Annotated in this window: 58 protein-coding genes and 4 pseudogenes (1 of these 62 running past the window's edge); 35 read left to right on the top strand and 27 right to left on the bottom strand. The window is 52.5% G+C overall.

The features are described 5' to 3' along the window. From ABKW30_RS22585 to ABKW30_RS22560, 6 genes are all read left to right on the top strand, one after another. On the top strand, positions 1-737 hold the end of the coding sequence (locus tag ABKW30_RS22585; protein WP_348601186.1) for a phosphoethanolamine--lipid A transferase. The gene continues 904 nt to the left of window position 1, outside the view; 737 of the gene's 1,641 nt are visible here — the last part of the coding sequence; its start codon lies off the left edge, out of view; the stop codon is at positions 735-737. Then, complete coding sequence (locus ABKW30_RS22580) at positions 713-1,114, top strand: diacylglycerol kinase (protein ID WP_348601185.1); 402 nt, start codon at positions 713-715, stop codon at positions 1,112-1,114. The genes ABKW30_RS22585 and ABKW30_RS22580 overlap by 25 nt, the downstream gene beginning before the upstream one ends. A 49-nt stretch (positions 1,115-1,163) precedes the next feature. Next, positions 1,164-1,826, top strand: a complete 663-nt coding sequence (locus ABKW30_RS22575; RefSeq protein ID WP_348601184.1) for a response regulator transcription factor — start codon at positions 1,164-1,166, stop codon at positions 1,824-1,826. Further along, positions 1,823-2,326, top strand: coding sequence for a sensor histidine kinase N-terminal domain-containing protein (locus tag ABKW30_RS22570; protein ID WP_348601183.1), 504 nt, complete (start codon positions 1,823-1,825; stop codon positions 2,324-2,326). Before ABKW30_RS22575 ends, ABKW30_RS22570 begins: the two co-directional genes overlap by 4 nt. 35 nt (positions 2,327-2,361) lie before the next feature. Beyond that, a complete protein-coding gene (locus ABKW30_RS22565) occupies positions 2,362-3,156 on the top strand; it encodes a HAMP domain-containing sensor histidine kinase (protein WP_348601182.1) in 795 nt (264 codons plus the stop codon). A gap of 341 nt (positions 3,157-3,497) precedes the next feature. Beyond that, positions 3,498-4,553: an adenylate/guanylate cyclase domain-containing protein gene (locus ABKW30_RS22560; protein WP_348601340.1), complete on the top strand. Its 1,056-nt coding sequence runs from the start codon at positions 3,498-3,500 to the stop codon at positions 4,551-4,553. Here the strand turns inward: ABKW30_RS22560 and ABKW30_RS22555 are convergent. Beyond that, positions 4,522-5,823, bottom strand: a complete 1,302-nt coding sequence (locus ABKW30_RS22555) for an aspartate aminotransferase family protein (RefSeq protein WP_348601181.1) — start codon at positions 5,821-5,823, stop codon at positions 4,522-4,524. The two genes, ABKW30_RS22560 and ABKW30_RS22555, sit on opposite strands and share 32 nt — an antisense overlap. A 96-nt stretch (positions 5,824-5,919) precedes the next feature. Between ABKW30_RS22555 and ABKW30_RS22550 the strand changes: the two genes are divergently transcribed. Together ABKW30_RS22550 and ABKW30_RS22545 are read left to right on the top strand one after the other, a co-directional pair. Then, positions 5,920-6,774 carry a LysR family transcriptional regulator gene (locus ABKW30_RS22550; RefSeq protein ID WP_348601180.1) on the top strand — a complete coding sequence of 285 codons (855 nt, stop codon included), beginning with the start codon at positions 5,920-5,922 and terminating at the stop codon, positions 6,772-6,774. A 72-nt stretch (positions 6,775-6,846) separates the two neighbouring features. Further along, entirely contained in the window at positions 6,847-7,395 is a 549-nt protein-coding gene (locus ABKW30_RS22545; RefSeq protein WP_348601179.1) for a helix-turn-helix domain-containing protein, read from the top strand. A 23-nt stretch (positions 7,396-7,418) separates the two neighbouring features. Here the strand turns inward: ABKW30_RS22545 and ABKW30_RS22540 are convergent, their stop codons facing one another. Continuing rightward, positions 7,419-7,685 (bottom strand): hypothetical protein, encoded by a 267-nt coding sequence (locus tag ABKW30_RS22540; protein WP_348601178.1) that lies wholly within the window; start codon positions 7,683-7,685, stop codon positions 7,419-7,421. Between the two features lie 219 nt (positions 7,686-7,904). Here ABKW30_RS22540 and ABKW30_RS22535 point away from each other — a divergent pair, with 219 nt between their 5' ends. From ABKW30_RS22535 to ABKW30_RS22500, 8 genes are all read left to right on the top strand, one after another. Continuing rightward, positions 7,905-8,603: a CerR family C-terminal domain-containing protein gene (locus tag ABKW30_RS22535; protein ID WP_348601177.1), complete on the top strand. Its 699-nt coding sequence runs from the start codon at positions 7,905-7,907 to the stop codon at positions 8,601-8,603. Next, on the top strand, positions 8,600-9,613 hold the full coding sequence (hlyD, locus tag ABKW30_RS22530) for a secretion protein HlyD (RefSeq protein ID WP_348601176.1): 1,014 nt from the start codon (positions 8,600-8,602) through the stop codon (positions 9,611-9,613). Before ABKW30_RS22535 ends, hlyD begins: the two co-directional genes overlap by 4 nt. Then, entirely contained in the window at positions 9,610-11,358 is a 1,749-nt protein-coding gene (locus ABKW30_RS22525; protein ID WP_348601175.1) for an ATP-binding cassette domain-containing protein, read from the top strand. Before hlyD ends, ABKW30_RS22525 begins: the two co-directional genes overlap by 4 nt. Continuing rightward, positions 11,355-12,515, top strand: coding sequence for an ABC transporter permease (locus ABKW30_RS22520; RefSeq protein ID WP_348601174.1), 1,161 nt, complete (start codon positions 11,355-11,357; stop codon positions 12,513-12,515). The genes ABKW30_RS22525 and ABKW30_RS22520 overlap by 4 nt, the downstream gene beginning before the upstream one ends. Before the next feature lies 1 nt (position 12,516). Beyond that, positions 12,517-13,629, top strand: a complete 1,113-nt coding sequence (locus tag ABKW30_RS22515; protein WP_348601173.1) for an ABC transporter permease — start codon at positions 12,517-12,519, stop codon at positions 13,627-13,629. A gap of 199 nt (positions 13,630-13,828) precedes the next feature. Beyond that, positions 13,829-14,764 carry a sugar ABC transporter substrate-binding protein gene (locus ABKW30_RS22510; RefSeq protein ID WP_348601172.1) on the top strand — a complete coding sequence of 312 codons (936 nt, stop codon included), beginning with the start codon at positions 13,829-13,831 and terminating at the stop codon, positions 14,762-14,764. A 68-nt stretch (positions 14,765-14,832) separates the two neighbouring features. Next, the gene (locus tag ABKW30_RS22505) at positions 14,833-16,383 is read left to right on the top strand and encodes a sugar ABC transporter ATP-binding protein (RefSeq protein WP_348601171.1); all 1,551 of its coding nucleotides are present in this window, start codon (positions 14,833-14,835) and stop codon (positions 16,381-16,383) included. Next, positions 16,370-17,368 (top strand): ABC transporter permease, encoded by a 999-nt coding sequence (locus ABKW30_RS22500; protein WP_348601170.1) that lies wholly within the window; start codon positions 16,370-16,372, stop codon positions 17,366-17,368. Before ABKW30_RS22505 ends, ABKW30_RS22500 begins: the two co-directional genes overlap by 14 nt. A gap of 6 nt (positions 17,369-17,374) precedes the next feature. Here the strand turns inward: ABKW30_RS22500 and ABKW30_RS22495 are convergent, their stop codons facing one another. Then, a complete protein-coding gene (locus tag ABKW30_RS22495; protein WP_348601169.1) occupies positions 17,375-18,319 on the bottom strand; it encodes a LysR family transcriptional regulator in 945 nt (314 codons plus the stop codon). Positions 18,320-18,424: 105 nt separating this feature from the next. Between ABKW30_RS22495 and ABKW30_RS22490 the strand changes: the two genes are divergently transcribed. Both ABKW30_RS22490 and ABKW30_RS22485 read left to right on the top strand, forming a co-directional pair. Then, positions 18,425-19,039 carry a nitroreductase family protein gene (locus tag ABKW30_RS22490; RefSeq protein ID WP_348601168.1) on the top strand — a complete coding sequence of 205 codons (615 nt, stop codon included), beginning with the start codon at positions 18,425-18,427 and terminating at the stop codon, positions 19,037-19,039. Next, entirely contained in the window at positions 19,036-19,890 is an 855-nt protein-coding gene (locus ABKW30_RS22485) for an EamA family transporter (protein WP_348601167.1), read from the top strand. The genes ABKW30_RS22490 and ABKW30_RS22485 overlap by 4 nt, the downstream gene beginning before the upstream one ends. Before the next feature lie 48 nt (positions 19,891-19,938). On the opposite strand, the gene ABKW30_RS22480 is transcribed toward ABKW30_RS22485, so the two are convergent. Next, on the bottom strand, positions 19,939-20,592 hold the full coding sequence (locus tag ABKW30_RS22480) for a glutathione S-transferase family protein (RefSeq protein WP_348601166.1): 654 nt from the start codon (positions 20,590-20,592) through the stop codon (positions 19,939-19,941). Positions 20,593-20,647: 55 nt separating this feature from the next. Beyond that, positions 20,648-21,289, bottom strand: a complete 642-nt coding sequence (locus ABKW30_RS22475) for a dihydrofolate reductase family protein (RefSeq protein WP_348601165.1) — start codon at positions 21,287-21,289, stop codon at positions 20,648-20,650. A gap of 91 nt (positions 21,290-21,380) precedes the next feature. On the opposite strand from ABKW30_RS22475, the gene ABKW30_RS22470 reads away from it, so the two are divergent. Beyond that, positions 21,381-21,896, top strand: a complete 516-nt coding sequence (locus tag ABKW30_RS22470) for a helix-turn-helix domain-containing protein (RefSeq protein ID WP_348601164.1) — start codon at positions 21,381-21,383, stop codon at positions 21,894-21,896. A gap of 400 nt (positions 21,897-22,296) precedes the next feature. Then, positions 22,297-22,944, top strand: a complete 648-nt coding sequence (locus ABKW30_RS22465; protein WP_348601162.1) for a response regulator transcription factor — start codon at positions 22,297-22,299, stop codon at positions 22,942-22,944. Here the strand turns inward: ABKW30_RS22465 and ABKW30_RS22460 are convergent. Both ABKW30_RS22460 and ABKW30_RS22455 read right to left on the bottom strand, forming a co-directional pair. Further along, positions 22,941-24,497 carry a hybrid sensor histidine kinase/response regulator gene (locus tag ABKW30_RS22460; RefSeq protein WP_348601161.1) on the bottom strand — a complete coding sequence of 519 codons (1,557 nt, stop codon included), beginning with the start codon at positions 24,495-24,497 and terminating at the stop codon, positions 22,941-22,943. The genes ABKW30_RS22465 and ABKW30_RS22460 overlap by 4 nt on opposite strands. Positions 24,498-24,755: 258 nt before the next feature. Further along, a complete protein-coding gene (locus tag ABKW30_RS22455) occupies positions 24,756-25,646 on the bottom strand; it encodes an MBL fold metallo-hydrolase (protein ID WP_348601160.1) in 891 nt (296 codons plus the stop codon). A 207-nt stretch (positions 25,647-25,853) separates the two neighbouring features. Here ABKW30_RS22455 and ABKW30_RS22450 point away from each other — a divergent pair, with 207 nt between their 5' ends. Beyond that, a complete protein-coding gene (locus ABKW30_RS22450) occupies positions 25,854-26,510 on the top strand; it encodes a peroxiredoxin (RefSeq protein WP_348601159.1) in 657 nt (218 codons plus the stop codon). A gap of 517 nt (positions 26,511-27,027) precedes the next feature. On the opposite strand, the gene ABKW30_RS22445 is transcribed toward ABKW30_RS22450, so the two are convergent. Continuing rightward, a complete protein-coding gene (locus ABKW30_RS22445; RefSeq protein WP_348601158.1) occupies positions 27,028-27,741 on the bottom strand; it encodes an SDR family oxidoreductase in 714 nt (237 codons plus the stop codon). Between the two features lie 30 nt (positions 27,742-27,771). After that, complete coding sequence (locus ABKW30_RS22440) at positions 27,772-28,575, bottom strand: SDR family oxidoreductase (RefSeq protein ID WP_348601157.1); 804 nt, start codon at positions 28,573-28,575, stop codon at positions 27,772-27,774. A gap of 108 nt (positions 28,576-28,683) precedes the next feature. Here ABKW30_RS22440 and ABKW30_RS22435 point away from each other — a divergent pair, with 108 nt between their 5' ends. Next, positions 28,684-29,622, top strand: a complete 939-nt coding sequence (locus ABKW30_RS22435; protein WP_348601156.1) for a GlxA family transcriptional regulator — start codon at positions 28,684-28,686, stop codon at positions 29,620-29,622. Positions 29,623-29,628: 6 nt separating this feature from the next. Here ABKW30_RS22435 and ABKW30_RS22430 read toward each other — a convergent pair whose 3' ends face one another. Then, positions 29,629-30,099 (bottom strand): Lrp/AsnC family transcriptional regulator, encoded by a 471-nt coding sequence (locus tag ABKW30_RS22430; RefSeq protein ID WP_348601339.1) that lies wholly within the window; start codon positions 30,097-30,099, stop codon positions 29,629-29,631. A 52-nt stretch (positions 30,100-30,151) separates the two neighbouring features. On the opposite strand from ABKW30_RS22430, the gene ABKW30_RS22425 reads away from it, so the two are divergent. After that, positions 30,152-30,763, top strand: coding sequence for a LysE family translocator (locus ABKW30_RS22425; protein WP_348601155.1), 612 nt, complete (start codon positions 30,152-30,154; stop codon positions 30,761-30,763). 171 nt (positions 30,764-30,934) lie between these two features. Here the strand turns inward: ABKW30_RS22425 and ABKW30_RS22420 are convergent, their stop codons facing one another. After that, positions 30,935-31,831, bottom strand: a complete 897-nt coding sequence (locus ABKW30_RS22420) for a LysR substrate-binding domain-containing protein (RefSeq protein WP_348601153.1) — start codon at positions 31,829-31,831, stop codon at positions 30,935-30,937. A gap of 155 nt (positions 31,832-31,986) precedes the next feature. On the opposite strand from ABKW30_RS22420, the gene ABKW30_RS22415 reads away from it, so the two are divergent. Genes ABKW30_RS22415 through ABKW30_RS22405 form a run of 3 tightly spaced genes read left to right on the top strand, consistent with a single transcriptional unit; the run spans position 31,987 to position 33,628 of the window. Further along, complete coding sequence (locus ABKW30_RS22415; RefSeq protein ID WP_348601338.1) at positions 31,987-32,301, top strand: Atu4866 domain-containing protein; 315 nt, start codon at positions 31,987-31,989, stop codon at positions 32,299-32,301. A 33-nt stretch (positions 32,302-32,334) separates the two neighbouring features. Further along, positions 32,335-33,066, top strand: a complete 732-nt coding sequence (locus ABKW30_RS22410) for an SDR family oxidoreductase (RefSeq protein ID WP_348601152.1) — start codon at positions 32,335-32,337, stop codon at positions 33,064-33,066. 43 nt (positions 33,067-33,109) lie between these two features. Beyond that, on the top strand, positions 33,110-33,628 hold the full coding sequence (locus tag ABKW30_RS22405) for a nuclear transport factor 2 family protein (protein ID WP_348601151.1): 519 nt from the start codon (positions 33,110-33,112) through the stop codon (positions 33,626-33,628). Positions 33,629-33,716: 88 nt separating this feature from the next. On the opposite strand, the gene ABKW30_RS22400 is transcribed toward ABKW30_RS22405, so the two are convergent. Further along, positions 33,717-33,941: a hypothetical protein gene (locus tag ABKW30_RS22400; RefSeq protein WP_348601150.1), complete on the bottom strand. Its 225-nt coding sequence runs from the start codon at positions 33,939-33,941 to the stop codon at positions 33,717-33,719. A gap of 78 nt (positions 33,942-34,019) precedes the next feature. Beyond that, positions 34,020-34,838, bottom strand: coding sequence for an oxidoreductase (locus tag ABKW30_RS22395; RefSeq protein ID WP_348601149.1), 819 nt, complete (start codon positions 34,836-34,838; stop codon positions 34,020-34,022). Between the two features lie 127 nt (positions 34,839-34,965). On the opposite strand from ABKW30_RS22395, the gene ABKW30_RS22390 reads away from it, so the two are divergent. Next, positions 34,966-35,550: a TetR family transcriptional regulator gene (locus tag ABKW30_RS22390; RefSeq protein ID WP_348601148.1), complete on the top strand. Its 585-nt coding sequence runs from the start codon at positions 34,966-34,968 to the stop codon at positions 35,548-35,550. 13 nt (positions 35,551-35,563) lie between these two features. Here ABKW30_RS22390 and ABKW30_RS22385 read toward each other — a convergent pair whose 3' ends face one another. Further along, positions 35,564-36,463, bottom strand: a complete 900-nt coding sequence (locus ABKW30_RS22385) for an AraC family transcriptional regulator (RefSeq protein WP_348601147.1) — start codon at positions 36,461-36,463, stop codon at positions 35,564-35,566. A gap of 179 nt (positions 36,464-36,642) precedes the next feature. Here ABKW30_RS22385 and ABKW30_RS22380 point away from each other — a divergent pair, with 179 nt between their 5' ends. Beyond that, positions 36,643-37,683: an NAD(P)-dependent alcohol dehydrogenase gene (locus ABKW30_RS22380; RefSeq protein ID WP_348601146.1), complete on the top strand. Its 1,041-nt coding sequence runs from the start codon at positions 36,643-36,645 to the stop codon at positions 37,681-37,683. A gap of 148 nt (positions 37,684-37,831) precedes the next feature. On the opposite strand, the gene ABKW30_RS22375 is transcribed toward ABKW30_RS22380, so the two are convergent. From ABKW30_RS22375 to ABKW30_RS22355, 5 genes and pseudogenes are all read right to left on the bottom strand, one after another. Beyond that, positions 37,832-38,590, bottom strand: coding sequence for an SDR family oxidoreductase (locus ABKW30_RS22375; protein WP_348601145.1), 759 nt, complete (start codon positions 38,588-38,590; stop codon positions 37,832-37,834). Positions 38,591-38,673: 83 nt separating this feature from the next. Beyond that, complete coding sequence (locus tag ABKW30_RS22370) at positions 38,674-39,546, bottom strand: alpha/beta hydrolase (protein WP_348601144.1); 873 nt, start codon at positions 39,544-39,546, stop codon at positions 38,674-38,676. A 13-nt stretch (positions 39,547-39,559) separates the two neighbouring features. After that, positions 39,560-40,963: an MFS transporter gene (locus tag ABKW30_RS22365; RefSeq protein ID WP_348601143.1), complete on the bottom strand. Its 1,404-nt coding sequence runs from the start codon at positions 40,961-40,963 to the stop codon at positions 39,560-39,562. Between the two features lie 122 nt (positions 40,964-41,085). Beyond that, entirely contained in the window at positions 41,086-41,619 is a 534-nt protein-coding gene (locus tag ABKW30_RS22360; RefSeq protein ID WP_348601142.1) for a TetR/AcrR family transcriptional regulator, read from the bottom strand. A 303-nt stretch (positions 41,620-41,922) separates the two neighbouring features. Beyond that, a pseudogene (locus ABKW30_RS22355) lies at positions 41,923-42,190 on the bottom strand (molybdopterin-dependent oxidoreductase); the annotation flags it as partial. 362 nt (positions 42,191-42,552) lie between these two features. Here ABKW30_RS22355 and ABKW30_RS22350 point away from each other — a divergent pair. Together ABKW30_RS22350 and ABKW30_RS22345 are read left to right on the top strand one after the other, a co-directional pair. After that, on the top strand, positions 42,553-42,879 hold the full coding sequence (locus ABKW30_RS22350; protein WP_348601337.1) for a chorismate mutase: 327 nt from the start codon (positions 42,553-42,555) through the stop codon (positions 42,877-42,879). A gap of 124 nt (positions 42,880-43,003) precedes the next feature. Further along, positions 43,004-43,537: a nuclear transport factor 2 family protein gene (locus tag ABKW30_RS22345; RefSeq protein ID WP_348601141.1), complete on the top strand. Its 534-nt coding sequence runs from the start codon at positions 43,004-43,006 to the stop codon at positions 43,535-43,537. A 512-nt stretch (positions 43,538-44,049) separates the two neighbouring features. Here the strand turns inward: ABKW30_RS22345 and ABKW30_RS22340 are convergent. From ABKW30_RS22340 to ABKW30_RS22330, 3 genes and pseudogenes are all read right to left on the bottom strand, one after another. Beyond that, the gene (locus ABKW30_RS22340) at positions 44,050-45,279 is read right to left on the bottom strand and encodes a HipA domain-containing protein (RefSeq protein WP_348601140.1); all 1,230 of its coding nucleotides are present in this window, start codon (positions 45,277-45,279) and stop codon (positions 44,050-44,052) included. Further along, the gene (locus tag ABKW30_RS22335; RefSeq protein WP_348601138.1) at positions 45,272-45,862 is read right to left on the bottom strand and encodes a helix-turn-helix transcriptional regulator; all 591 of its coding nucleotides are present in this window, start codon (positions 45,860-45,862) and stop codon (positions 45,272-45,274) included. Before ABKW30_RS22335 ends, ABKW30_RS22340 begins: the two co-directional genes overlap by 8 nt. A 220-nt stretch (positions 45,863-46,082) precedes the next feature. Continuing rightward, positions 46,083-46,628: pseudogene (locus tag ABKW30_RS22330) on the bottom strand (IS6 family transposase); the annotation flags it as partial. A 71-nt stretch (positions 46,629-46,699) separates the two neighbouring features. Here ABKW30_RS22330 and ABKW30_RS22325 point away from each other — a divergent pair. Then, positions 46,700-48,262, top strand: a complete 1,563-nt coding sequence (locus ABKW30_RS22325) for an IS1182 family transposase (RefSeq protein ID WP_348601137.1) — start codon at positions 46,700-46,702, stop codon at positions 48,260-48,262. Positions 48,263-48,389: 127 nt separating this feature from the next. Here the strand turns inward: ABKW30_RS22325 and ABKW30_RS22320 are convergent. After that, positions 48,390-48,533: pseudogene (locus ABKW30_RS22320) on the bottom strand (IS6 family transposase); the annotation flags it as partial. A 124-nt stretch (positions 48,534-48,657) separates the two neighbouring features. Between ABKW30_RS22320 and ABKW30_RS22315 the strand changes: the two are divergent. The 4 genes and pseudogenes from ABKW30_RS22315 to ABKW30_RS22300 all read left to right on the top strand — a co-directional run. After that, entirely contained in the window at positions 48,658-49,230 is a 573-nt protein-coding gene (locus ABKW30_RS22315) for a DUF6714 family protein (protein ID WP_348601136.1), read from the top strand. Positions 49,231-49,700: 470 nt separating this feature from the next. After that, positions 49,701-49,955, top strand: coding sequence for a helix-turn-helix domain-containing protein (locus ABKW30_RS22310; protein ID WP_348601135.1), 255 nt, complete (start codon positions 49,701-49,703; stop codon positions 49,953-49,955). Continuing rightward, on the top strand, positions 49,955-51,265 hold the full coding sequence (locus tag ABKW30_RS22305; protein WP_348601134.1) for a type II toxin-antitoxin system HipA family toxin: 1,311 nt from the start codon (positions 49,955-49,957) through the stop codon (positions 51,263-51,265). The genes ABKW30_RS22310 and ABKW30_RS22305 overlap by 1 nt, the downstream gene beginning before the upstream one ends. Before the next feature lie 897 nt (positions 51,266-52,162). Then, positions 52,163-52,925 (top strand): annotated as a pseudogene (locus tag ABKW30_RS22300) (IS66 family transposase); the annotation flags it as partial. On the opposite strand, the gene ABKW30_RS22295 reads toward ABKW30_RS22300, so the two are convergent. From ABKW30_RS22295 to ABKW30_RS22280, 4 genes are read right to left on the bottom strand one after another with little or no spacing between them, the layout of a single operon-like run. Next, positions 52,926-53,432, bottom strand: coding sequence for a tyrosine-type recombinase/integrase (locus tag ABKW30_RS22295; protein ID WP_348601133.1), 507 nt, complete (start codon positions 53,430-53,432; stop codon positions 52,926-52,928). Then, entirely contained in the window at positions 53,429-53,932 is a 504-nt protein-coding gene (locus ABKW30_RS22290; protein ID WP_348601132.1) for a site-specific integrase, read from the bottom strand. The genes ABKW30_RS22295 and ABKW30_RS22290 overlap by 4 nt, the downstream gene beginning before the upstream one ends. Then, positions 53,925-54,881, bottom strand: a complete 957-nt coding sequence (locus tag ABKW30_RS22285; RefSeq protein WP_348601131.1) for a tyrosine-type recombinase/integrase — start codon at positions 54,879-54,881, stop codon at positions 53,925-53,927. The genes ABKW30_RS22290 and ABKW30_RS22285 overlap by 8 nt, the downstream gene beginning before the upstream one ends. Then, positions 54,881-56,122 carry a site-specific integrase gene (locus ABKW30_RS22280; RefSeq protein WP_348601130.1) on the bottom strand — a complete coding sequence of 414 codons (1,242 nt, stop codon included), beginning with the start codon at positions 56,120-56,122 and terminating at the stop codon, positions 54,881-54,883. Before ABKW30_RS22280 ends, ABKW30_RS22285 begins: the two co-directional genes overlap by 1 nt. Positions 56,123-56,402 lie beyond the last annotated feature (280 nt).

Here is a 56,402-nt window from a genome sequence, read left to right as displayed (position 1 = left end):
GCAAAGGTCTCGAAACCGAGAACCTTCTGGATGTACTCGGCCATGCCGGGATCAAGACGGAGTGGTGGGATAACAACACCGGCGATAAAGGCATAGCCGATCGCGCTGCCTATCAACCCCTTTACAAGTCCGGCAGTGCGAAGTTCTGTAAGGATGGCGAATGCCTCGACAGCATTCTTCTCGATCAGCTTGATAGCTGGCTCGACAATGTCAAATCGGATTCAGTGCTGGTCATTCATCAGCTCGGCAGCCATGGTCCGGCCTACTACCTGCGCTATCCTGACGAGTTCCGCCACTTTACACCGGATTGCCGTACATCCGAATTTGCGAAATGCGCCAGGCAGGAGATCATAAACTCCTACGACAATACCATTCTCTACACTGACCATATTATCTCGGCCGTGATTGACAGGCTCAAGGCACGGGAAACCGGTCTGTCCCCCTCCATGATCTATATGTCCGATCATGGAGAATCGACCGGCGAGTATGGGCTTTATCTTCATGGTGCACCCTATTTCATGGCACCCACGCAGCAGACCCATGTCCCGTTTATTCTCTGGCTCGGCCAGGCGGCAAAGTCAGAAATTGATACCAAATGTCTGGCCGCCGAAGCCGCAAGATCACACTCGCACGACAATCTCTTTCATACTGTCCTCGGCATGATGCACGTTGAGACAACGGTCTGGGACAAGGCGCTGGATACACTTGCGTCATGCAGAAAGGGATTATCATCGTGAGTGACAGCCCATACTTTGAAAAGAAAACTGGATTTCGACATCTATTTGCTGCTGCGCGCTATTCCCTGAAAGGAGCAGCGCGACTCATTCAGGAGTCAGCTGCCAAGCATGAGATCATTGCTTACATTGCCACGGTGACATTTTTCTCGCTCATCGGAGCCAGTCTTCTTAACTATCTGATCCTGACAGCACTGTTTCTTCCAGTTCTTGCTATCGAAGCTTTGAACACAGCGATCGAAGAGATTGTCGACCATATATCGCGGGATTACTCGATCGCTGCGCGAAATGCCAAGGATCTTGGTTCATTTGCAGTTTTCTGCACTCTCGGGGTCAACGTTGTGTTTATAGCATACACCGCATTCGATTTGCTGATCTGAACTTAATAAGATATTGAAAGCAAAGACATAACAGTGCCGGGGTTCAGGTTTGCGGGTTCTCCTTGTCGAAGACGATCAAACCCTTGGTGGGGCGGTGCGTGACCATATCGCAATCACTCACCACGCCGTCGACTGGATGCAAACAATTGATGATGCCCATGCGTCCGTCAGGGTTGTGGAATATGGCCTCATATTACTTGATCTGAGATTACCTGATGGTAGCGGCATTGATTTTCTCAGAGGACTACGTTCGAAGAACAATGCCACACCGGTTATCATTCTTACTGCCCACGACCAGATTTCCGATCGTATCGAGGGATTGAATGCCGGGGCTGATGATTATCTCGTCAAGCCGTTCAACCTCGACGAATTGACCGCGCGCATGCTCGCCGTCACACGGCGTCACTCGGGCAATTCAAACTCTACAATTAAGGTCGGCCCTCTGCGTATCAATACGGCTGACAGAACTGTCTTTTCTGAAGGGCAGGAAATCGTATTGTCAGGACGCGAATGGGCAGTACTCGACAAGTTGCTCTTGCGAGCCGGCGCTATTGTGTCCAAATCTCAGATCGAAGAAGCACTTTATGCCTTCGGCTGGGAGGTCGAGAGCAACACGGTTGAAGTATATATCAGTCGCCTGCGGAAAAAGCTTGGGCGCGAGCATGTCACCACGATACGCGGGGTTGGCTACAGGATCGAAGGCCGTTCATGAAAAATCGCAGCATGACACGCCGGCTGATTTTTTCGCTCACAGCCACACTGATCGTTTTTTGGCTCCTGGCTACGACGGCTGGCATGTTTGTCATGCAGGATGAATTCGGAGAGATATTCGACGGCTCGCTTCAGGCGACAACAGAGCGTCTAACGCCGCTTGTTGTCGACGATCTTCTACAAAACGCTCAGATGCCTGGGGCACGCCGCCTTCAGAACCTTAATGAATCCACCCATAAGGGTTATCTGACCTATCAAGTTAGGGACGCGACAGGCAAAGTCATTCTTCATTCGCACGACGTCTCCCCGACGCCCTTCGTTGCACCCTTGAAACGCGGCTTCTTCCAGGATGATGTTTCGCGATTCTATACAGTTCCTGCGGCCAACAACACTATCTTCGTGCAGGTCGCAGACTCTATGGCACATCGCACAGAAGCAGCCGTAGAAGGCGGTCTGGCGCTACTTCTGCCTGTTTTGGTGCTTATCCCGGCCAGTATATAGGTATATGGCTTATTGTTCGCCGCTCCATCGAACCCGTGAACGACTTGCGGGAAGCCATCGCTGGCAAGGACAGTGGCAATCTTGCCGTAATAGAATTATCCACCCTACCGCGTGAACTCCAGCCGATTGTATTGTCTGTCAATCGTTTGCTCGAGCGATTGCGGTCGACACTGAAAGCGGAGCGCGAGTTCACCGCAAACAGTGCTCACGAATTACGCACGCCGCTTGCCGGCGCACTTGCGCAAACCCAGATGCTTAAATCTGAACTTCGAAGTGAAAACTCCAGATCCCGGCTGACGCATATCGAGGCATCTTTGCAAAGGCTGATCAGACTTGTCGAAAAACTTATGCAATTGGCACGAGCCGAGGCAAGGATTGGCACTTCAAACGAAACTGTCGACTTGGGCAATGTCTTGGAGCTTATCATAGAAGACTTCCATCGCGCCTCAGGGGCTAATGACAGAATCCAGTATACGAAGGCCGCTGCTGCTGCGCTTCGTCGTCCGGTAAGTGAAGATGCTTTTGCTATTGTACTTCGTAATCTTATCGAGAATGCTCTTATCCATGGTGATCAAAAAGCGCCCGTAAGAATCAGTTTCGAGCGAGGCGGCACTATTCGTATCGCAAACGATGGGCCTGTTCTTGCCGCCGACGAACTCAAATCTGTCCGGCAGCGCTTTGCTCGCGGCAAAACAATGTCTCCCGGTTCTGGCCTTGGCTTGTCTATTGCTACCGAACTGGCAACTCAAATGGATGCAACACTGGAACTGATATCTCCGGCCACCAACATGAGCACGGGTGTTGAATCCATCCTGCGTTTCAATGGATAGCCCAAACTCTACAATTGCAACAATCGGGATACTCTCCATTGATAACTCGGCATAACGCCTTGTATGCTTATTTCACCTCAGCCTGAACTGAGCATTGTCAGGGGGAATCGCGTTTGCGCAGAAATTCAACCGGGTTCTGGATTCTTGTTCTTTTCCTTGTGGCTTTGGGTGGTTTTTCGACGACTTCGCTGATTTGTGACGGTTCACCACTAATTGGTGCCATCCTTGCCCTTGCGATATGTATACCTGTCCTCGCACTTGAGCGCCGCTCCGCATTTCCGGCACTTCACGGATGGTTCACTTCATTAAACCCTGCGCAATTCTGGTCGCTTGCGCTAGGCATGGCCGCTGCCGGAGGAGTAGCTTTTGCAATTCTGACGGCAAAGGATTCTTTTATTGCAGGCGCAGTCTTCGGCATCTGTCTTTGTGTGCCAATTTTTGCTTTCGAGCGCGGAGTTATCCTGCAGAGATTACATGCGTGGACCAACCAACTACCTACATTCGGGTTTATTTTGGCTGGCCTTTCCATCTACTACGTTCTGATCAATATAGGTTTTGCGATTGCCGGTACGGCCATGTGGAGCATTGGCTTTATGAGTGGATCGTTCATGGAAGCAACAATAATTCCGCCAAACATCCTGCTCTACACGCTTGGTGTCTCTGCAATACTGACATTCATCTTGCGGGTGCGCGAACTGCTTGGGCGAGACATTTTTGCCAGCCTCATCGTTGGCCGCTACCGCCAACCTGTCAATGAGAACCGCGTGTTTTTGTTTATTGATCTTGCAGGTTCTACGTCATACGCCGAGAAGCATGGCGATCTGCGCGCGCAACAATTTTTAAGCGCTTTGTTTACAGCATATTCGGGACCGGTACGGCGGCATCGCGGCACAATTAATGATTATGTCGGTGATGCTGCTTTAATCACTTGGCCGTTGGAAAAAGGCATCCAGGATGCACGCTGCGTTTTCGACGTCCTTGATACAATTGCCGCAAGCGCTCCCAGATGGTTGGAGGAGTTTGGCCAAGTGCCAAGTTTGCGGGCCGCTCTCCATGGTGGACCTGTCATCACGGCGGAAATTGGCGTTGACCATCATAAGATCACTTACTTCGGCGATACCATAAACACCACTGCCCGGCTTGAAGGCTTATGCAGAACTTTGAGCGCCCCCGTCCTCATCTCCGGCGAACTGGCGCTACGCATCAATTTTCCCGCCGATATTATAACGGAGCAATTAGGAACGCATGGCGTTAAAGGTAAGGGACAGCCGCTCGCCGTGGTGGCGTTAAAAAGGAATGCCACAAATCAGGCAATCAACCTCTCCGAGTCGCAACTTTGTAAATTTAACGAGCCAGCCACTCGCATTACACACTTTCAGCAATTGCGCGTTCGATAATATCCACTCCCAAATCAATTTCTTCGTTGGAAACCGTCAGAGGCGGGGCGATGCGAAATACGCCACCCATTCCGGGAAGTTGCACAATGTTCATACTGAGGCCAAGTTCCATGCAACGGCGCGTTATCCTCGCACCAAGGTCGGGCGCAGGTCGTTTGCTTTGGCGATCTGCTACAATCTCCATCCCCAACAGCAGCCCCTTACCTCGAACATCACCGATACATTCAAACCGCTGCTGTAAATCCTTCAATCTACCGTTCAATATATTGCCAGCTTCGGCCGCACGGTTAACCAGACCGTCCCGCTGAACAATCTCCAGAACTTTAAGCCCAACGGCTGCTGGAAGCGGGTCAGAGACGTGAGTTGTATAGAACAAAAACTTGCGTTCATGGCAACGTTCCTCGATTTCCGCTGTCGTGAGAACGGCCGAAAGGGGAAGGCCTGCACCTAGGGTTTTGGACAAAACGAGGATATCAGGAGTAACGCCATCCCTTTCGCAGGCGAACATCAGACCCGTTCGCCCGATCCCGGTCTGTGCCTCATCGAGAATAAGGAGCATTCCCCGCTCTTCACATTTCAATTTCAACGCGGCGAGGTAACCTGTTGGCAGTTCAATAATTCCACCGGAGCTGAGTATCGGTTCTGCCAGAAAGGCTGCAAGATTACCCGTCGACTGTTGATCCACCAAGGCAAAAGCATAGTCGAGTTCTGCACGCCAGTCGGCCTCACCGCCCCGTTCAAATGTTGGCCGGTATGCATTGGGTACGGGGATTGCAAAAGACCCCACCGCTGGAGGACCATAGCCCTTGCGACCCGCGCTATAGGTAGCTGATGCCGCAGCAGCCGTCATGCCGTGCCAAGACTGGGCAAAGCTCACGACTTCCCACCCGCCGGTCGCAAGCTTGGCCATGCGCAGGGCAGCTTCATTTGCTTCGCCGCCTGTCGTGAGCAGCATGGATCGTTCGAGACCTTCGGGTGCTATGCGAGCAAGTTCTGCTGCAAGCTCAACCACCGGACGGCTTAACATGCCGCTAAACAGGTGATCCAGGTTCTTCACATGATGGGTTACAACTTCGGAAATCTCGGAATGGCCATGTCCCAGTATTGCGCTCATCTGACCTGAGGTGAAATCAAGAATTGCCCGGCCGTCAGCGTCATAAACAAAACTGCCCTGCGCTCGCTCAATGATCAATGGTTCAAACACACCACCGTAGCGTATGAGATGTTTGCGGGCGCTTGTCCAAAAGTCGGGATCAGAGTTCTTGCTCATGACTGGCTCCATATCCATCGGAAATTTCCAATAGACTAGAGAATTCATAACCATCGTGGTAGCTTATAGATCTAAATTGAGTATTCAATAAAACTTATGGCTTCTTACCTCGATATCGATCTACTCCGTTGTTTCCTGATGGTCGCCGAGACTGGTACGCTGAGCCGGGCGGCGGAGCGTATAGCGCGTAGTCAGGCCGCAGTTAGCATGCAGATGAAACGCCTTGAAGAAATCGTCGGTCAACCGCTGCTTAATAGAACTGGGCGTGGCGTTTTCATGACGGTTCATGGCGAACGTCTACTGATTCATGCACGACGTATCCTGCGATTGCACGATGAAGCCATGGCCGAACTCTCGGGGCGAAGCCTTAGTGGTACCCTCCGCTTTGGCTGTCCAGATGACTATGCCGACGCATTCCTGCCGGGATTGCTACGAAGTTTCGCCCAACTTCACCCGCAAGTGATGATAGAGGTTGTTTGCGCATCCACCCCTCGCCTTCTCACCCAACTTGATCGTAACATCTTAGACCTTGCGCTGACCTCGGTGCCCCTTGATACAGGCCACTCGGTCTTGCGTCGGGAAAGCCTCGTTTGGGTAGGGCAGAAAAGCGGCAGTGAAGATTGGTCTGTTCCATTTCGCTTGGCACTTGGTGATCCAGACACGCTCGATCACCGCGCTGCCGTAACTGCTCTTGCGCAAGCAAAACAGAGCTACGAAATAGCCTATTCTAGCGGCAGTCTGTCTGGGCTTCTTGCCGTCGTTCGTTCAGGTCAAGCCATTGCAGTGCTGACCAAAGCTGCCGTCCCGTCGGATCTTGCCATCCTTTCGAAGGCAACGCACCTACCAGATTTGCCCCAAATAGGACTTACTCTACGCATGGATGAGAAGCGGGCTTCGCCGCTGATACGTGCTTTCGAGGCGCATGCCCGCACACTTCTTTCAGCCCTTTGATATTTTGCGACATTACCAACCAGTTCAATCGAAAATTGACTACTTCGGTCGAAATTATGCTAACCTATTCGAATGCCTAGGCCGACCAAATCCGAAATAGATGCCGATATTCTCGACCGTGCTGCGGCATTGTTTGCCAAGCACGGTTTTGCTCACACATCCCTCCAGCAGATCGCCGACGCGGTCAACTATTCGAAAGCGGGATTGCTTCATCATTATCCAAGCAAAAAAGCGATTTATGATGCCGCTCTAAGAACGGGGCGCGATCACATGCATGACCTATTGGCTAACGTCGAAGGGATTCCTGTTGGCATTGAGCGAGATCGGGCCGTAGTGGAAGCTTCCGTCAATTACACCTTCGAGTGGCCCGGAATATCTGCGCTTGTAAATCGGTTGGCAGACAAAGAACAAGACATCGATCCTGAACTGACGGAGATGGGCCTCGTGATGTATGCTGCTCTTGGGATCGACTTGAATGCCGTTGAGCAGGAGCGCGTTGTCAGGGTGACCAGCGCATTTATGGGCCTTGGCATCACGGCACTACTGGCCACTCGTCTTGACTTAAAGCGTGAGTGGCGCGACCACATCGTTGCAGCGGCAATGAATGGGCTCGGCCATTAGATGAGGAAGCGCCTCACCGCCGATCAACGTATTTTACGTTCCAGCAACAACGCCATGACAACAATACCAAGAGCAAAAATTTCGTAGATCGCAACACTGAAGACGATGAGCATGCCTTTGTTCTGCTTGATATGCAAAACCGCATTATGCAGGATCGCCAGTGCGTTCTTCCTTTCAAAGATAATCGCTATCATGATGCCTAGAGCGAAAACACCATAGAAAATTATACTGAGTGCAATGAACTCAGCTCTGTGCTGCTTGATAATCGACAGAACGCTCAGAAAAGACAACGCATTTTCCTTGGTGTATGCGGCGAACAGGCTTTCAAACCGGCGAATCGGCCGACACTCCCATTGTCAGCACTCTGTCTTATATACCGAACCGGTCGTTTTGCAACCAGTTTGGTTGGTAAATTCTCTTGTTATTTCTCTCACGCTGCATATCGCTCCTTAAATAAATACAAAAGTCATTCGTTTGACTTATTTTTTAAATCAGCTTAAATTGAGGCCATGGAGAAACAAACACGAAAAACAAAACACGAGCCCAGTCGCGGTGAAATCGCCCGAGAAAAGCTCATTATCGTAGCTCTCGACCTATTCGGTAGATATGGCTTCGAAGGCACCAGCACACGGATGTTGCGTGATGCAGCAGGTGTGAATCTCCAAGCCATCCCATATTATTTCGGGAGCAAGGAAGGGCTTTATATTGCCACTGCCGAGTATCTGGGCGGGAAGATCAATTCTCATGTTTCAGACTTACGAACCAAGGTGCGTGGTCGAATTGAAGAGGTGGCCATGGCCGGACAAACTCTTTCACATGGAGAAGCGAGAGGATTTCTGAGTGAGATTCTTAAGGTCATGGCCGCCTTGTTTATTAGTAAGGAATCTGAACCATGGGCGCGTTTTTTGATACGTGAGCAGATGGAGCCAACAGAGGCTTTCCATGTAATTTACGCCGCCGTTATGAAGCCAATGTTCGAAGTGGGCTCAAGGCTCGTAGGCATCCTGCTCGAAGAGGAAGCAACATCCGAACATGTAAAGCTGCGTATCATTTCTCTTTTCGGTAGCTTGCTGATTTTTCGTGTGGCGCATGCTGCCGCAATGAGGTTGCTCGATTGGCGTGCTGTTGGCGCAAGTGAAGTCAAAACAATACAGGATTTGGTGGAAGAACTTGTTGCTGCCATTCAGCCTTTGAAGGTGCAATCATGAAACGACTGGTCGTTACATGCGTTGCATTATTACTGTTCGCAACAGGCCTTATATGGTGGTTCGACGTTCCAAACAAAATGGGCTGGGTCGAGTCAAAATCAACCCGACTGACACTGTACGGCAATGTCGATATACGTCAGGTACCACTCGGTTTTCGCGTTAATGGCCGCATTGAAAAAGTGTGGTTCGATGAAGGCGATAAGGTCGCTGCCGGTTCTGTTATCGCCAGTCTTGATGCTACGACCTACCGGCAGTCTGTTGATGCTGCAATAGCGGAAGTGTCCGCCTTGCGCGCCACTCTCGATAAAGCGGTTGCAGGGCCGCGACAGACAGAGATAGCTCAGGCAGAAGCCTCGCTTAATGAGCGTCTTGCCGATCTGGAAAATGTCACTCTCGCTTATGAGCGAGCCCTTCGTTTGCGTCCCAACGGAACCATTTCACAGTCCGGTTTGGATGAGGCTATTGCAACCAAATCGATAGCTAATGCGCGTACGGCATCAGCGCGGGAAGCTTTGGCGCTTCTCAAGGAAGGCACGCGTAAAGAGGATATTGAAACCGCGAAGGCCAATCTCGCAGCTGCTGAAGCAAAACTCTCCAGTGCCAGGACGGCGCTGGAAGACACCCAACTGCGTGCACCGAATGACGGGATAATTCTTTCCCGTGTTCGGGAACCGGGCTCCATCGTTGCGCCAAGCGATCCGGTAAGCGTTTTATCTCTGCTGAAACCTGTCTGGGTTCGCAGTTATATTTCAGAGATGGAACTCGGCCGCATACATCCCGGTATGGTTGTGGATGTTTATTCCGATACAAACTCCGACAAACCCGTGAAGGGCAAAATTGGCTTTATTTCGCCGGTGGCTGAATTCACCCCGAAATCCGTGGAAACGCCTGAATTGCGTACCGATCTGGTTTATCGGTTGCGTGTCATCGTGGATGACACAACGTCAGGTCTGCGACAGGGGATGCCTGTAACGCTTCGGTTGCCTATGGAAGCTGGCCAGAAGCCATGATGCTGCCGGATGATAATATTCAATCCGAATTCGTCCGTCTCTCAGGTATCAGCAAGAGTTTTGGTCAAAACAGCCCGGCATTGAAAAATGTGTCAGGAATCGTCCAAGGCGGCAAAATTACAGGATTGGTCGGGCCGGATGGAGCCGGTAAGACTACTTTGATCCGCCTCATCACCGGACTTATGCAACCCGACGTAGGCTCAATCAGTGTAGTAGGCTTCGATACCAAAACCGATGCGCCAAGCATTCAGGGCCTGATAGGTTACATGCCGCAACGCTTCGGTCTTTATGAAGATCTGACCGTTCAGGAGAATCTCAATCTCTATGCGGATTTGCGAAGCCTGCCGCTGAACGAACGCACTGCAGCGTTTGACGAGCTTCTGACTTTCACGGACCTGAAACGCTTCACGAACCGGCTTGCCGGGCAACTATCGGGCGGAATGAAACAGAAGCTTGGCCTTGCTTGCGCCCTGTTGAAAAAACCCAAACTGCTGCTGCTTGATGAGCCGGGCGTTGGCGTTGATCCGATCTCGCGCCGAGATCTCTGGAAAATGGTAAAAAACCTGACCAAGGACGGCATAGCTGTCGTTTGGTCCACAGCCTATCTCGATGAAGCCGAAGCGTGCGACACAGTACTCCTGCTTAACAAGGGCGAGCTACTGTTTTTCGGCCCGCCTATTGAGTTGACCAGTCGTGTAAAAGGTCGGGTGTTCAAACTCACCGGTATATCCGGTAGCCGCCGTCTGGCACTGTCAAGAATCCTTGACCGGCAAGACGTGGTCGACGGAGTTATTCAGGGCGAGGCTGTACGCATCGTCACCACTGCAGATATGAACGGCAATGATCTGGCTGACACTGCCGGAAAGAATGCGAAATTACACGCTGCAGAGCCACGCTTTGAAGATGCCTTTGTCGATATGCTTGGGGGCGGTCCCGGTGGACGGTCGAAACTTGCCGAAGCAGCCCCCCGAATTGACGATCAGAAAGGGAAGTTGGTCATTCAGGCGAATGGGTTAACCAAGCGATTTGGTGATTTTACCGCCGCAGACGGCATCACATTTGATATTCCGAGAGGTCAAATTTTTGGTCTGCTTGGTCCGAATGGCGCCGGGAAATCGACCACGTTCAAGATGCTGTGCGGACTTCTGAAGCCAACGCAAGGTGAAGGCCGGGTTGCCGGATTTGATTTGCGCCGAGATGGTGCTGAGGCACGTAATCGCCTAGGCTACATGGCGCAGAAATTCTCGCTCTACGGTGATTTGAGCGTCAGGCAAAATCTGGATTTCTTTGCCGGAGTATATGGCTTAAGCGGCACTCGTAAGCGCGAACGTATTTCTTTGATGAGCGAGATATTTTCGTTTGCCGCACGCGATAATATGCCTACCAGGGATTTGCCGCTTGGCCTGAAACAACGTCTCGCGCTTGCCTGTGCTGTCATGCACGAGCCGGAAGCGCTTTTTCTGGATGAGCCAACATCCGGTGTTGACCCCATAACGCGCCGCGAATTTTGGACTCACATTAACGGCCTTGTCGAAAAGGGAGTCACAGTTCTTGTCACTACCCATTTCATGGACGAAGCGGAGTACTGCGATCGGATTTCACTGATCTATCGGGGCCGCTCGATTGCCCTGGGCTCGCCCGATGAATTGAAAGCTGGAGTTGCTACCAAGCAGCAGCCTGATCCAACCATGGAAGACGCTTTCATTGCATTGGTTGAAGCTTCTGAACGAGAGGCTGCAGCATGAATGCGGTCAATGTGAGCAAACTGCGAGACATTGTGCGCGCGCGGCGATTTTTTGCACTTGTTCGCAAGGAGACATTCCAGCTTCTAAGAGATCCGAGCAGTATTCTCATCGCCTTTGTCCTGCCGGTGATCCTGCTATTTTTGTTTGGATATGGTGTATCCCTCGATACCGGGCGAACCCGTATCGGCCTTGTCATTGAAGAACAGACCCCGCTGGCAGACGACCTGAGCGCAAGCTTCAAAGGATCGCGATACTTCGATGTATTAGAAGGCAGGGATCGTAGGAACTTTGATGCGAAACTGGTAAGCGGCGAAATTCGCGGAATCATCATTATTCCCGCGCGCTTTGCGTCCGACTTCGCGGCAAGAGTGAACCCGGAGATTCAGGTAATTGTTGATGGATCTGATACCAACACGGCCAGTTTCGTACAAAACTATGCGCAAGGCGTCGTTGCGAGTTGGGTAGCTATCCGGTCGGTCGAAGCGGGAGCACAAGAAGGCGGCAGCACATCACCGATCAGTGTGGAGCAGCGCTTCTGGTTCAATCAGGAGCTGACAAGCCGTTTTTTCCTGGTTCCCGGATCAATCGCCATCGTCATGACGCTTGTCGGCACTTTGCTGACATCATTGGTTATTGCTCGGGAATGGGAACGCGGAACCATGGAAGCCATGATGGCGACACCCGTAACATCGGCCGAATTGCTTATGGGGAAAATTCTGCCCTATTTCGTACTTGGAATATTGTCGATGACCCTTTGCGTCATAATCGCCGTGTTCCTGTTCAGCGTGCCATTCCGGGGCTCAATACTCGCTTTATATCTATTATCAGCGGCATTTCTAGTGCCTGCTCTGGGTCAGGGATTGCTCATATCAGCTGCTACGAAAAACCAGTTTCTGGCATCGCAACTTGCCTTGATATCAGCTTTTCTTCCGGCATTTCTGCTGTCAGGTTTCCTGTTTGAAATCAATTCCATGCCGGTGGCTATACAATGGATCACCTTTATCGTTCCTGCCCGTTACCTTATACCAAGTCTGCAAACATTGTTTCTGGCCGGGGACATATGGCCAATGTTCCTGAAGGCAATGGCTGTGATGCTGTTTATCGGTAGTATATTTTTTATTCTGGCTGCCCGCAGCACGCGCAAACGGATCGATTGACATGTGGTGGACGCGGCTGAAGGCATTGATCATCAAGGAACTCCTCGCGGTTCTCCGCGATCCGAAGAGCCGAACGATTTTAATTGTTCCGCCGATAATTCAGCTTCTGGTATTTTCCTATGCGGCCACACTTGAAGTCAGGAATGTCGATATCTTAGTACTCAACCGCGACAGTGGCCATTGGAGCGAAGAACTCATAAAGCGGATCGAAGGTTCACCAACCTTCCGCAGTTTCTCGCACACGCAGGATCAGTCGCGCGTTCAAGATTCAATAAGCAATCAGGCAGTCATTGCTGCGCTGGAGATCGGCTCAACCTTCTCTCGCGATATTGAGGCTGGGCGACCAGCAACAGTTCAGATCATATTGGATGGGCGTAAGTCTAACGCTTCACAAATTGTAGCAGGCTATCTGAGCCAGATCGTCGGAAGACTTTCTCTGGAAACCCCATCAGGGATGAAAACTCAGAACACAATGATAAACGTAGTGCCGCGCAACTGGTTCAACCCCAATCTGGATTTCCAATGGTTCATGGTGCCAAACCTGATCGCGAGCATTGCAATGCTGATTGGCTTGATCGTGACCGCCCTGTCGATAGCGCGCGAACGTGAACTAGGGACTTTCGATCAACTGATCGTTTCGCCATTGCGAACGCACGAGATCGTCATCGGCAAGTTGATACCACCTATGATGATCGGCATCTTCCACATGACAATGTATCTGCTGGCGGCGATCTTTCTGTTCCAGATCCCCTTTCGGGGATCGCTGATCTATCTCTACGGCGGCGGTATTATTTATCTTGCAGCGATTGTAGGGATCGGATTGTTCATCTCCGCTTTGTCGAAAACACAGCAACAGGCTATTCTCGGAGCATTCCTTTTCATCGTTCCAGCAATTCTTCTTTCAGGCTTTGCAACGCCCATCGAGAATATGCCGCAGTGGTTGCAACCGATTACCCTCATAAACCCGCTTCGATATTTTCTGGTTATAATCAAAGGGCTTTTCCTGAAAGATATCGGACCTTTCGAAGTGCTCCACCAGACAATACCGCTTGCACTCATAGCTGTCGTAACTCTTTCGGCAGCTGCTTGGCTGTTCAGGCGACGCTTGGAGTAGAAATTCTCGTTATGCTAGGCGCTTTTTCCGCAGAAAAACACAATAACTCCAATATGAAACGTTTCATATTGACATTATCAGCAGTCCATGGCCTTTAATGTATGGATACGATTTGCCTGCTTTCAGCAGCAGAACGTTCATCGCCGTGTTGGAGGACAAGGCATAACTCAATTCATTTTGTGGTTCTGGGAGGAATACAATGAAATTCGCGAAATTTATTGCCGCCGGTATTTTGGCAGGCACGATGTTGATGCCCGCAGCCGGCTATGCTGCTGATAAGCCTGTAGTTGGCTTGGTGATGAAGTCTCTTGCCAATGAATTTTTCAAAAACATGCTGGAAGGCGCAAAGGCCGATGAGGCAAAGCGCGGCGACTATACACTTAAAGCCGTGGGCATGCAGTCGGAAACAGATGTCGAAACCCAGATCAACGCAATTGAAAGCTTCATTACTGAGAAAGTCGATGCGATCGTTGTCGCTCCATCTGACTCCCGTGCATTAGTGCCACCTATCAAGCGGGCGATGGATGCTGGCATAACAGTTATAAATTTCGACGTAGCACTTGATGAGAAAGCCAAGGAAGAAGCCGGAGTGAAACTGGCTTTTGTAGGGCCAGATAATCGCGGTGGCGCAAAGCTTGCGGGCGATGCTTTGGCCAAGAAACTTGGTGAAGGTGCCAAGGTTGTCATCATTGAAGGCAATCCGGGTGCTGATAATGCAGCTCAACGCAAACTTGGATTTATGGACTCTGTAGAGGCCGGGAAACTTGACCTGCTGGATTCCCGCACCGCACATTGGGAGACGGAAGAAGCCAATACACTGTTCTCGAATATGCTTACTGCTCATCCTGATATTCAGGGCGTCATGGCCGCCAATGATTCAATGGCGCTCGGCGTGGTCAAGGCGATCGACGCGGCCGGTAAGACCGGGAAAATTGAGGTCGTAGGCTTTGACAACATTCCCGCCGTTCAGCCCCTTCTCAAGGGAAAAAAGCTTCTTGCGACAGTTGACCAGTTTGGGCAGTTGATGGCTGCAGATGCCATCGACAAGGCTTTGAAAGTAGTTAAAGGCGGAGCCCCACTTGAAGGCTGGGTCAAGACTGACATCAAGCTCGTAACGTCCGACGGCGTGAAGTAAAACCGTTTGGCTGCATCACTGCATGGTGCAGCCAAGCATCTTTACTGAAGTAAGCTGGATGGTGAATTTTGAGCCCGTCGCCTAGCACTAATGCCACTGTAGAATCTCTGCTCGAACTGTCAGGTGTTGCAAAACGCTTCGGTGGTGTGGTTGCCCTGAATGGCGTCAGCTTTGACTTGCGGCCTGGCGAAGTCCATGCCTTGGTCGGCGAAAACGGTGCCGGCAAATCCACTTTGATCAAGATTTTATGTGGTATCATTCAACGTGATGCCGGAACCATTACACTTGGCGGGGCGTCTTACGATCCACACACTCCTGGCGATGCCAAGATGGCTGGCATTCAAGTCGTGCATCAGGAATTCAATCTCCTTCCCTATTTGTCTGTTGCTGAAAACATATGCTTTGAAGATTTGCCGCGGCGGCGCTTTGGTATTGTAGACCGCCCTGCACTCTACCAACGTGCTCGAAAAGCGCTTGACGCAATTGGTCTCGAAGACGTTGACGTTCGCCGTCCAGTGGCATCGCTAGGTGTCGCTCATCGCCAGCTTGTTGAAATTGCACGTGCCCTCATGGGTGAAAGCCGTATTCTCATTCTGGACGAGCCGACTGCAACTTTGACGGCCCGGGAAACAAAGCGGCTCTTTGCAATTATCGCGGCTCTGAAAGCAAAGGGCGTGGCCATTGCCTTTGTTTCTCACCACCTAAATGAAGTGTTCGCGATCTGCGATCGGGTTACCGTATTGCGCAATGGTCGGTCGGTAATGACCTCCGATATTTCGGCAACTACTCCCGATCAGCTGGTCAGCAACATGGTGGGACGGCAGCTTGCGGCCGCCATGGCCGCAACCCGCGAAGTAGACAAATCCGGACGCACTGCGCTTTCGTTACGTAATTTGAGGCACCCGAGTTCCACCAATGAAAGTGGTGTTTCTTTTGATCTTCATTATGGAGAAATGCTCGGCATCGCAGGTCTCGTTGGCTCTGGTCGTACAGAGCTTCTCCGTTCAATTTTTGCCGCTGATTTGCCTATATCCGGCTCGCTTGATCGTGATGGAAAAAAGGTTTCCTACCAGAGCCCGAAGGACGCCATCCGTGACGGAATAGGTTTTGTTACTGAGGATCGCAAGGAGGAAGGCCTCATTCTTGAGATGCCCATTGCAGCTAACGTGACACTGGCAAATCTCAAAGCCGTATCGCGCCATGGCTTGCTCCGGAAGCGCGACGAGACAAAGCTGACACAGCAACTCGGTAATGACATCAAGTTAAAATACGGTCACCCACAGGACAATGCATCAACCCTTTCAGGTGGCAATCAACAAAAGGTCGTGCTGGCAAAATGGCTGGCGAATAACCCGCGAATTCTGTTGTTGGATGAACCGACGCGCGGCGTCGATGTGGGTGCAAAAGCGGAAATCTATGCTCTTTTGAGAGTATTGGCGGACAAAGGACTGGCTTTACTTGTCGTTTCCTCTGAACTGCCCGAACTGATTACACTCTGCGATCGAATGCTGGTCATGTCCAATCATCGCATAACCGGTGAGTTACAGCGTCAGGATTTTTCCGAGGAACGGATTTTGAATTTTGCCTATAAGGATGAGCGCAGCCATGAGTACCAATGATGTGAGCCAGACCGGGCAAACGCGTATCGCCACCACGACAAAGACGGTCCTGCGCGAAGCTGGCATCGGTATCGCACTGATCGTGCTTATCGTCGTTTTCTCCACGACAACACAACATTTCCTTACCGCCAGCAATGTAACCAACATTCTGACCCAAGTGACAATCAATCTCATTCTGTCTATCGGGATGACCTTTGTCATTCTCATCGGTGGTATTGATTTGTCGGTAGGCTCAGTACTGGCATTTTGCGCAGTAGTTGCGGGAACTGTTATGACGTTACCGGGACTGGATCCAATTACCGCAGTAATACTGGCAACGTTAAGTGCGGTTGCTGGAGGTATCCTTTTTGGATTGCTCAACGGCTTCATAAGCGCCTGTTGGGCAATCCCCTCTTTCATTGTTACGCTCGGAACACTTAACATTGCGCGTGGTGCCGCTCTTCAGGTGACAAACGCTTCGACAATCTATTCTTTCCCTGCCGCCTTCAACGCGTTTGGCTCGCAAACCCTATATGGCATCCCTCTACTGTTCCTCATCGCTCTGGTGCTGGTCGTTGCTGGCTGGTTCGTCCTTACCAAGACCGTATTCGGTCGTGTCCTTTATGGAATTGGTAACAATGAAGAAGCCGCCAGGCTCGCTGGCCACAATGTCTTCTTTTACAAGATCGCGGCTTTCACGATCTGCGGGGCTGCGGTAGGTATCGGCGCCATCGTCTATATGGCCCGTCTCAATATTGCGAGCCCGATCATCGGGATAGGTTTTGAGCTCAATGCCATAGCTGCTGTCATAATCGGGGGTACAAGTCTAAGCGGTGGGCGAGGCAGCATTGTTGGCACATTGCTGGGAGCATGCATCATTGGCGTTTTGGCGAACGGCCTCATACTTCTGGGATTAAGCGATTTCATGCGTCAGATGATTACCGGTTTCGTTATCATAATTGCTGTGATCCTCGACAAATACCGCGAACGTCTGACCAAGGCTTGATGAGCTTTAGTCAGATTGGTGACCTGCGACAGGAAATTCTTGGAAAGTCGCGCTACCACTTGATGCCCGATTGAATTCTTCAATCAGGAAATCGAGAAAAGCACGGATTTTAGGGGCAAGATGTTGCCGAGAAGGATAGATCGCGTAAAGCGTTGTCTCCACGGTATTCCAATCATCTAAAGCCGTTTGCAGCCTGCCCGATTTAAGGTCGCTCTCTACATAGGGGTGTGGAATTAGGCTGACACCGAAGCCCTCACGCAATGCATCACGGACCGCGAGACTTGATGAGACAGAGTATTGGCCATCAATAACTATCCGCTCGGCACGACCATCCTTGTTAAACTCCCATGTATCCGCATGCCCCGAAAGGCTGAACCGAACACAATTGAGCGCTTTTAAATCAAACGGTCTGACGGGACGACCATGCTTTTCAAAATAAGACGGCGCTCCACACAACACATGGGGCATCACGGCCAACTTTCTCGCGATCAGGCTGGAATCTTCAAGTTTGTCGCTACCACGAATGGCAAGATCAAAGCCCTCCCGCACAATATCAACGCGTCTGTCATCAAGATGCAGATCCAGTTTCAAATCGGGATAAAGCGATAGAAATTTAGGAAGATTAGATGAGAACTGGGTCAACGTCACAGTCATTGGTGCACTGACACGCAACGTACCACTCGGTGCGGCTTTAATTGGGCACAGGGCGCGATCTGCGGCTGCCAGGGCGTCCAGCCCATTTGTTACATGCTCCAGATAAATCCTGCCTTCCTCGGTCAAAGCCATTCGCCGCGTCGTCCGGTTAATCAAACGCGCACCCAGATGCGCTTCCAGTTCGGCAATGTTCTTGCTGACTGCGGGAGGCGAGAGACCGAGACGTCGTCCGGCGTCGGCAAAGCTGTTCAATTCCGCTACTTGGCGGAAGACCTGTAAGGCAGTTAAGCGATCCATTGGATAGTTCTCTATCAGTAAATAATATCTTTCAGTTTTATCTCATTATCATTCCATGGTGAACTCTATATTTCCCTTCCAGCGACTTTCAACTGGAATGGCAGCATGCAAAATCACACAATCAATCTTATCGAACAGCGTGTTTCAGCCAACCACTTCGATGCTTCGCATGTGTTGTCCGAGGTCGAAGTCGAAGCGCTTATACACCTCGCAACTCGCGCGCCAACCGCTTACAATCTTCAGAATTGGCGGTTTATCGCAGCGAGGGCTCCTGAAACAAAGGTACGTTTGAGAAACATCGCTTACGACCAAGGCAAGGTTTCGGATGCAGCCGTTACATTTATTGTCTGTGGTCAACTGCCCGATCACACAACTCTTCAAGAACGGCTGTCTCCTTTCGTGGAAGCAGGGTTCATGCCGGTGGATATGGCTTCAGGCTGGCAGGAAGGCGCGCGAACACAATATGCTGACCCGCAGACAGCCCGCGATGAAGCTATACGCTCGGCAACGCTTGGAGCGGCAACCTTGATTTTCGCAGCTGAGGCAATGGGTCTTGTTTCCGGTCCTATGGTTGGGTTCGATCCTGAAAGTGTGAAGCGAGAATTTGGGCTGGCGCATAACGAAATTCCGGTGATCCTCATCGCAGTTGGCCGCCCGGCGCCCGGAAATTGTCCGCAAAAGCCTCGTCGTCCAATTGCCGAGGTGCTGGAAATCGTATGAGATCACGCAGTTTCGATTTATTGGCAACGTCAATTGCCCCAATTGTATGGGGCAGCACCTACATCGTTACCACTGAGTTTCTGACTGGATTCTCCCCTATCACTATCGCGATGTTGCGAGCGCTGCCCGCTGGCTTGCTGCTGCTTCTGATGGTCCGTCAACTTCCGGCCGGTGTTTGGTGGCTACGCAGTTTTATCCTCGGAATGCTCAATATCTCATTCTTCCTGAGCATGCTCTTTATTTCCGCCCATCGGCTTCCGGGCGGCGTGGCAGCAACCGTGCTCTCGGTACAGCCATTGATCGTGGTTTTCCTCGCTTCCGTCGTATTTTTCAGTCCTGTGCGACCAATGTCTGTTTTTGCCGTACTTGCGGGTATCGCAGGTGTTGCGTTGCTGGTGCTGACTCCGGGTGCGACGCTCGACGTGATTGGTATTATGGCGGGCCTTGCCGGAGCTACTTCAATGGCCCTCGGAACTGTATTGACTCGCAAGTGGCAACCACCGGTATCACTGCTCACGTTCACAGCGTGGCAACTGACAGCTGGTGGTCTGCTTCTTATTCCGGTGGTCGCACTTTTCGAGCCTTCGATCCCACTCCCGAACGGCACTAATCTTCTTGGGCTGATTTGGTTGGGTTTGATCGGTGCCGCCGTGACTTATGCTCTTTGGTTCAGAGGTATCTCCCGGTTGGATTCTTCGGTAGTATCACCACTTCTCTTTCTCAGTCCTGTAACAGCTATGATACTCGGATGGATATTCTTGGATCAGACACTAACCGCTCTTCAGATCATCGGTGCCGGGTTCGTTATTGGCAGCATATGGCTAAGTCAACACGCCAATCGCACCCAGTGAATTGCGCGCGCGATCTACGTATTGTTCGAGCAAGACTGCAAAATGCATTCAATCACGCCCCTCTGGTGCTCCCAAGGGAAACATGTGCCGATAGGGCCTGGCTTCATCGAGTGCCCGAGCATAGCTGGCTCTTGCGAGCAGTCGATCACGATAGGCCCAAAGGTTTTGATATTTACGCGGGATGGGATAGGTCCAGTCTGCATAGAGCAAGGATGGAGCTGCAGCACAATCGGCCAAACTGAAATCGTCTGCCACCCATTCACGCCCAGCCATACGCGCATCAAGAAGCTTATAAGCAGCGTCGAATGCCGCCTTCCACCTAGCACCGTCTTCACCGTCATCCGGTTCACGACCGATAGATAGATACACAAGCCTTTGTTGGGGATAGTTGACGTAGTTATCGAAGAAGCGATCCCACATCCGAACCTCTACCGCCTTGGCCCGATCGGGAGGTATCAATTGCGGCGTATCCGGATAGTGGGCATCAAGATACTCAATAATCGTCGTGGCCTCGAAGATTAAGTCCTGCCCGTCTTTCACGATAGGAAACCTCTTGATCGGCCAGAGCACTGCGAACTCGCTCGCAATCGGATCGGTTCCGTCAAGCATGCGTGTCTCGTAAACGAGACCCTTTTCATAGAATCCTGTCTTGGCCTTTTGTACATATGAAGAAAGAGGATGGAGATACATGATCAGTGTCATTGCTCATTCCTATATCGGGTGGAGATTGGTCCGAGTCTGCTCACTGGAACACGACTTATCTCGCAAGCACTATATGGGTCGCATGTTCTGTTACGATGCGCTCTGTCAGGTTAAAACCAAGTCTTGGCAGATCTATCCCAGTGAACATGGCCTCCCCTATCCCCAAAACTATAGGTGAGATCGCCAAATGCAATTCGTCAATCAGCCCTGCCTGCAGGTATTGGCGAACCGTACTAACGCCCCCGCCAATCTTCACGTCATCATTTCCAGCCGCCGCTTTCGCCTGCTCTAGTGCCGTCTCAATTCCTTCCGTGATAAAGAAAAACGTCGTACCGCCCTCCATTACAATAGGATCACGCGAGTGGTGAGTGAGGACGAAAGTTGGAGCATGATAAGGTGGATTATTACCCCACCAGCCCTTCCATACGTCATCAGGCCACTCACCCCGAATTGGGCCAAACATATTACGTCCTAGAATGAATGCACCAAAGCCGGACATACTACGGGCGGCGTAATCGTCGTCAGGTCCCGTCGCTCCGTCCGGTTTTCCAATGATTTCATGAAATGTCTTTGTGCCAAGTATCCATTGATGCAATTCTTCTCCCCGTTTTCCCAGAGGATCAGTCAGGCTTTGTTCCGGTCCCGCCCCAAAACCGTCAATTGAAAGGGAAAATCCCCCTACCCGCACTTTTGTCATAGCATCCTCCAACCGATTGCATTTTGCAACTAGTTGCGTTATGCCATAACTGATCCTATGTTGCAACTGGTTTTTTCTGGAGATATTGTACTTGGACATTGAGAAGAGGTCGGGATGCCCGATAAACCTGTCGCTGGAAGTCCTGGGAGACAGGTGGAGCCTCATCATCATCCGCGATATGATGTTTGGCAATCGACGGCATTTTCGCGATCTGTTAAATCACTCACAGGAGGGGATCGCCTCAAATATCCTTGCTGCGAGGTTGAAACACCTGCTGGCAATTGGATTGATCACCAAGCAGGATGATCCTAGTCATAGTCAGAAAGCCATATACAGCCTGACGGAACCATCTATACAGCTTCTGCCTGTACTTGCCGTGATGGGAGGGTGGGGACGTAAACACTTGCCTGTTACACCGGAGTTGAGCATCCGGGCAGAACTTCTGGAGGATGGCGGTCCGACCATGTGGGAAGAGTTCATGAATGAACTGCGTGATATCCACATCAACGACCCTATTGGAGGAGCCAATGGCGAGATTGCTTCCGCAGTCCTCACCCGCTTAACTGCCGCTTACATGCAGGTCTGTGCAAGAATGGAAGAAAGTTGATCGCCTGATTATCTCAACTCATGGCGGAATCAAATCCATATGGGCAACTCTATGACCAAGCTCAACGGCCTTGGCGTTTGATCACGCTGGATTCTTCTAGTTGCGGCTATAGTAATACCCCTGAGAACTATAACTGCACCTTCGACGGTATACCAACTTCCAAGAACGATTTGTCGATAAACAAGGCATCACCAAATTCGCCTTATACCTTCATGATTTTGTGTCACAGATTCCACTATGCCATCACGGATAAAACCTGCGACAACTATCTTGAAATCACAGCGGAAAATTGAAATGTAACTCACGCCGTAAATTAAGTATCTTTGACCTTTGTTGTAGATAGTTCGATTATCGCTAATGAATATAATAAGAAAATTGGGAGTTAACGGAATGACCCAAGTTGAGCAATAATGAGAGCCCAAGAGCACGCATAATCGTAGCCGACGACCATCCCATTTTCAGGGATGGAATGTGTCGGCTGGTTCGGCGTTTGGCTCCTACGGCAATTATCGAAGAAGCCGGCACAATGGACGAATTGTTAGCCCTTACGCGCGCAGGGGCGCAGCCCATCGGTTTTATGCTCGACTTTGTTTTTCCTGGGCTTGATCCGGAACATTCGATTACCGCCCTGCGTGAAGAATTCCCGGATACCTCGATCATTATTATCTCGATGGTTGACGATATAAAGGCGATCGAGACGGCGATGGGAAACGGAGCGAACGGCTTTATCGGCAAAGCGGTTCCTCCGCAAGAAATGGCGGAAGCCATCAAGACTATTCTCGGCGGCAATAACCTCATCAAGCGCTCAATGCCGGGATTAACCTTGGAAAGAGATGCCGGTTTTCCTCGTTTCAACCTCACCCGGCGGCAAGTTGAAGTTCTCCAGCTCATTGTTAAAGGTAAATCCAACAAGGAGATCGGGCGAGAGCTAAACATCTCGCCGTTCACCGTAAGCATTCACGTTTCGGCGTTGCTTAGATTACTTGGAGTAGAATCGAGATCTGCTGCTGCTGCAAAAGCGGTTATCGATGGATTAGTCGAACGCTAACTCACAGCGTTGTGTATTCGTGCCAGTTCATCAGTCTTTGTTTTCTGCATCATGACGACTTCGCGCAGTTCCGCAGAACGAACAGGCTTCGATAGTACAGGTATATTTCCTTGTCCAAGTTCCTCCAGAATTCGGTTTACATCGTGCCCTGTCATTATGATGGCGGGAATATCCCGCCCGAGCAAATGTCGCACCGATGCTATGCAGTCTGTTCCTGTGATGTTAGCGCCAAGGTCAAAATCTGTGATGATCAGATCGCAATCTTCGACATTCCTGGGCAAGCTGATATCGGCCTGGACGATGCATCCCCATTTCTCTAACAGAGTTGCTGTGGCAAGAAGAACGTTCCTGTCATCCTCAACCAAAAGAACCCGCAGGCCTCTCATTGCAGTCTGGTCTCTCTTTTCACTTGTCGGGATGGTTTTGGTGTGAAACTCCGGATCAGCAAGCCTGAGACCATCAATTACAACGGATGTTCCCTTGCTTCGAAGGGAATGGATACTCACCTCAATTTCAAGAAGCTTTGCGAGACGTTTGACAATTGCGAGTCCAAGTCCTACCCCCTCCACATCTTTGTCTCCCCGCTCGCGGGCCTGATAAAACTCCTCGAAAAGCATTGGCAGATGATGGGCGGCGATCCCTTCGCCCTGATCATGTATTTCCACCGAGACACAGCCACCACGACGCCTGCAGCCTATAAGAACACGGCGTCCAGGTGCATACTTAATTGCGTTGGAAATTATATTTTGAAGCACCGTGGCAATCAGGGTGGCATCCGTTAAAACATACACGTTTGTTGGGACCTGACGAAGTGTTACGCCGGCCCACTTGGCCGCTTCATTATTCTGTTGGATAAGATCATCAATGAGTATGCCAAGGGCAACTGGTCCAGGGTGAGGTTTGACCTTACCGCTTTCGAGGGTCGAAATGTCCAGAAGTGAACGGAAAAGTCCGGACACGCTATGCACCGAGCGATCAATATTATCGACCATCTGATGCTGTTCTTTACTGAGACCAGTATCGCGAAGACAAGCAGTAAAGAGGCTGATCGCGTGTATCGGCTGGCGTAGGTCGTGACTGGCCTGAGCAAGAAAGCGGGACTTCGTCTGGTTTGCTTGAACAGCCTGACTGTGCGCTTCAAATGTTCTGCTTACCAATCGATGCGCATAGGTTGGAACCGCGATGGTGGTAAGGATGAATGCAACTACGACATAGGGATGCCCCCACAAGAAGCTGTTGAAATATGTCGCGACCAAAATGCTCGCCAGCGCCATACAAGTGGAAATCACCAGATATCGTGCCCCGAAGCGAAGTCCATAGCCCAGAGTTACCCACAATAAGGGGGCATAGGTGGGCAATAGCACGCTCTCACCGATCGACATAATGGAGGTAATGGCAGAGTAATCCATGACCATAGCGAAAACCCGCCGCGACAGGTATTCACCCGGTTTCTGTACGACCCATAACAATATGGAGATCGACAGCATCGAATAGACTGACGCATACAGTGCTATCTGCTGTGGGCTAATTTCAAAATTGCCTGTCGTGACCATTATGCCGGACATGCAGATTACAAATACCGGCCCCGCCACCACACGGAAAAGCGCCTGTGAATATTCAGCACCTTTTCTATTTTCGCGAGTGCTTATGAATATCTGAGACAGTTTGGAATTAAACCATGAAAGTGAGACTGTTCTGTCGGTCATTTCGCCTGAACTTTCTGGAACTACTACATATTGATGGCAGTCAGTTGTATATCAAAGATCAGTATTCCACCGCACCCGATTTGATAATGTCCGACGTGGCTAAGGTTAATCCCATATGCCACTGCCCAAAGAGTTTAGTGGTATTTTCAAATAGCTGGTACCGTTTGATTCCGGTTCAGGGAGACGCCCTCCATTGAGATTGACCTGTAGTGCGGGCAGGATCAACTTTGGCATTGGCAAGGTTTTATCCCGTGCCTCTCTGAGAGTCACGAACTCCTCTCGGGAATTGCAGCGGCTCAGATGTGAATTCCGTGCTTTTTGTTCCCCAATTGAACTTTCCCACATCGGATCGCGTCCATTCGGCTGGTAGTCGTGCCCTACGAAGACCCGGGTTTCATCCGGCAGAGCCAGAATATCCTGTATTGACTGCCACAGCTGATCCGGACTTCCACCCGGAAAATCCGTCCGGGCGGTGCCGCTGTCTGGCATAAATAACGTGTCGTGAACGAACGCGGCGTCACCAATAATATATGTGACAGAAGCAAGTGTGTGGCCGGGCGAAAACATCACAGATGCATCGAGACAACCTATCCTGAAAGCTTCTCCCGGTTGGAAAAGCTTGTGCCATTGTGACCCGTCTGGAGTTAGCTCCTCCCAATTATACAGCTCTTTCCACAAGGACTGCACTTCAACAATGTGACTGCCAATGGCGCAAGGCGCGCCGGTCTTCGAATGCAGATAATGCGCCGCCGAAAAATGATCGGCGTGCGGGTGTGTATCGAGTATCCATGCCACCTTCAGGTTTGCAGATTCCACATGACTGAGAATACGGTCTGCATTGAAGGTTGCCGTTGCGCCGGATTTTTCTTCAAAATCAAGAACAGGATCAATAATGGCGCAGGCCGATGTTTCGGGGTCTGACACGACATATTGTACAGAGAACGTTCTCTTGTCGTAAAAGGCTTCGACGTTGGGCCGAACAGAGCTGTTGGTCATGGCGTTCTCCAAAGATCGGGTCTCGGAGGCTCATGTTTATTTGGTGTTTCACCAAAATAGCAAGTGCACAGTGGACTTGGATAATCCGGCATGGTTAGGATATCGGGAGAACCCGCGCCGAAGATAACAGTGCACCTTCGGAAGGGTACGGAATTTGTACCCCTGGCGACCATGAATCCATCGATTGATCGAAAGAGAGAACCGCAAATGGGCTTACGAATAAACGATGTTGCGCCGGATTTTACGGCTGAAACTACACAAGGCGAGATCAGGTTTCATGACTGGATAAGAGACAGCTATGCCGTCCTCTTCAGTCACCCGAAGAATTTCACGCCGGTCTGCACCACCGAGCTCGGCTATATGGCGGGCCTCGTTCCGGAATTCGAAAAACGCAACGCCAAGGTCATCGGTATCTCGGTTGACCCTGTGGAAAGCCATGCCAAGTGGAAGGCAGATATCAAGACGGCAACCGGGCATGAGGTTGATTATCCACTTATCGGTGATCGCGACCTTAAAGTGGCCAAGCTGTATGATATGTTGCCTGCTGAAGCGGGAGATTCATCTGAAGGTCGGACGCCCGCAGACAATGCCACAGTACGCTCGGTCTTCGTTGTCGGCCCAGACAAGAAGATAAAGCTCGTCCTGACCTATCCCATGACGACAGGCCGTAATTTTGACGAGATACTCCGTGCCATCGACAGTATCCAATTGACTGCAAAGCATCAGGTTGCAACGCCGGCTCAGTGGAAACAAGGCGAGGACGTAATCATCACCGCCGGTGTTTCCGACGAAGATGCTAATGCGCGCTTTGGCGGATTTGAACGCATATTGCCGTATCTTCGCAAAACCAAACAGCCAGAATAATAACTGCGATGTTCTATCGCGTGGGCACCGCATGGGCTGCCAGTGACGACAATCTTTTTGGGTGGCTTGACGGGCCACCCAAAGGTGAATTCGGTGCCGCAAGTTCCGATAAACATTTAATGCCACCAAACAACAATTGACTCATTTCTAATTTTATTAAAATGTGGCGCAATTCATCGTGTATTTGAATCGAGCGTGAATGCTCCGAAGTCTGGAGCAGAAACATTGTCGCGCTATATGTTGGACTTCTTTCAGCTCAAACAGCCAATTTCCTGTGTGGAATGCAAAACTGTATTTCTTCAAATTCCCGCAGAATCCTTTGATGAAGCTCCGGTGCATTGTCGCGAATGCGGTGCATACATTTGCAATTGGTCATCAGTGAAAGAACAAAATTCCCAGAATAATCAGGAACGCGATCATACCGATCCGCTTGCGGCCAATATGAAGAAACTCGCCAATAACAGGATCAGGACCTAGCCGTCGGGTTTTTCTTCAAGCATCCGTGCGCAGGTGATACTTATGCAACTTCCGGAGGATTGAAATAAAGCGGTTCCTGTGTGGAAAGGCTTTGCTTCAGCTTGTTTGTAAAGTCGTCCACCAGCACTTCATCGTGCCCGTTTTCAATACCGGCGAATGCAGCCTGCGCAACGTCACGGGGATTGATTTTCTTGATATCCAGCGCTTTGGTCATATCTGTATCGATAAAACTGACATGCAAACCCAACACGCGTGTATTTTGGTCACGCACCGCCAGCCTCAGGGCGTTTGTAAAGCTCCACGCCGCTGATTTCGAGGCAGAATAGGCCGCAAGCACCGGGCGCGCAAACCATGTTGCGTCAGAGAGCACATTGATTATCGCGCCTCCACCATTCCTGGCGAGAACCGGCGCAAATGCCTGACTGACGTAGATCGTCCCGTAATAGTTGGTTTCGAATATTTCCCGGCTGCCCTCTATCATCTCCGGACCAAGGACATCATCCGTAAGCCGGGCAATTCCGGCGTTGTTGACAAGCAGTGTCGTGTCTTCACATTGCTCTGCCGCTGCTTTTACCGAGGCCGAATTTGTCACATCGACTTTGATCTGCACGATCCCTGGAATTTCCCTGCCGTCGGGATTACGCACACCGGCATAGACTTTCCTTGCGCCCTGTTTCAATGCCTCCTGAGCAAAGGCCAGACCCAGGCCACGATTTGCGCCGGTTACAAACACGACAGCGTCTTGAATCTTCATCTCAGTCTTCTCCGGTTGGAATGTGCGCGGTCAGGCGATTACGCGATATCGTGTGGCAGGATGCTGTCTCGACAGATTGGGAAGGAGCTTTTGGCGTGCTGCCTCATAGGCATTCCAGTCTTCGATTTCCGGCAAGGCCGGGATGGTAATGAATTCCTGCTGGTCGAATGCAACGAGCGCAGCGTCCACCATATCTTCGGCAGACATGACAATGGCACTGTCCAGTTCTGACACCGGCTTGCCGGAAAGCTCCCAAAAATCTGTAGCAGTTGCTCCGGGCAAGACAGCCTGAACATACACGTTCTTTTCGGCCAACTCCTGTTTGAGCGACCGGCTTAGCGCAATGACATACGCCTTTGAGGCGCCATATACGCCGTTAAGCAACTCCGGAGCCAATCCCACAATCGACGCAATATTGATGATCGATCCGCCGCCCCGCGCAACGAAGCCGGGTGCTATCGCATAGGAAAGCCGCGTGAGCGCCACCACGTTCAGATTGATGATATCCACCATCTTGTCGACCTTCGAAGCCAACAATGGGCCAACTGCCCCAAGACCGGCATTGTTTATCAGCAGGTTGATGCTCGCATCTGTCTGCAACACCTTCTCGACACGGGCAAGGTCTGGCGCCTTGTTCAAATCGGCCTGTATAATTTCGATAGTCCTGCCCGTCTCGTCGGCCAGACGTACAGCAATACGGTCAAGCCTCTCACGGTTGCGGGCAACAAGAACGAGATTGTACCCGCGATGTGCCAGCCGCTCGGCATAAATTGCTCCAATACCGGACGAAGCTCCGGTTATCAGTGCTGTACTGTTTGTTGTGGGAGAAGTCATGTTCTGTCCTCGAAAGTTGCAATTTGTAAACTGAACATACCGACTCTTCCCAATGTCTCAAATGTCATATATACATCTTTTTAAGACATTGCCTTTCAGGAGCAAACTATGCAAAGCGTCGGTTTCGTGGTGCAGCCAAATTTTCAGGTATTGGGCTTTGCGGCAATGACAGTGTTTGAAATTGCCAACACTACCGTCAAAGACAATTTTTACGACATCGCCCTGCTTTCCGAGAATGGCGGCATGGTTCGATCATCGGCAGGCTTCAGCGTCGAAACGAAATCTTTTGACAATACCGAGCTGGACACGGTCGTTATTTTGGCAGGTATTGTGATTCAACCGGTAACATCAGGTCTGCTGAGTTTCATCCGGAAATCGGCAGCAAATGCCCGACGCCTCGCCGCTCCCTGTATTGGTGCTTTCATTCTGGCCGAAGCAGGAGTGCTGGGTGATCGCCGTGCCACCACGCATTGGGCGTTCGCCCGCGAATTGCAAAATCGCTACCCGAAGCTGAAAGTGGAAGAAGATCGCATCTTCATTATTGATGGTCCGATCTGGACATCAGCAGGCATGACCGCCGCCATCGACCTTGCCCTTGCCATGGTCGAAAAGGATCTTGGAGTAGAGATCGCCCGCACGGTTGCACGCAATCTTGTTATCTACCACCGCAGGGCGGGTGGGCAGTCCCAATTTTCGGCTCTCCTCGAAATGGAGCCGAAATCCGACCGCATCCAGAAGGCTCTGGATTTCGCAAAACAAAATCTTAAAAGTGAGCTTTCGGTCGAAGATCTGGCCGATGCCGCCAATCTTGGTCCCCGCCAATTCAGTCGCGCGTTCCGCGCCGAGACGGGCCAGTCTCCTGCCAAAGCGGTTGAAAACCTGCGCGTTGAAACTGCGCGCGTCTTGATGGAGCAAGGGCGCTTGTCGATGGATGTCATTGCGATCGAGACAGGTTTTGCTGATCGCGAGCGGATGCGTCGTGCATTTCTGCGTGCTTTCGGACAGTCACCCCAGGCTATACGGCGAATTTCCAGAATTACGGCTTGAGGCTATTCAGTCAACCGGCAATGCATAACTTTGTTTAACGATCTGGCTGGGCACATCGGTTTTGACGTTCTGTATGCCATTCACTTTCGTGAGATGGGTCGACTGAAATCGCCGGTAATCCTCAAGATCAGCAACAACGACCCTAAGAAGGGCATCGCTTTCACCCAGCATAATGTAGCACTCTACAACCTGCGGCAACTTCCTCATTGCATCCATGAAATGGTCGATGGTTTCGGCATCCTGCGCCGTAAGCCATACTCGGGCGAACATAGAGAGCGCCAGATTGAGCTTTACCGGATTTAGTACAGCTACGTAGCGATCAATAACCCCCGTCTCTTCCAGCAAGCGCACCCGGCGCAGGCAGGGAGACGGTGACAAGCCGACGTGCCTGGCCAATTCCACATTCTGCATGCGGGCGTCTTTTTGCAGCGCTTTCAGGATACGTTTATCGATATGGAATGCTAATAATTCGCTCATATCTGCTATATTAGCAACCAAATTGCGGTAAAGATGCCGTATTGTTGCCTGCATGGAAATACAAACTATCGCACTTTTTACCGCGACGATCCTGCCGTTGATCTGCACCCCTGGCCCGGACATGCTTTTCGTTGCATCACAGGCAATATCTGGAGGTCTTTCAGCAGGCCTGCGTTCTACCGCCGGCGTTTGTCTCGGCTATATGATTCATTCGGCACTGGTTGCTTTCGGCGTTGCTGCCATCGTTGCTGCCTCACCTCTTCTTTTCGAAGGACTTCGCTGGATCGGTATTGCCTATCTGATTTACCTTGCGTTCCGGTTGATACGATCTGCTTTGAACCTGCAGGTGGCGAACTTCCTGGCGGAGCCATCCTCCGGGCAACTCCGGCGTGGTTTCCTGACAGCACTGCTTAATCCAAAGGGTATGATGATCTATGTAGCCATCCTGCCGCAATTCATGCACGCGGGTGGCAACACCGCTTTACAGGCGGTTACCCTGTCAGGCGTATTTGTTTTCTGGTGCTGCACGATTTACATGATTTTGAGCATCGTAATAGGCAAGGCCGGCAAACGAGGCGGGTTCCATAACCGGCATCGCCGGGCCGTAGAAGCCAGTGCTGGCGGCCTTTTAATCGTCGCCGCCGGTTTTATGGCAGTACGTTGAATCCTTGCCAAAAAATAATCTCACTGAAAATCGAACCGACAGTCCCGGGATGTAATCAATTCTGCTGATGAACTTTCTTTGTCCAGCGCTCCGATCCATCTCTTCGATGACAAGGGCCATCGTATCTGACGATCACAGGTTTGTTCGATGTGCGCTGCAAGAACCCCGTCGTTACTCGCGCTGCGTGGTGCGTATGTAATCTACGAGTGCCCTCAGTTTGACAGGTTGCCTGTGACGTTTGGGATAATAGAGATAAAAACCACTGAACGGGGGGCCATACGACTCCAGCAGGGGTATCAGTTCACCACGGGAAACCCACGGCTGAAATGTATCCACCATGCCGAATGTAATCCCGGCACCAGCACATGCCATACGGATCATCAGCCCCATGTCATTGGTCGTCACTCCGGGGTTTACTGCGACATCGAAATCGCGGCCATTTTCTGTAAACTCCCAGCGATAGGGCGCGCTATCCGGACGTGGTCTCCAGCCAATGCAAACGTGTTCTGGCAATTCGCGCGGATGCCCGGGACTACCCTTTTTCGTGAGATACGCCGGTGAAGCAAAAGCATGCTGCTGCTGCTCCGGCGACACAGGGACAGCGATCATATCCTGTTCGATTACCTCTCCCAGTCGCACCGCTGCATCAAATCCGGCATCTACAATATCGAACTCGTCATCGGTTACGGTTATGTCGAGTGATATCTCCGGGTAACGCTCCATAAATCCCGCTAACAACGTTCCGGATAAAAAGCTCTCGGCTATTGATGAAACGGCAATTCTTAGTAGTCCGCGCGGCCTGCTTTGTACCTCGCGCAGGACTTCGACGGCTTGCCTGACCTGAGATACCGATGGCTGCACCGCATCGTAAAATTGTTCGCCTGCCTCCGTCAGCCGTACACTCCGGGTCGTTCGTTGCACCAGAGCAACCCCGATGCGGTCTTCCAGCCTCTGAAGCGCCTGACTGACCGCCGAACGCGTCACGCCCAGCCGCTCGCTTGCGATACGAAAATTCTTCGCATCTGCAACCGCCAGAAATACCGAAATACCTTCGAGATCATCCATCATTGGTAATTATTACTAACCAACCTGTTTTGTATTGGCAACTTATTACCTCCAATAAAAGCAGGTATTTTACCCCTTGTATTCTTTCATTGGAGAAAACCATGTCAGCTCGAAGCTTCAAGACAATGGCAAGTGCAACGGTTGTTCTTTTGACGTCGATGTCTAGCTCACCCGGCCCGGCATCTGAATTGCTGCAAAAACGATCAGATGAAAAGAAATCACAAGAGGTTCAAATGCACGAGCATTCTTACGTCGGCATGTGGGTGACCGACGATGGCAGAGTACGCCACGAATTGCTTTCTGATAAGCGATACAACGAAGCCCGGGGCAATCTCGAAAGTGCGTATCAGGGTCGCTACGAAGTGACCGGCAATCATATCGAATACCGGGATGACACCGGGTTCACTGCTAACGGTGATTTTGTGGATGACAACACACTTCACCACGGCGGAATGATCCTGCGCCGCAGATGAAATCGACACCTTTCAAAGACATGGAGTTTACCAATGACTATTCAAGGAAAAGTCGTTGCCATTACCGGAGCCAGCAGTGGAATTGGCGAAGCAACGGCGCATGTTCTGGCTAAAGCCAGAGCTCATATTGTCATCGGGGCAAGACGCATTGAGCGGCTTGAGAAGCTGGCTGAAGAGATTGCGCTCGAAGGTGGTTCTGTCGTGACACAGAAACTTGATGTGACCGAACGCGAACAAGTCAAAAGCTTTGCCGATTTTGCTGTCTCGGAATTTGGTCGCCTTGATGTCATGATCAACAATGCAGGTGTCATGCCCTTATCACCGCTGGACGCTCTTCTGGTCGATGAGTGGGACCACATGGTGGATGTCAACATAAAGGGCGTGCTTTACGGCATCGCCGCTGTACTTCCCATCATGAAACAGCAGGATAGTGGTCAGATCATCAACATATCTTCGATTGGCGGGCACACCGTGTCACCAACTGCAGCGGTCTATTGTGCCACGAAATTTGCCGTACGCGCAATTTCCGATGGCTTGCGCCAGGAGAATGATAAAATTCGGGTTACGACAATCTCCCCCGGCACAACCGCGTCGGAACTTGCAGACACGATCAGCGATCCGGTTGCCCGTGATACCATGAAAGGCTTTCGTGCCGTGACGATCAATCCGGAAGCCATCGCAAACTCCATTCTCTACGCCATAAGCCAGCCTGCAGACGTGGATGTGAGCGAAATCATCATCCGCCCGACGGCAAGCCCCTACTGATTGTTTTCGTGTTCACCGTTCAAACCACAATATGAAGGACTGAATGATGCAAAACTCAAAATCTTACTCGAACCGTGTTGCTGTATTCGCATTGTCTATAATGACAGCGCCATTACTTTTGGCCGAGCAGGTCAATGCCTCTCAGGACGTTGCCGTGCGCAACAAGCAGATTGTAACTGAAGCGTTCGACGCCTGGGCGGCTGGCGGGCAAACGTTCTTCACTGATGTGCTTTCGCCGGATGTTAACTGGAAGATCGAAGGATCCGGACCCAGTGCAGACCTGCATCAGGGACGTGAAGTGTTTTTGGAACGGGCAGTGCGCCCGTTTGCATCCCGTATGTCCAAACCGGTTTCACCGGTAAGTAAAAAGGTTTGGGCAGAAGATGACCATGTGATCATCAACTGGGAAGGCGTCGGCGTAGCCGGAGACGGTTTGCCTTACAGCAACAGCTATGCCTGGATATTCCGGATGCAGGACGGAAAAGCAGTTGAGGTAACCGCCTTCCTTGACCTCGTGCCTTACGATGATGTTCTTCGGCGAGTACCATCAAAATCGCGATGATTATCTCGAGTCAGTGCGATGCCGTTGCTCTTGTGTTTTGAGCAAAAAGGAAGGGGACAGCTTGTACCCTTCCGTTTCATCGAGCATTTCAGTTTGCGCCCCATCGTGTCTGGGAGCCGGAAAAACCTGCAAACCCGAGGCGAGGTTCGATTGAATCAGACTTGCGCCGGGGCTTGGGATTCTCGCTATCAATCTTGGTTTTAAAGGCATAAGCCGAGTTTGAACTGGCGCTTGTTTCTTGTGTCGGCGTACCTGTTGTCGAGCAGGCAGCCAGAGCAAGAGCCATAGTCGCTGCGAATAATAACCGTAACATTGACATACCCTCCTTGGGTAATCTGGTTGAGTGGATTGCTGAGTTTGCCGGCGCTCGCCGGATAGATTTTGCTCGAAGCTACGAGGCGAGTTGCATTCGCTTGCGCAGACCGCGGTCGAAGCTGGAGGCAGGAACCAAACGCCGCAGCCAGTTCAGCCGTCGCGCGACTGCTCCAGCCGGGTACCGCAACTTCGGGGAGATCGCAGCAGCAGCTTTGGCAATCTCATCTGCAACAATGTACGGATCGTCAGCCGTGGCCATAGCCCCGGCGATAAGCTCGCCGATAGCGGTACGAATTTTCTCGTACTCCGGCATCAATTCGTCAGAAGCTTGCATGTTCTGTTCGAAAGATGTTTTGGTATAGGCTGGCTCAACGAGGAGTACCCGAACACCAAAGGTGCGTATTTCATGGTCAAGCGACTGGGAATATCCCTCAAGTGCATGCTTGGATGCTGCGTACAAGGCCATGTAGGGCGATGGAACGAAGCCAAGCACGGAACTCACATTGATAATCCGGCCGTTTTTTTGTTTCCTCATAATCGGAAGCACTGCGCGAACGGTTCGAATGACTCCAAACAGGTTGGTCTCGAACAGGTCCTTCGCCTGGGCTATGGAACTTTCCTCGGCGCCTCCGAAAATACCGAAGCCAGCATTATTCACCAGAAGATCAATTCGGCCTGTTTGCTTCATAACAAAAGCTACGGCCTTCTCAACGGAGCTGTCGTCGCCGACATCCAGCTGGACCATCTGGATACCGTCAACAATACTGCCGGTATCGACACGCCTGCTGGTTCCAAAAACCTCATAACCTGAGGTTTTCAACTTGAGCGCAGTCGCGCGCCCTATACCGGAGGAGACACCTGTTATGAAAGCGACAGGTAAAGATGGCGTTGACATTATAGACCTCATGCTCAATCGCTACTCGCGCTAATCGAATGACTTGCGATGCGATTACATTACGGCTATAATATCACATTACGATCATAATGCAATAGCGCCAGATCATTGGCGCGCGGAGTTCAGCATGCGTTACGAAAAAGGACACAAGGAAACCACCCGCCAGCAGATCACGGAGACCGCCTCCAGACAATTCAGGGATCACGGTGTTTCCGCAGTTGGACTAGCCGCCATCATGGCCGACGCGGGTCTGACAAATGGAGCGTTTTATACGCATTTTACATCCAAGAGCGATCTGGTAAGGGAGTGCATTGAACGCACACTGGATGCGCAGCACGCGTCCATGACGCAAACAGCGGGCCAGAGCGGATTTGAAACAATTTTGCGTCAGTATTTGAGCCGAGCCCATCGCGACGACAGTGCGCACGGATGCCCATCAGCGGCTCTTTTGCCGGAGATCAGCCGGGCATCTGCCGAGATACGGCGGGCCTATACCGAACGCTTCAATACAGTTATTGATCTGATTGCAAAGCAGCTGAAAGGGCGCGAACCGGATGATGCCAATCAAACAGCCCGGGCCATATATGCTCTGGTTGTCGGATCGCTTCAACTTGCACGTGCTGTTGATGACCCCGCTCTTTCTGACGATATTCTTGAGGGCGCTATAAAGGCGGTCCTGCAACTGGCAGCGAACCCATCAACAGCTCGGTAAGATAATGACCTGCTTACTCCGCAGCGCGTCGAATACGTTCTGCGTCGCGTCGCGGAGGTGAACCGTAGAGACGGCTATACTCACGGCTGAACTGTGACGGGCTCTCATAGCCGACGCGATGCCCTGCCGTTCCGACATCAAGTTGATCCACCAGAATAAGCCTGCGTGCCTCATGCAGACGGAGCTGCTTTTGGTACTGCAGAGGCGTCATTGCCGTAACAGCCTTGAAATTGTGATGCAGGGACGAGACGCTCACATTGATACGCTCCGCCAGATCCTCGATCCGCAAGGTTTGGGCGAAATTGTCCCGAATCCATCCCACAGCCCGCACCACCTTGTTGCTCTGGCTGTCCGACATGGCAATCTGAAGCAGCCGCGGACCGTCCGGCCCGGAGAGAAGGCGATAGAGAATTTCGTGCTCTATCAGCGGAGCCATAACGGCGATGTCGTCCGGCCTTTCCAACAGTCGCAACAGACGAACGGATGCATCCAGAATTTCCGGCGACGCAACATTCACCGCCCAACCGCGAATACCGTCCGCCGCCGGATGACGCGGAACGCTGACACGGGCAATCAGGTCGCTGAGGCGGGCACTGTCGATCATAAAGCCAAAGCATAGATATGGCGCTTCCAGGCTTGCCTCCGTCACATGCGATGCGACCGGAAGATCGAGAGAAGTCAAAAGATACTGGCCAGCTCCATAGCGATATTCCTCCTGCCCTACTGTAAGGCTCTTGGCTCCCTGTACGACAATTGCAAAGCCGGGTTTGTAGGCACTATGATGTGGCAATGTCGGCCTGCTGCGACGGTAGAAATTGAGATTGCTGATCGCTGTTGGAAAATCTCCATCTGCCCCGGTAAAGCGATCAATAATGGAAGAAATTTCCTGATAGGGAGAGAATTGGAGTGTCATATCCTGATCGCTTGTTCTGAGGTTTGCCTGTGGCGGCACTCTATAACATCTCGGGCAAGCAGCACATCAGGTTCTCGATAACATTTGCAGGATTGTGCAAGAAGCTTGCAGGATCGCTCTACCGCTCAAATCCAGATCGGGGCCATAGTGTCTGCCCACCCCCCGAAAAGGAACCATCCATGGCTATTGCAAAAGGTTATGCCGCGACTGATGCGTCGCAGCCTCTTACACCCTTCACTTTCGAGCGTCGTGACCCAAACGAGGACGACGTTGTCATATCGGTCAAATACTGCGGCGTCTGCCACTCTGATATCCATCAAGCCCGCAATGAGTGGGGCAATGGTATATTCCCTATGGTACCGGGCCACGAAGTGGCAGGCATCGTCACAGCAGTGGGTTCCAGGGTTACAAAATTCAAAACAGGTGATCGCGTTGGTGTCGGCTGTTTTGTCAATTCCTGCACCAAATGCGCCGAGCGGAACGTCGACCTCGAGCAGTATATGCCAGGTATCGTTCAGACCTATAATGATGTCGAAGCCGATGGCACCACACCAACATATGGCGGATACTCCGACTCGATTGTCGTCAAGGAAGGCTACGTTCTTTCCTTCCCGGACAACCTTCCACTCGACGCAGCCGCGCCGCTTCTTTGCGCCGGGATCACGCTCTATTCGCCGCTTCATCATTGGAAAGCCGGTCCGGGCAAGAATGTCGCTATTGTCGGCATGGGCGGGCTTGGCCATATGGGCGTCAAGATCGGGCATGCAATGGGTGCGGAGGTTACAGTACTCAGTCAAAGCCTATCGAAGAAAGAGGACGGCTTGAAGCTGGGTGCCAGCCATTATTATGCAACCAGCGACCCCAAGACCTTTACGACATTGGCGGGTACATTCGATTTGATCATATGTACGGTTGGCACAGTGATAGACTGGAACGCCTATCTCAATCTGCTGAAGATCGACGGCACTATGGTCCTTGTCGGTGTTCCGGAGCATCCAGTACCCGTTCATGCATTCTCGGTTATCGGTGGTCGCAAGAGTCTTGCCGGCTCAGGAATTGGATCGATCAAAGAAACCCAGGAGATGCTGGATTTCTGTGGCAAGCACAATATCGTTGCCGAGATCGAGACCATTGATATCAAGGATATTAATCAAGCCTATGAGCGGGTTCTGAAAAGCGACGTGCGTTATCGTTTCGTCATCGATATGGCTTCGCTATAATCTTCAACCATCTGTCGGGCGGCTTTACGGTCGCCTGACTTTCCCAAATATCCGGCGGTCGCCTCATCCGGGCACCGCGATGCCTTGTGTTTCAATCAGGTGGGCCCATGCCGGCGATCCGCATTGGACCGCCTGGACAGTGAAATCTTCAGATTTGCGACACACCCCCATCGACGGTGAGTTCGATACCGTTGACATATTTGGCATCCTGTGACGCCAGGAACAGGGCGGCGGTTGCGATCTCGGCCGGCTCTGCCATATAGCCTGCCGGAGCGTTTCGCGCAGTATTTTCCTTCATCGTTTCAATCTGTTCTTTATCCATATTAAGGCCGTTTTCCATCAGTGAGGTGAGCGTGAAGCCTGGGCTGAGCGCATTGACACGGATTTTCCGATCGCGAAAATCGTTGGCCCATGTTCGTGCGAATGACCTTACTGCGGCTTTCGAAGCGTTGTAGAGACTGAGACCCTCCATGCCGTTGTTGGCGCATATCGATGCCGTGAGCACGAGGGATGCGCCGTCCTTCACCAGAGGCAGCAATGTCTGGACGGTATAAAAGACACCTTTTACATTGATTTCGAACGTCTTGTCGAATTCCGCTTCGCCGGTCTTGCCCATCTCGTTTTTCTCACAAATCCCGGCATTCGCGAAAACAGAATCCAGTTTATCGCCGTGTTTGTCGATCTCACTTTTCAGATTTTCAAGATCGGAAAGACTGGAAACGTCGGAAACCACTGCAACGGCCGCGTTGCCAAGTTGAACGGCAGCCTTATTCAACGTCCTGGCCGATCGGCCGGTGATATAGACACGCTTGGTGCCCTGCGCAATAAGGGCTTGCGCAATGGAAAAACCGATACCGGTTGATCCCCCGGTAACGACAGACACGTGGTTCAAAAATTTCGCAGACATTTTTCGTTTCCTTTCGAGTTAAAAAACCGGGGCTGGATTTGTTACAGCCTGGTATCATGCCTGACCGCCCAGGACCGGCAGGCTCACTGTGTGGGAAGGCGGCGCTCCTGGCGCCAGGTGAGAAAATTGATCAAGGCAGAAGTGACTGCTGCGGGTTGCTCATCAGCCACGTAATGGCCGCAGTCGGGAATACTGCCACCTCTCACATCTACGGCAAACTCCTCAAGCATGGTGATCATTTGAGGTCCAAAACGCCTCTCGCCGCCCAGAGCCAAAACCGGCATTTGGAGTGGCTCTGTTTTCCATCGCAGCGCATTTTGATGATCGAGAGGGAACGCGCGATACCACTCCAGGGCCGCGCGAGTACGGCCAGGAAGGGCAAATGCCTTGGCGAATATTTCCATATCATCGAAGTCATAGCTTCCGTGATCGAAAGTCCGCTCGGCGATAAAGGCCGATACATATTCGTATTCCCGTCCATGGATCAGCAACTCGGGAAGGTCACGTTTTTGATGGAAGCTGAATTGCCAGAGATTTGCGAGGCTTTGTTCCCACCCCGTCCATCCTGGCAGAGGTGCGTCAAGAACGATAAGTTGCGTCACGGCATCTCGGTGGATGGAGGCAAGGGCCAAGGAAACCATGGCGCCGATATCATGTCCGCACACGGCATAGGTTGTATGGCCCAGTTCCTGCATCACCTGATGCACATCTTCTGCAAGCGTTGCCTTGTCATAACCGGACACGGGGCAGTCCGAGAACCCCGCCCCGCGCAAATCGATCGCGACGACCCGGTGGTGCTCGGCAAGTTTCGGCATCACTTTGTGCCATTCCCACCAGGTTTGCGGAAAGCCGTGAACCAGGATGAGCGGGGACCCTTCTCCGCCTGAAACGGTGTGAATGTTCACGCCGTTGGCGGAAACAAGTCGATGGTTGAAACCGTTGATATCCATGGTCATGGACAACCCTCTTTCATTTCGTTGCAGGATCACTGGACAGCCATCCAGCAATAAGAAGACAGATGGCAATCGCGATTGCCGCGATGCTGTATGCATGTTCGATAGATCTGACGTCCGTTGCCGACCCCAAAACCGAAAAGAACAAACCGCCGATGAGAGTCGCCGCCAATGCGCCGCTAATCTGAAACATCGAATTTACGAGACCGGACGCCAATCCCGACTGCGCCCTGTCGACCCGTTGGATGACAGTCCTGACAAGGTTCGGAAGCGCAATTCCCTGTCCCGCGCCGATGAGGAAGAGCGCAACGAAGAGGAATTGCGGAAAGCCGCCCCAAACGAGAGCAGCCGTTCCCAACAGTCCGCCAGCTTGCAGGATCATCCCGACGCCGGCGGAATATCGCCCGAAGACACTCAGGAAGTGCCCGCTTGCAAATGGGCCAAGAACGAAGCCGGCTGCCGCGGGAAGAATCGCCACCCCGGCCTCGAAAGGCGTGCGACCAAGGCCGCCCTGCTGATAGATGGAAAATATCAGCCAGAATGCCGCAAGGACGTAGAAGCATAGTGCCGCAAGCAGCCCGCGCTTCAATCCGGCAACCTGAAGCAGGCTTGGCGCTGCGATGGGATCTCGTCCGGCTATCTCCATGTTTCGCTCATGCCACCAAAACACCAGAAAAAGCGGCACGGCACTGGCAAGCATCAGGAGCGACCAGATCGGCCAACCCTGCTCCCGGCCTTCGATCAGCGGCGCAATCAGTGCGAAAAGCGCAAGCGCGATCAGCGCAGCGCCACCGAGATCCAGCTTCCTTGGATGCTCCGATCTCGTTTCCCGCAAGAAGACGAAGGCCGCAGGCACGGCGATTGCAATCACCGGCAGATTGATCAGAAATATACTTCTCCATCCAAGCCCGGAGATATCCAGCGTAATCAACGCCCCGCCGAAAAACAGGCCGGCCATAGACGCCAAACCAAATGTCAGGGCATACAGGCTGAGTGCCGTAGATTTTTCATCATCAGGAAAAATCGCATTTATCGAAGCCAGAGCCTGCGGTGCCATGACCGCAGCGAAGAAACCTTGAAGGATCCGCCCGATGACCAATATGAACGGGGACCAGGCGCACCCGCACAAGGCCGATGCAACTGCAAAGCCTGTCATGCCACACAAAAAGACATTGCGGCGACCGTAAAGATCTCCCAACCTGCCCCCGGTGATCAGCATGACTGCATAGCTTGTGGCATAAGCTGAGATGATGAGTTGCATCATCGATGCGGAGGCGTGGAAATCCGCACGTATCGAAGGCAATGCCACATTGACGATGAAGAAATCCAACGGCGGCAGAAATGCTCCGGCCAACAGGATCACCAATGCGGTCCATCTTCGCGGATCGCGTCTTTCGTCAGTCTCCAGCAAATATTCCACTTTTTTCTCCATATCGACCATCAGGCGATCGAACAGCCGGCGCGGTTGCAATAATTTTAGACCATTTGGTTCCTAAATTGGCAGCTCAATGCCCATTGGATCTATTTCGCTCCTAGTTAAAGTCAGTCCAACGATTTCAGCGCAATATCAATCACGGTTTGCATGTCATTGCGATCCGCTCCTGCCTTGCCCAATATCCGCATTCCCTGGATCTGGCACACGAGGAACCTGGCAAGCGTCCGTTCATCCCGGGCGGGATTAATCTCGCCCAAAACCTGAGCTCTGATGATCGCAGCTGCAAAAAGGTCCTGCAGCCGCCGAAACAACCGGGATATCCGAACCGAAACCTCCTCGTCTCCAGGCAGCATTTCCGCCGCGGTCAGCACCGCAAAGCATCCCCGCAAACCGTCCATCCCTGACGAAAGATCCGCATAATTCGAGAAGGCACCACGAATGGCAACTTTTGGAGATGCTTCTGCACTCAGCATATCCCCGACCTTACGAACTGCATCATCGATGTAGGCATCCAGGGCGCGAAGGAAAATCCCCCTCTTGTCGCCAAAAGCCTTGTAGAAACTGCCTCTGGATATATCCATGCCATCAAGCAGGTCTGGAAGCGATGCGTCGTGGTATCCACGATCCCAGAATACGTTCATGGCCTTACAAACTGCTTCTTCAAGCTCGAATTCGCGGGGGCGTCCTACCGACGGGGATGTCTGACTGCTTTTGATCATGGATCATGATATGGAACCATTCAGTCTACAATGCAACCGGCATTTCAGAAAAACATCACAAACCGCCTGCATATCTTGATCTTACGTCAGGATACATCTGCCGTATCGATGAAATTCGGCCCCGACAAGATTATTCCCGCTGCCATCCCTGTTCAGATTCTGTCACGAAGTGAAGCGAGTAATACCGTCAGAGCCGGTCGACCAACCCGGGAGCTGACCCGAGAGTCAGATAGCTGCGTACCACTCGTACCCCGGTCTTCCCAATAATCGCCGTTGCCGCCCCAAAACCCGCAAAGCTGTCGACGGGTTCGACGCGCATGATGTATTTCGTCTGCCCGTAGCCAAGCTGCCGCTCGACCCTCAGACGCAGTGGCGTGCCGTGGCGAATGATGAGATTTCGGTCGTTCATTTCGTAGACCGGGATTGTCTGTGGGTGGAAGGCATCGACGAGATTGATGCTCTCATGGTAGCCACTGCTGTCATCGAGCGACTTGTGCCGGGTTTAACTCAACGTATCGCAGAGATTGCCGCAAAACATCGGTTTCCGCGTAGGCAGCGTGACAGATGGCATCCGCAACAGATATCCTGCTTCCTGTGCAGATAATCCTTGCACGCGGCGATTGCCGTGCACATAAAAATTCAATATTGACACCCTACCATGTAGAAGGTAGGTATTGTTGCACCACGTTATCGAGAAAAATTGCACTGTTCGCCGGAAGTGCTCGTGTTTGTTCCTGCTCTATCCCACGTCTAAAACCCCGAAATACCGGACATGTGGGATTCAATGCTTTGACCGAGAGAACAAGCCCGGCGGCGAGCGATCAAATGGTGCCACTCCGAGAGAAAGGTAATTGCATGAAACAGCTCGACGTCGCACAACAGCTTTCATCATATCGACACACAATTGACAATCTGGACGCCGCTCTTATTGATATTCTGGCTAAACGGTTCCACTGCACGAACCAGATTGGTGTGCTGAAAGCCGAGCATAATTTATCTCCGGTGGATAAAGATCGGGAAGAGCGTCAGTACGCCCGGATCAGAATTCTTGCGAATGGTGCCAAGCTCGATCAAAATTTCGTCGAGAACCTGATGGATTTCATCATCAGTGAGGTCGTGCAGCGACATTATCAAATTGCTGCTGATTATCAGGCAAGACAAGCTCCTGCATCGCAAGGCTGAATGTGCAATTACCTGATAAAGCGGGAATGCAGGTCGTGAGTTCAGCCTGAAATCCAAGATCGGCTTGCTTCGTATCCCAATGCCGCACCACCACGTCATCAATCCAAACGGAAAGGTTCTTGATATGAACTCGTCTGGCCACAATAGTGTCGAAAGCCGCCTGCGCCTTATTGAGGATAAACTTGCGATCTACGAGCTCATCGCGTCTCATCCGCCAAGCGCTGACACTGGACATTCCGGTTACACCCGATCCGTCTACAACGAAGACGGAGTTTTCGATCGAGGTCATACGCTGGAGGGCGCTAAGGGGGCCATGGATATTGCTGCATTCATCGAGCGCCCGGAGCATAAAGAGGCAATTGCCGGTGGCCTTGCACACTGTGTTGGCTTGCCGCTGATCGATTTGCGGGGCGATGTCGCCATCGTGACCTCATATCTTCAGATCGTTCACCTGGACAGCGAAGGCAAGCCGCGAAATCTGCCTAATCATGGCATATCTACGGGTTATCGAATTCACCGCACTGTAGTGAACCGCTGGGAACTGGAGCGACGTGATGGCCGCTGGAAGATCGCAGGACGAACCCTTTTGCCGGTTGATGGTTCAGACGCTCATCAACAGCTTCTGCTCAAGGGCCTTGATGAACTGTATTTTTCGTGATGCATCGCCACGCGTCTTTGGATTGTGTGCATTTGGTCGACCGTCACGAAGCGCCATAGTGCCAGAGAATATTTGCCGAGGATACAATCCAGCGGTCGTCCAGTACACCCTCGAATATGCGGATGTTTAGGGCTGGTCCGGCAGCCGCAGCGACCGCCAGTGAAAAGCCGCTAGCATTGCCGAGCCCCCAGAAACGCCAGCGCGACGGCGTGTCGCCGAGCGACGGCGCAAACGTCGTCGTCAGGGTGGATGCATTTCATAGTTACATAGCGCAGGGCCTCACATAGCTCTCGTTTCTGATTGAGCTCGGAACATCGAGAGCGAAACGCCCGGTGCCGGTCTGGCCGTCGGTGGGCGTGAATACACTGCCACGCCCAGCGGCACGGGCGTGTCGCATGATCCGATCGGAAACTGCTGTCGAACCGAAAACGCTGGCAAAACGCGGTGGGCAGCGTCGGGTGGGGAGTAATATCCGAAGATAGTCGGTGACGTGTCCGTGACCGGGACCTTCGTCATGCAAGTTCGTGGTACAACGGAACGGTTGGAGCGTGGCGGTCGATTACCGTCACGACGCTGGCGGCCAGAGGAAGATGCCCCTTCTCAGCCTGCCAGACCTGCCGGAAACGCCGAACGGTTTCCGCAGCGGTATCGATGACGAGCTTTTCGGGCAGAAGTGCCTTGGCCGCCAGATGCCGAAGCTCATCGGCATTGAGCTCGGCCATCTTCTTAGTCCGAGAGAAATTGAGTGCGGCCGTGTCCTCGCCCTCGATATAGGGGATGGTCGACACCAGATCATAAGCAGGCGATAGCGCGGCAGTACGCCGGTCGGGATAGATCAGCGACCAGTTCTTGAGGTGCATGTCGCCATTGCCAATCAGAGCACTAAACACGAGGCGACGAATGAACTCGGCGGCACCGGCATCTCCGGCCTCGGTGCCGATGACGCGTGCGATGTTGGCGTAGCTTGCGCGCTGGTACTTGTCGTCCGGAAAGACCCCGAAAACCTGCGCGAAATCCTCGGTGTGGACAGGGCCGTCGCCGGTTCGATCGAAGCGACTGACAGAAAGCGCCTGGCCCTTGAGCTCGCCAACGCCGTCGGGAATGCCGGCGATCGCATCGAGTTCGATCAGGTTGATGCTCGGCACATCCATGCCGATCATCCCGGCGATCGTCATCATCGAAAACTCGTTTTCCGGAACGCCGGTGAACTGCTGGGACGGGAGTTTTACGATCCAGGAGCCGCCGACGCCCTCTGCGGGAATGGTCAGGCCCCCGCCCTTGCCCGCGTTCTCGAACGCGGAGAACTTGAGCTGCACCCCGGCAAGCGAAAAGCGCAGAGCATTGGGTTTGGCGTTCGCCGGCAAATCCTCATCGTCGCGAGACGGAAGGGCGCCGCCGGCCGCTGGATGGATCGAGAGTGCTCCGGGAAGGTCGAGGCCAAGCACCCAAAGCAGGAAGAATTCTCGCTGCTGGTTGACCCCTGCGCGCTGGGCGAGATAGCGGCGCAGACCTCCCTCGGGGAGCAGGTTCGAGAAGAAGGGCGGAACAACCCGCTGTGTTGGGCGAATTTTGGTGATGAGGCCACCCAGATCATCCTTGAACGACAGGCTGAGGGTCGGGCGATCCGGGTTCTCGACATAGCCTTCGTTGAAGGCAAAGATCGTCCGCTCGCCCTGCAAATGGGTCAGCGTGCCGATAGGCTGGTCGTAGAGCCGCACGTCGAGAACAGAGACATCAGGCATTGGCATCTCCATCATCCAGTGAATATGCCGGTCGCGGCTCCGACGAAGCGGCATGGACGATGGAGTTGCGCAGCCGCTGCAGGTTCTGCGCGATGTCACTGACGATGGATGCCGCCTGTGCGCTTGCCTGGGATCGCTCGAGACGCGCGATCAGTTCGCGCACCAGCTGCATCTCCTGATCGCTGAGGTTCACCCGACGCAGAAAACGCAGCGTATCTTCGATGCGATCGAGATCGGCCGAGCTGCCGTAGAGCTGCTTCATCTTCTTGACCAGCCGCTCGGCACGGGCGAAGCGCTTGTCGTTGGGCTGGCCGGCGTGGATATGCATGTCGGGTGTTGCCTGCGCCTTGACCAAGCCCAGCACCGCGGGCACGAGTTTTTTCGGCACGAGCATGAGCTCGAGATCGAGCGCGCGGGTCATATCGATGAAGCTCGACAGCCCAGGCTCCATCTTGCCGCTCTCAATTTGGGAGATGTGGCTTTGTGTCAGCCCCGCTCGCTCGCTGAGGGCGCGCTGGCTCACACCGGAAGCCTCGCGGATCTCCCGTGTTTGCGCGATCAAGCTTTCGCTCTGATAGGCCATGATGTAGAATCCAGATCAAAATGCGTACGGTGATCAGAATGCTATATCTAATTCATCTCGTGGGTTTCGTCAATACTTATGATACAGAACAATGATTGCAGCGACGTATTGATATAGAATAATGTATCGCTATCATCGCGCCATGCATGTGAGGGGGACAGAGGGAGGTTGTGTCGCAAAGTTTTCAGCCGGATACAATCGGCCTTAACTGAGGATGCAATTATGCTGCCAGTTCCGCAAATATCTGAAATGGTGAATGGCTATCATTGGCGAATTGGTTCTTTCGGATCATGTGGGCAACTTCGATCCCTGCGACGGTAGCTGAGGCGGAATGGAACGCCTTGAAGCCCATCATCGGTCTGATGATCCGCTTGATGAACCTGTGGTCTTGCTCACGGATATTGTTGAGATACTTGATCTGCCGGATTTCAACTATATGACCAGTTCCTGTGAATTTCAGGATCGTGTTCACAGCCTGGAGGCCGGCCAGATTGGCCCCGCTTTTGTCAATCACAACTTGGTCCGGAATGCCGTTGGTTGCGATGACCTTCTTGAAGAACCGTTGCGCAGCAGCCAGATCCCGGCGCTCAGACAGCATGAAATCAAGCGTTTGGCCATCGCCATCAACTGCTCGATACAGGTAAGTCCATTTGCCTCGAACCGTGAGATAGGTTTCGTCCACACGCCACGATTTGGCCGCGCGCCGTTTCCTCATATGAGCCTGAGCGGCAATCTACGGCGAGTAGCGTACGACCCACCGGTTCACGACCTGTGAAAAATCCTGTCTGGGCCTGAAATATGCTATGATTCTGGCATCGTTTCGGGGGAGATTTGGGGATGAATCGCGTCGAGGTATCTAACGATCAAATGACTCAATCGCGAAGCAGACCAGTTCGACTGGTGCAAGCGGATCGTCGCCAGCTTTGCTGGGCGATGTTGGATGTCGAGCGGCTGGTGGAAGAAGATCATCCTGTGCGGGCGATTTGGGAGCTGGTTGGCCAGCTCAATCTATCTGCTTTTGCGGCGGGGATTGGCTCGCTTGAAGGCGTTGCCGGGCGACCCGCCTATGATCCGCGGCTTCTGGTGAGTTTATGGATTTACTCTTATAGCCGCGGCATCGGATCTGCGCGTGAGGTGGAGCGTCGCTGTGAACACGATCCGGGCTTTCGCTGGTTGATGGGCCTGCTTGTCATTAATCACCATACCCTGTCCGACTTTCGCCTTGCCCATCGCGAGGCCCTTGATGAAATGTTCACCCAAGTACTCGCTGTGTTAAGCACGGAGGGGCTGATTGCTCTGCAGACCGTCATGCATGACGGCACGAAAATTACTGCACAGGCGGGGCCTGGCTCCTTCGGACAAGAAGAGCAGATCGTTAAGCATCTGGCCGCCGCACGGGATCATGTGACTTCGATGGGAGATCCTCGCGACGGGGAAGCAACTGTCCGGCAAGCCGCTGCACGCGAACGGGCTGGGCGTGAACGTATTGAACGGCTGGAACAGGCGCTGCTCCATGCCCAACAGATCAGCGCGGCAAAGCCCGCGGGTTATGCCCAGACGCGCAACCGGCGGACCGGCGCTAGTTCAACCGATCCGGAAGCGCGGATCATGCGTCATGGCGATGGCCACTACGCCTTGAGTTATAACGTCCAGATCTCGACCGATGCGGCTCATGGCATTGCCGTGGGTCTGGATATTGGGCAAACGGCCCCTGACTACGAATACCTTGCTCCGGCAATTGAGCAGATTGGAAAACGATTGGGCCAGTCACCCGATCAGATGGTGGTGGATGCAGGCTACACCAGTCGGGAGAACATTCTGGCCGCGCACGAAAAAGACGTCGAACTTGTCGGGCCGTGGACCGGAAGCGATGGCCGCGTCAAGCAACGGTTTGCGCGTGTTGGGGTAACGGACGCTTTCCTGCCCGACAAGTTCCAGTACGATACGGCGTCCGACAGTTATATTTGCCCGGAAGGCAGGCATCTCACGGCTCGCTATGGTCATGCGGCGCGACCTGGGAGAAAGATGGTGCGGTATCAGGCCAGCCAGACCGATTGTCGGCCATGCCTTAGTCGTCGGCAATGTTGCTCGGGTAATCAGCGTTATGGGCGTTCGATTGTCGTTACACATGAGGATCCTGTGGTAAGCGCATTCCGCGCTCGGAAAAATTCGCCAGAGACAAAAGTGTTAATCCGCGAACGGGGGCGTGTCGCAGAGTTCGTCAATGCGTGGCTGAAAGATAAGCTGGGTCTGCGGCGCTTTCGTGTGCGCGGACTGGCAAAGGCAGGAACAGAAGCCCTCTGGGCCCTGCTGGCCTACAACATCCGGCAATGGATCCGGCTGCGTTGGAGACCGCGGATCGCAGCGAGCATAAACTTAAGAACACAAGGCATCATGTAGCCCAATCCTGGCCACAGATGCCGGACATAGCCTCTAAAGGATCATCTTTCGATAGTTCTTCTGGCATCGTCAGAGAAACGGAGAAACCCGATCAAATCCACGCGCCAAAACGATTTTTTCACAGGTCGTTCAAAGTTGCATGATCAACTGTGATGCCGCGTTCAGCTAGGATCTCTTGAAGGTCGCGATAAGAGACCGGGTAGCGCACGTAAAAGAAGACGGCATGCAGGATGACACTTTTGGGAAACTGAGCCCCTTTGAAATCGACCATTACCCATCTCCATCAATTACCTGCCAGACTTTGAAGTAAACGGGCAGAGATGAAAACTTTGCGACACAACCCTTCCATAAACCGAAAACGAAGCGTCCTTTTGAAATCCTTGGTGTAAAAACGAATGAGCGATGATCTGCACGAAGCGCTGATAAATGAAATCAAGGCAGCGTTTGCAGGGGTTACACTCGGGGAGGGCATGAGCCTGATTGAAGCCGCTTATGTTGACAGCCGGGGCAAGAGCGTTCGTGGCAAACCCGTTTCCAAACAAGAGCTGCAAAAACTCAAACGCCTTGAGAATGTCGATGATTGGATATCGCTAACGATTGAAGAGCTCGATCAGGACAACATCGCCCATCTCGATGCTGCTGGTTTCAGATATTATCTGCCTGCACTCATGCTGGCTGTTATCAGTGATTATGATCCCGGATCAATGCGTGTGATCGGAACCTTGCATGGCCTGTATCCAAGGTCCATAGCGCCCTATGACTGGAGCGAATTGCTTGGGAAATATTCTCTCCTCAATAATGAACAGAAAGCCGCTACCGCAGGGTTTTTGGTGACCCTCCCGCATCTCGTAGAACTTAGTCACGAGGACGAAAAGATAGTCGAGCGGGCGTTCAACCGCTACTGGAGCGCATTTCTTCCCGAGAATAAACCGGAGACAAGAGTGCGACAGCATCAGCCGCCTCCGTGAACGTGAGTGACCTTTATTGCCCCATCGTGCCTATCCGGGCCCATATCCGCATTAGAGCGATTTCTCCAAACAATGTTGGCTGCAGAGAAAGTGAATAGTATCTGGCCATGTTGAGAGCCGGATCTATACGTTGAAAGTGTATCTCAGTTGGTTCGCTTATCATGCTGACATAATCGGCCTATGGCAGGTAGTGGTCCAATTCAAAGAATGAATCGGATTGTCTCTACAGATTCATGTCAGTGATGGTCAGACGAGCCGAAAAATGTCCAGTTGCCTAAAATCTGTCCGGCGACATTATAACTCGGAAAGATGTATGCCTTCAGATGTCCTCGGGGGAAATACTGAGGCGATGCATACGCATACGCGTATATTTTGTTTATATACGCGTATGCGTATTGTTAATACTTAAACGCATTTGCGTATATTGACACAATAAACGCATTTGCGTATATTGTGCAGGGAGGTTATCCATGAACGAGCACATTGCCCGCACCGAAAAGCAGCTTGGTGCTATCTTGCGCCGCGCCCGTAAAAACGCCGGACTAACACAAGGCAGGCTCGGCGAACAAATCCATTTGCGACAAGGCACGGTTTCCCGCCTCGAAGCTGGAGAGCCTGCTGTCCAGTTACGCACGCTGATGGAAGTACTCTCAGCCCTCAACCTCGAAGTGGTCGTCAGACCACGCAGCCAGGGCAGTGCAGCCGACATTGAGGACCTGTTCTGATGGGACGCAAGCGAGTGCATGCGCCCCTCAATGTCTATCTGAACAGCCGCTTCGTCGGGGTGCTGCGCCGCGAGTCAACGGGCGCAATTGACTTCCAATATACCCGCGACTGGCTGAACTGGCATGGGACTTTTCCAATCTCGCTCTCACTACCCTTGCGCGAAGACCGCTATATCGGTGCGCCGGTCATCAATGTCTTCGATAACCTGCTGCCCGATAGCGATCCCATTCGCAAGCGCGTTGCTGAGCGCGTTGGAGCAGAAGGTACCGACGCTTTCAGCCTTTTAACCACTCTTGGCCACGACTGTGTTGGCGCCCTGCAGTTTTTATCCGACGGCATCGACCCTGGCACTGCCGGTAACATCGTCGGCAAACCGATTAGCGACGATGATGTCGCCGATATCATCAAGAACCTCGCAGCCGCCCCACTCGGCATGGGAGAGGACGAGGATTTTCGGATATCAATCGCTGGCGCCCAGGAAAAAACCGCACTGCTACGCAAGGATGGCAGGTGGTTCAAGCCCACCGGCGTTACGGCAACCACGCATATCCTCAAACCGCAGATCGGCCAACTCCCCAATGGTATCGACCTCTCAAATAGCGTCGAGAATGAGTATCTCTGTCTGAAACTGATGGACGCGTTCGGCGTCCCCGCTGCCAATGCCAATATCGCCGATTATGGTGGCCGCCGCACACTTATCATCGAGCGCTTTGACCGTTTCTGGACAAAAGATGGTCGCTTGTTGCGACTGCCGCAGGAAGATATTTGCCAGGCTCTCTCCATTCCACCGACCAGGAAGTATCAATCCGACGGCGGACCCGGCATGCGTGAGATTATCAATCTGCTTAAGGGCAGCGACGCCCCCGATACGGACATCGCTACGTTCATACGAGCGAATATAATTTTCTGGATGCTCGGCGCCACCGACGGTCATGCAAAGAATTTCAGCATATTCCTTAGCCCCGGCGGACGATTCCGTATGACTCCGCTCTATGACGTGTTGACCGCACAGCCGAGCCTTGACGCCGATCAGATCGACCGCAACAGGTTCAAACTGGCGATGTCGGTGGGAAAGAACCGCCACTATGCCGTCCACGAGATAATGCCCCGACATTTTATGCAGACGGCGGATCTCGCGGGCGTAGGTATTCCGACGATGCGGGCGATCTTTGAAGACATCATCGCAAACGCTGAATGGCAGGCACAAACGGTTATCGGATCACTCCCAAATAGCTTCCCCGATCAACTTGTGACCTCTACCTTGGCGGCTGTTAAACGTCGCATGGAGCTAATTGCATTCGCTATTTGAATGAATGTGTTGAACAAGGTCGCCTGCATGTCTCGTACGTGATACGCGCCATGCTCGGGTCTAAATCTTTGCTTAAATGCCAAGGCGATTCTTGATTGCAGTATTCCTTCTATCAAAACAGTCGCGAGTTCCATAAAATCCGATACGAAACTCATTTTTGTCTAAAGATCATCTAATCCAGCAAGCTTTAGCGCATCGCCTGTTCTTTAAAAATGAAGCCCCAAACACTTAGAGTGCGATATGCCAGTTCAATGAGAAGGCAATACCCGTAACCCAGTATCAATCGAAAAACAAAAATCGGAATTGAAGACCCTGCGGATATAATCAGATCAGGATTTGATCCGCGCTCTCAAACGAGGTGAAAGTACCACCCGACGACTGCGATTGAGACAAAGATCAGCGGAGAAAGCCACACAAGTCTCTGGAGGCTGCAGGCGGATTTCATGCGCGCAACAAAAACAGAGGTAATAAAAGCGAGCAGCAGATATGCCCCGCCCGTTGTCCAAAGCGAAAGAACAAGAATTGCGAAAACACGATTCAGGTCAAAGGACAATGCCAGGTAAGGCACAACAATTGGAAAAATCAAGGCAATTTGGTAGAAGGTTTTGAAAGACGTATTACGCTCATGAAGATAACCCAATATCGTTGCCCTTGGAAACCGTCGTCTTTTCAGCCCGCTGCCAGCTTACCCAGAATAGTACCATCTAAATGAGACAGATGAACCTTCGGCAAAGGCGGACTTTCTGGTCAGACGCAACGTGGCAGAATGAGTGTCCGTTGAATGATCCTCTTCGGACAAGGGATTCACAGGCAAGAGCGTTTTTTATTAACAACGAATGATTAATCTCAATTTCTCCCATCGATTGACCGGCTTTATCCTGCTTAGAGCAGCACCTCGAACTACGGATCCTGGCGGATTACATCTTGGAACGGATCAAGGAGGGTGAGAGGATATTTGCCGACAAACAACCTTGCCAACGCTGGTTCCCGGCTCCGGTAAATCGATGAAAGCCTGGGTCATGGGCCTATGCACGCGATGACCGACCGTTCGGTGGATCCGGCCCACCGATGGTTGCCTATCGATTTGAAGATGGCAGAGGCGCTGATTGTGTCTCGCGCCATTTCAGCGGCTTTCAGGGCATCCTCCAGGTTGACGGATACCCGGCCTGTACCAGCATGGTCAAATCGCGCGTTAAACCTGGCAGCAATGAAACCATCAGGCTGATGGGCTCACCTGCGCCACAAATTTTACGAGCTACATGTCGACGGCGTCTCCAGGGTAGCGACTGCTTCGGTCAACGCCATAGCGGAACTGTGGAAGGTTGAGTAAGAGATCTGGCAAGGATGCGGAAATCCGAGCAGCGCTTCGTCAGGAAAAGTCTTCCGCCATCGTCGCCAATCTCTTTGAATTGTGGGAGAAGGAGCTCTCCAGGGTCTCTGGAAAGTCCAGGATCGCCCAGGCGATCCGCTATGCGATTACCTGCCGGGAAACCCTGGAACACTTCCTGACCGATGGGCGCATCGAAATCGACCCAACATCGCCGAACGCGCAATCAAGCCTTGGACAGTTACTCGCAATTATGTGAAGCTCCGGATTATGCGCAGCTATCGTGGCGGCCCCGGCGGGGCGACCGTTTCCGCCACGATTATCTCAACATAATCAGAGCGTCTTCAGAAAAGCCATCAGTTCGTCGGATGCTCGGAAGCGCCCAGCCGAGGGGCCGGCGGGCTGCAACTTCATCAACGCTTGCTCTTTCATTGTAAGGTCGGCCTCAACGTACATGTGCGTCGTTGCGGTGTCTTCGTGACCGAGCCAAAGGGCGATGATTGTGATGTCCACGCCGGACTGCAGCAGATGCATCGCTGTCGTATGGCGAATAACGTGCGGTGTTACTGCTCGCCCGATAAGGCCCTGATGCATGCGGCCGGCCAAGTTGACCGCAAGCTGCAGTCTCTGGGTTACGTTTGAGCGGGTCATCCGGTCGCCACTACGGTTTGGAAAAAGCATCGCATTGGCAGGCGGCTCACCGAGTCGTCGGCGCCAGCTACGAAGCAGCGATGCTGTTGTTCGCCACAACGGCACTGTTCGATCCTTGCGGCCTTTGCCATGCAACTGGACAGCTGGCTGTCCTTCAAGCACGATATCGCCCCAGCGCACGCCAATCATCTCGGAAACGCGCGCGCTGTATTGTACAGGGTGCTGAACATAGCGCGGTCCCTTTGGCCGGCCCAGGATTTGGCGTCCGGGGCTTCGATGATAGCACGGATCTCGTCTCTCGACAGAAAGCCAACCATGGGCCGGTCAAACCGCTTTTGTGGTATTGCGAGTGCCCGTTCGATGGTAGCCAAAGCATTGATGTCGTGGTGTCCGGCGTATTTTAGGAAAGTCCGTATTGCCGCGAGCCGCGCATTGCGGCTTCTCACGCTGTTGCCACGTTCCTTTTCGAGATAGTCGAGAAACGCCAGGAGCAGCGGTGCATCAAGTTCCAGCAAATTGATCGCGCTTGGCGTTCGGTGCAGTCGCTGTGCTGCGAAGCCCAGAAGCATCCGCAACGTGTCTCGATACGCGGCTACCGTTTGGCTGCTGACAGCGCGATGTTGGCCAAGATGTTCAAGAAAGAAGCGTTGGACGAGAATAGGCAGGGATGGCGTCTTGCGGTCAGACATGGATGTCCTCCCCCGAGGTGAAGTCTTCGAAACGCGACCCGGCGATAGCCATCAGATCAGGGATACCGGTCATGTACCAATAGGTATCTGACACTTTGGCATGACCGACATAGGTCGCGAGCGCCGCAATAGCGTTGTCGATATCGCAACCTTCTGCTTGCCAACGCTCCAGTCGCCGGCAAATAAAGGTGTGCCTGAGATCATGAATGCGAACGTTAGAATAGGAACCGCGCGGCACGATCCCGGCTGAGCGGCGCAGTCGCTGAAAGACGCCGTGAACGGTTCGCTTGTTGAGGCTCTGCCCGCCCGCAATGGTGAGGAAAGCCTGTTCGTGCTCCAGTCTAACGAAACGTTCTCGAATCTGCACATATGAAGCAAGCGCGTTGGCAACCGACCGATGAAACGGCACATGCCGAGACTTGCAGAACTTGGTCATCCGCACTGTTAAGCAGTTGGCTTTGAGATCGACATCGCAACAGCGCAGATTGATCGCCTCGGAAATGCGCAGTCCTGTCGCGGCGATCAATCCGATCAGCGCCTCGAACACAACCGGTCGCAGTGCACCCTGCGGTTCGAGCGCGCGCGCTGCGGCCATTAGGCCGAGAATCTCGTCGTCGGTGTAGATATGGGGTGTCAGCCTCCGCCGGGACTTGCCGAATATCTGTGTTTCCGGAAACTCTGTCGCCGGATCCAGGCGCGTCATGTAGACCGCAAAAGGCTTCACGACCGCAAGCCGTCCAGCCCAGGTGAAGGGGTTACCGATGCTCGACCGGTCCTTTACGCAGTGGATGACAAGGTCGTTGGTCAGTGTTCCGCGGTCCTGCTCGTCGGCGAAACTTGCAAAGGACCTCAGTAACCGAGCGTCGGGGCCGCCTACGTTGAAGCCGAGCATGGAGCGTTCCGCCAGATAGGCATCTACATGCTGCGTCATTGTTGTCTTCATCACCATCACACCCTCCCTGGCCAAGGAAGAGCAACAGCCGACAGACGATCGAGATCGATCTTGGTATAGATCTTTGAGGTATCGAGACTGCGATGGCGTAGAATATCTGCAATGTGCTTCATAGGTGTGCCCTCTCGAAGCAGTCTGCTCGCCACACTATGGCGCAGAACATGCGGGTCACACCGATCCCAGCCGCACCGGCGAAACGCGGCGATGACCGCTCGCTTGGCTACGCCTGCCTGGACAGGACGATCATAGGGCGCGACATGGCGCACGAAGATTGCCCGGTTTGCCGTCTCGGGCCGTTCGTGCCTCAGGTAGTCGGCGATTGCCTCGCCCGTTGCCTTGAGTAGCGGCAGACTGTCTGTGAAATGCGTCTTGGAGCGCGCGATCGTGATTGTTCCGTTCTGCCAATTGATATCCTCGATGCGCAGCTTGACTACTTCTGCACAGCGAAGGCCAAGGTCGGTGGCACACCTGACCATGGCATAGGCCCGCCGACGAGAAGGCAGATCGGCATTGAACGATGCCAAAAGCGCGTCAATCTGAGCTGGAGATAATGTCTCGGGAAGTGACGCGAGACGCCAGTGTGCTGCGCGCGGGATGGCTCGCAAGAGCTTGCCCACATCATCGCCGCTCATTTGTCGATACTTCAAATAGCCGCCAATCGAACTACCGGCGACGCGCACCGCTCCGGCACCCCAATCGCGCCCTTTACCCAAGACGAATTGCCGTACGGACGCGGTATCGATCTTCGAGACGATGACGGCATCCGCGCCAAAAGTGTGAGCGAGAAACCTTCCGACAATCAATCCACGTTGCCGTCGCGTGTTCTCAGCCAAGCCTGCGACATCACGCATGTAAGCATCGAATGCATCTAATTCCCTACTTAATCCATCCTGGTTGCCAGCGGATCGAATGACCCCTTCGGACTCAAGCAGTCTCAGTAAGTGGCGAATGGCGGTTCGCAGTTCATACCTCGTCCGGCGAACTGGCTGAGGACAACTGCATACCGGCAGATGGTTGTTAAGAAAGAGATCGAGCACCGCAGTGTCCAGCGATGAAAGATCAACTCGCTCTTCATCGAGCCAGCGTGCGAAATGGGCGACGCTTGCAAGATAGACGCGGATCACATTGTGCGCATATCGATCTTCTCGCAAGCGAGCGACATAGCTGTCCTGATAGGCGGATAAAATACTGGACGATAGCCACGCTTGAGGTCCGGGCTGCAAAATAACGGGCTTCATGAAAAGCTCCCTTTCCTTTGATTGGAACAGGGAGAATGAAATTATGTGCAGCTGAAATCGTCACGCTGTTTCTGTAACTGCTGCAAAACAAGGGATACTTGCTAGTAAGGCCGTGAACCTGCGCATAATCCGGAGCTTCACATAATTCCTTTAGGACTAACCCGCTCGGCTACGCCGGAGCGGCAAGGAGGTCATGTCTTCAGTAGGAGCCCCAACTGCGCGAGGATGGGACGGCTGTTTGTAGCCCATTCCATCAGACAGAGGAGCTCGTCATGACCCC

It is taken from the genome of Phyllobacterium sp. SB3 (assembly GCF_040009165.1).
Classification (GTDB): domain Bacteria; phylum Pseudomonadota; class Alphaproteobacteria; order Rhizobiales; family Rhizobiaceae; genus Phyllobacterium.
This window is presented reverse-complemented; position numbering and strand designations above follow the sequence as displayed.

Coding starts and splice junctions, on each gene's coding strand:
- ABKW30_RS22580 (WP_348601185.1), top strand. CDS start 713: ATGCAGAAAGGGATTATCATCGTGAGTGACAGCCCATACTTTGAAAAG.
- ABKW30_RS22570 (WP_348601183.1), top strand. CDS start 1,823: ATGAAAAATCGCAGCATGACACGCCGGCTGATTTTTTCGCTCACAGCC.
- ABKW30_RS22560 (WP_348601340.1), top strand. CDS start 3,498: ATGGCCGCTGCCGGAGGAGTAGCTTTTGCAATTCTGACGGCAAAGGAT.
- ABKW30_RS22555 (WP_348601181.1), bottom strand. CDS start 5,823: ATGAGCAAGAACTCTGATCCCGACTTTTGGACAAGCGCCCGCAAACAT.
- ABKW30_RS22550 (WP_348601180.1), top strand. CDS start 5,920: ATGGCTTCTTACCTCGATATCGATCTACTCCGTTGTTTCCTGATGGTC.
- ABKW30_RS22545 (WP_348601179.1), top strand. CDS start 6,847: ATGCCTAGGCCGACCAAATCCGAAATAGATGCCGATATTCTCGACCGT.
- ABKW30_RS22535 (WP_348601177.1), top strand. CDS start 7,905: ATGGAGAAACAAACACGAAAAACAAAACACGAGCCCAGTCGCGGTGAA.
- hlyD (WP_348601176.1), top strand. CDS start 8,600: ATGAAACGACTGGTCGTTACATGCGTTGCATTATTACTGTTCGCAACA.
- ABKW30_RS22525 (WP_348601175.1), top strand. CDS start 9,610: ATGATGCTGCCGGATGATAATATTCAATCCGAATTCGTCCGTCTCTCA.
- ABKW30_RS22520 (WP_348601174.1), top strand. CDS start 11,355: ATGAATGCGGTCAATGTGAGCAAACTGCGAGACATTGTGCGCGCGCGG.
- ABKW30_RS22515 (WP_348601173.1), top strand. CDS start 12,517: ATGTGGTGGACGCGGCTGAAGGCATTGATCATCAAGGAACTCCTCGCG.
- ABKW30_RS22510 (WP_348601172.1), top strand. CDS start 13,829: ATGAAATTCGCGAAATTTATTGCCGCCGGTATTTTGGCAGGCACGATG.
- ABKW30_RS22500 (WP_348601170.1), top strand. CDS start 16,370: ATGAGTACCAATGATGTGAGCCAGACCGGGCAAACGCGTATCGCCACC.
- ABKW30_RS22495 (WP_348601169.1), bottom strand. CDS start 18,319: ATGGATCGCTTAACTGCCTTACAGGTCTTCCGCCAAGTAGCGGAATTG.
- ABKW30_RS22490 (WP_348601168.1), top strand. CDS start 18,425: ATGCAAAATCACACAATCAATCTTATCGAACAGCGTGTTTCAGCCAAC.
- ABKW30_RS22485 (WP_348601167.1), top strand. CDS start 19,036: ATGAGATCACGCAGTTTCGATTTATTGGCAACGTCAATTGCCCCAATT.
- ABKW30_RS22480 (WP_348601166.1), bottom strand. CDS start 20,592: ATGACACTGATCATGTATCTCCATCCTCTTTCTTCATATGTACAAAAG.
- ABKW30_RS22475 (WP_348601165.1), bottom strand. CDS start 21,289: ATGACAAAAGTGCGGGTAGGGGGATTTTCCCTTTCAATTGACGGTTTT.
- ABKW30_RS22460 (WP_348601161.1), bottom strand. CDS start 24,497: ATGGTCACGACAGGCAATTTTGAAATTAGCCCACAGCAGATAGCACTG.
- ABKW30_RS22455 (WP_348601160.1), bottom strand. CDS start 25,646: ATGACCAACAGCTCTGTTCGGCCCAACGTCGAAGCCTTTTACGACAAG.
- ABKW30_RS22450 (WP_348601159.1), top strand. CDS start 25,854: ATGGGCTTACGAATAAACGATGTTGCGCCGGATTTTACGGCTGAAACT.
- ABKW30_RS22445 (WP_348601158.1), bottom strand. CDS start 27,741: ATGAAGATTCAAGACGCTGTCGTGTTTGTAACCGGCGCAAATCGTGGC.
- ABKW30_RS22440 (WP_348601157.1), bottom strand. CDS start 28,575: ATGACTTCTCCCACAACAAACAGTACAGCACTGATAACCGGAGCTTCG.
- ABKW30_RS22435 (WP_348601156.1), top strand. CDS start 28,684: ATGCAAAGCGTCGGTTTCGTGGTGCAGCCAAATTTTCAGGTATTGGGC.
- ABKW30_RS22430 (WP_348601339.1), bottom strand. CDS start 30,099: ATGAGCGAATTATTAGCATTCCATATCGATAAACGTATCCTGAAAGCG.
- ABKW30_RS22425 (WP_348601155.1), top strand. CDS start 30,152: ATGGAAATACAAACTATCGCACTTTTTACCGCGACGATCCTGCCGTTG.
- ABKW30_RS22420 (WP_348601153.1), bottom strand. CDS start 31,831: ATGATGGATGATCTCGAAGGTATTTCGGTATTTCTGGCGGTTGCAGAT.
- ABKW30_RS22415 (WP_348601338.1), top strand. CDS start 31,987: ATGTCTAGCTCACCCGGCCCGGCATCTGAATTGCTGCAAAAACGATCA.
- ABKW30_RS22410 (WP_348601152.1), top strand. CDS start 32,335: ATGACTATTCAAGGAAAAGTCGTTGCCATTACCGGAGCCAGCAGTGGA.
- ABKW30_RS22405 (WP_348601151.1), top strand. CDS start 33,110: ATGATGCAAAACTCAAAATCTTACTCGAACCGTGTTGCTGTATTCGCA.
- ABKW30_RS22400 (WP_348601150.1), bottom strand. CDS start 33,941: ATGTTACGGTTATTATTCGCAGCGACTATGGCTCTTGCTCTGGCTGCC.
- ABKW30_RS22395 (WP_348601149.1), bottom strand. CDS start 34,838: ATGTCAACGCCATCTTTACCTGTCGCTTTCATAACAGGTGTCTCCTCC.
- ABKW30_RS22390 (WP_348601148.1), top strand. CDS start 34,966: ATGCGTTACGAAAAAGGACACAAGGAAACCACCCGCCAGCAGATCACG.
- ABKW30_RS22385 (WP_348601147.1), bottom strand. CDS start 36,463: ATGACACTCCAATTCTCTCCCTATCAGGAAATTTCTTCCATTATTGAT.
- ABKW30_RS22380 (WP_348601146.1), top strand. CDS start 36,643: ATGGCTATTGCAAAAGGTTATGCCGCGACTGATGCGTCGCAGCCTCTT.
- ABKW30_RS22375 (WP_348601145.1), bottom strand. CDS start 38,590: ATGTCTGCGAAATTTTTGAACCACGTGTCTGTCGTTACCGGGGGATCA.
- ABKW30_RS22370 (WP_348601144.1), bottom strand. CDS start 39,546: ATGACCATGGATATCAACGGTTTCAACCATCGACTTGTTTCCGCCAAC.
- ABKW30_RS22360 (WP_348601142.1), bottom strand. CDS start 41,619: ATGAACGTATTCTGGGATCGTGGATACCACGACGCATCGCTTCCAGAC.
- ABKW30_RS22350 (WP_348601337.1), top strand. CDS start 42,553: ATGAAACAGCTCGACGTCGCACAACAGCTTTCATCATATCGACACACA.
- ABKW30_RS22345 (WP_348601141.1), top strand. CDS start 43,004: ATGAACTCGTCTGGCCACAATAGTGTCGAAAGCCGCCTGCGCCTTATT.
- ABKW30_RS22340 (WP_348601140.1), bottom strand. CDS start 45,279: ATGCCTGATGTCTCTGTTCTCGACGTGCGGCTCTACGACCAGCCTATC.
- ABKW30_RS22335 (WP_348601138.1), bottom strand. CDS start 45,862: ATGGCCTATCAGAGCGAAAGCTTGATCGCGCAAACACGGGAGATCCGC.
- ABKW30_RS22325 (WP_348601137.1), top strand. CDS start 46,700: ATGAATCGCGTCGAGGTATCTAACGATCAAATGACTCAATCGCGAAGC.
- ABKW30_RS22315 (WP_348601136.1), top strand. CDS start 48,658: ATGAGCGATGATCTGCACGAAGCGCTGATAAATGAAATCAAGGCAGCG.
- ABKW30_RS22310 (WP_348601135.1), top strand. CDS start 49,701: ATGAACGAGCACATTGCCCGCACCGAAAAGCAGCTTGGTGCTATCTTG.
- ABKW30_RS22305 (WP_348601134.1), top strand. CDS start 49,955: ATGGGACGCAAGCGAGTGCATGCGCCCCTCAATGTCTATCTGAACAGC.
- ABKW30_RS22295 (WP_348601133.1), bottom strand. CDS start 53,432: ATGATTGGCGTGCGCTGGGGCGATATCGTGCTTGAAGGACAGCCAGCT.
- ABKW30_RS22290 (WP_348601132.1), bottom strand. CDS start 53,932: ATGTCTGACCGCAAGACGCCATCCCTGCCTATTCTCGTCCAACGCTTC.
- ABKW30_RS22285 (WP_348601131.1), bottom strand. CDS start 54,881: ATGGTGATGAAGACAACAATGACGCAGCATGTAGATGCCTATCTGGCG.
- ABKW30_RS22280 (WP_348601130.1), bottom strand. CDS start 56,122: ATGAAGCCCGTTATTTTGCAGCCCGGACCTCAAGCGTGGCTATCGTCC.